This is a genomic window from Williamsia muralis NBRC 105860 (assembly GCF_001598915.1).
In the GTDB taxonomy this organism is placed as follows: domain Bacteria; phylum Actinomycetota; class Actinomycetes; order Mycobacteriales; family Mycobacteriaceae; genus Williamsia; species Williamsia muralis.
In genome coordinates this window covers 513,318-568,378 of record NZ_BDAP01000001.1, presented here as the reverse complement: position 1 = coordinate 568,378, position 55,061 = coordinate 513,318, and the positions used below count along the sequence as shown (strand labels likewise).

The 55,061-nt window shown below is 64.5% G+C and carries 59 protein-coding genes, 1 tRNA gene and 1 pseudogene (2 of these 61 cut by a window edge); 39 read left to right on the top strand and 22 right to left on the bottom strand.

From position 1 onward, the window contains the following. The 11 genes and pseudogenes from nuoD to nuoN all read left to right on the top strand — a co-directional run. Window positions 1-1,197, top strand: the 3' portion of a protein-coding gene (nuoD, locus tag WIMU1_RS02790) for an NADH dehydrogenase (quinone) subunit D (protein WP_062795050.1). 111 nt of this gene lie to the left of the window's left edge; 1,197 of the gene's 1,308 nt are visible here — the last part of the coding sequence; its start codon lies off the left edge, out of view; the stop codon is at window positions 1,195-1,197. Beyond that, window positions 1,194-2,063 (top strand): NADH-quinone oxidoreductase subunit NuoE, encoded by an 870-nt coding sequence (gene nuoE, locus WIMU1_RS02785; protein ID WP_084247966.1) that lies wholly within the window; start codon window positions 1,194-1,196, stop codon window positions 2,061-2,063. The genes nuoD and nuoE overlap by 4 nt, the downstream gene beginning before the upstream one ends. Before the next feature lies 1 nt (window position 2,064). Then, the gene (nuoF, locus tag WIMU1_RS02780; protein ID WP_062795049.1) at window positions 2,065-3,384 is read left to right on the top strand and encodes an NADH-quinone oxidoreductase subunit NuoF; all 1,320 of its coding nucleotides are present in this window, start codon (window positions 2,065-2,067) and stop codon (window positions 3,382-3,384) included. Continuing rightward, entirely contained in the window at window positions 3,381-5,792 is a 2,412-nt protein-coding gene (locus tag WIMU1_RS02775) for an NADH-quinone oxidoreductase subunit G (protein WP_062795048.1), read from the top strand. Before nuoF ends, WIMU1_RS02775 begins: the two co-directional genes overlap by 4 nt. Beyond that, window positions 5,789-7,024, top strand: a pseudogene (nuoH, locus tag WIMU1_RS02770) (NADH-quinone oxidoreductase subunit NuoH); the annotation flags it as partial. The gene WIMU1_RS02775 and the pseudogene nuoH, both read left to right, overlap by 4 nt. Before the next feature lie 100 nt (window positions 7,025-7,124). Further along, window positions 7,125-7,649 carry an NADH-quinone oxidoreductase subunit NuoI gene (nuoI, locus tag WIMU1_RS02765; protein ID WP_023956643.1) on the top strand — a complete coding sequence of 175 codons (525 nt, stop codon included), beginning with the start codon at window positions 7,125-7,127 and terminating at the stop codon, window positions 7,647-7,649. Continuing rightward, the gene (locus WIMU1_RS02760; protein WP_062795046.1) at window positions 7,646-8,464 is read left to right on the top strand and encodes an NADH-quinone oxidoreductase subunit J; all 819 of its coding nucleotides are present in this window, start codon (window positions 7,646-7,648) and stop codon (window positions 8,462-8,464) included. Before nuoI ends, WIMU1_RS02760 begins: the two co-directional genes overlap by 4 nt. Continuing rightward, the gene (gene nuoK, locus WIMU1_RS02755) at window positions 8,461-8,760 is read left to right on the top strand and encodes an NADH-quinone oxidoreductase subunit NuoK (protein ID WP_023956647.1); all 300 of its coding nucleotides are present in this window, start codon (window positions 8,461-8,463) and stop codon (window positions 8,758-8,760) included. Before WIMU1_RS02760 ends, nuoK begins: the two co-directional genes overlap by 4 nt. Before the next feature lie 7 nt (window positions 8,761-8,767). Then, the gene (gene nuoL, locus WIMU1_RS02750; RefSeq protein WP_062795045.1) at window positions 8,768-10,663 is read left to right on the top strand and encodes an NADH-quinone oxidoreductase subunit L; all 1,896 of its coding nucleotides are present in this window, start codon (window positions 8,768-8,770) and stop codon (window positions 10,661-10,663) included. After that, complete coding sequence (locus WIMU1_RS02745; RefSeq protein ID WP_116916807.1) at window positions 10,660-12,228, top strand: NADH-quinone oxidoreductase subunit M; 1,569 nt, start codon at window positions 10,660-10,662, stop codon at window positions 12,226-12,228. The genes nuoL and WIMU1_RS02745 overlap by 4 nt, the downstream gene beginning before the upstream one ends. Next, a complete protein-coding gene (gene nuoN, locus WIMU1_RS02740; RefSeq protein WP_062795043.1) occupies window positions 12,225-13,838 on the top strand; it encodes an NADH-quinone oxidoreductase subunit NuoN in 1,614 nt (537 codons plus the stop codon). Before WIMU1_RS02745 ends, nuoN begins: the two co-directional genes overlap by 4 nt. A gap of 92 nt (window positions 13,839-13,930) precedes the next feature. Here the strand turns inward: nuoN and WIMU1_RS02735 are convergent, their stop codons facing one another. From WIMU1_RS02735 to WIMU1_RS02715, 5 genes are all read right to left on the bottom strand, one after another. Continuing rightward, complete coding sequence (locus WIMU1_RS02735) at window positions 13,931-14,956, bottom strand: GAF domain-containing protein (RefSeq protein WP_255283869.1); 1,026 nt, start codon at window positions 14,954-14,956, stop codon at window positions 13,931-13,933. Window positions 14,957-15,120: 164 nt separating this feature from the next. Then, window positions 15,121-15,211 (bottom strand) — tRNA-Ser (locus tag WIMU1_RS02730). Between the two features lie 89 nt (window positions 15,212-15,300). Beyond that, a complete protein-coding gene (locus tag WIMU1_RS02725) occupies window positions 15,301-15,510 on the bottom strand; it encodes a CsbD family protein (protein WP_023956656.1) in 210 nt (69 codons plus the stop codon). Window positions 15,511-15,644: 134 nt separating this feature from the next. After that, a complete protein-coding gene (locus tag WIMU1_RS02720) occupies window positions 15,645-16,103 on the bottom strand; it encodes a nucleoside deaminase (protein WP_023956658.1) in 459 nt (152 codons plus the stop codon). Between the two features lie 21 nt (window positions 16,104-16,124). After that, on the bottom strand, window positions 16,125-16,634 hold the full coding sequence (locus tag WIMU1_RS02715) for a tRNA adenosine deaminase-associated protein (protein ID WP_023956660.1): 510 nt from the start codon (window positions 16,632-16,634) through the stop codon (window positions 16,125-16,127). Between the two features lie 91 nt (window positions 16,635-16,725). Between WIMU1_RS02715 and WIMU1_RS02710 the strand changes: the two genes are divergently transcribed. Continuing rightward, entirely contained in the window at window positions 16,726-17,712 is a 987-nt protein-coding gene (locus WIMU1_RS02710) for a prephenate dehydrogenase (protein WP_062795041.1), read from the top strand. Here the strand turns inward: WIMU1_RS02710 and WIMU1_RS02705 are convergent. The 8 genes from WIMU1_RS02705 to WIMU1_RS02670 all read right to left on the bottom strand — a co-directional run bounded on the left by WIMU1_RS02705 (window position 17,685) and on the right by WIMU1_RS02670 (window position 24,352). Continuing rightward, window positions 17,685-18,233, bottom strand: coding sequence for a putative glycolipid-binding domain-containing protein (locus WIMU1_RS02705; protein WP_243404518.1), 549 nt, complete (start codon window positions 18,231-18,233; stop codon window positions 17,685-17,687). The two genes, WIMU1_RS02710 and WIMU1_RS02705, sit on opposite strands and share 28 nt — an antisense overlap. A 158-nt stretch (window positions 18,234-18,391) precedes the next feature. Beyond that, window positions 18,392-19,093, bottom strand: coding sequence for an ABC transporter permease (locus tag WIMU1_RS02700; RefSeq protein ID WP_062795040.1), 702 nt, complete (start codon window positions 19,091-19,093; stop codon window positions 18,392-18,394). After that, window positions 19,090-19,785 (bottom strand): ABC transporter permease, encoded by a 696-nt coding sequence (locus WIMU1_RS02695; protein WP_023956668.1) that lies wholly within the window; start codon window positions 19,783-19,785, stop codon window positions 19,090-19,092. Before WIMU1_RS02695 ends, WIMU1_RS02700 begins: the two co-directional genes overlap by 4 nt. Continuing rightward, window positions 19,782-20,882 (bottom strand): ABC transporter ATP-binding protein, encoded by a 1,101-nt coding sequence (locus WIMU1_RS02690; protein ID WP_062795751.1) that lies wholly within the window; start codon window positions 20,880-20,882, stop codon window positions 19,782-19,784. Before WIMU1_RS02690 ends, WIMU1_RS02695 begins: the two co-directional genes overlap by 4 nt. 22 nt (window positions 20,883-20,904) lie before the next feature. Then, window positions 20,905-21,906, bottom strand: coding sequence for an ABC transporter substrate-binding protein (locus tag WIMU1_RS02685; RefSeq protein ID WP_062795039.1), 1,002 nt, complete (start codon window positions 21,904-21,906; stop codon window positions 20,905-20,907). Between the two features lie 78 nt (window positions 21,907-21,984). Beyond that, window positions 21,985-22,725, bottom strand: coding sequence for a class I SAM-dependent methyltransferase (locus tag WIMU1_RS02680; RefSeq protein WP_211339033.1), 741 nt, complete (start codon window positions 22,723-22,725; stop codon window positions 21,985-21,987). Next, on the bottom strand, window positions 22,722-23,516 hold the full coding sequence (locus WIMU1_RS02675) for a class I SAM-dependent methyltransferase (protein WP_084247964.1): 795 nt from the start codon (window positions 23,514-23,516) through the stop codon (window positions 22,722-22,724). Before WIMU1_RS02675 ends, WIMU1_RS02680 begins: the two co-directional genes overlap by 4 nt. After that, a complete protein-coding gene (locus tag WIMU1_RS02670; protein ID WP_062795037.1) occupies window positions 23,513-24,352 on the bottom strand; it encodes a hypothetical protein in 840 nt (279 codons plus the stop codon). Before WIMU1_RS02670 ends, WIMU1_RS02675 begins: the two co-directional genes overlap by 4 nt. A gap of 163 nt (window positions 24,353-24,515) precedes the next feature. Here WIMU1_RS02670 and gad point away from each other — a divergent pair, with 163 nt between their 5' ends. From gad to WIMU1_RS02650, 4 genes are all read left to right on the top strand, one after another. Continuing rightward, window positions 24,516-25,874 (top strand): glutamate decarboxylase, encoded by a 1,359-nt coding sequence (gene gad, locus WIMU1_RS02665; protein WP_062795036.1) that lies wholly within the window; start codon window positions 24,516-24,518, stop codon window positions 25,872-25,874. A 350-nt stretch (window positions 25,875-26,224) separates the two neighbouring features. Beyond that, window positions 26,225-26,461: a hypothetical protein gene (locus tag WIMU1_RS02660; RefSeq protein WP_133248652.1), complete on the top strand. Its 237-nt coding sequence runs from the start codon at window positions 26,225-26,227 to the stop codon at window positions 26,459-26,461. 255 nt (window positions 26,462-26,716) lie between these two features. Continuing rightward, on the top strand, window positions 26,717-27,004 hold the full coding sequence (locus WIMU1_RS02655) for a hypothetical protein (protein WP_147431432.1): 288 nt from the start codon (window positions 26,717-26,719) through the stop codon (window positions 27,002-27,004). 44 nt (window positions 27,005-27,048) lie between these two features. Beyond that, entirely contained in the window at window positions 27,049-28,260 is a 1,212-nt protein-coding gene (locus WIMU1_RS02650) for an NAD(P)/FAD-dependent oxidoreductase (protein ID WP_062795033.1), read from the top strand. A 44-nt stretch (window positions 28,261-28,304) separates the two neighbouring features. Here the strand turns inward: WIMU1_RS02650 and WIMU1_RS02645 are convergent, their stop codons facing one another. Continuing rightward, a complete protein-coding gene (locus WIMU1_RS02645; protein WP_062795032.1) occupies window positions 28,305-29,162 on the bottom strand; it encodes an ATP-grasp fold amidoligase family protein in 858 nt (285 codons plus the stop codon). Between the two features lie 39 nt (window positions 29,163-29,201). On the opposite strand from WIMU1_RS02645, the gene WIMU1_RS02640 reads away from it, so the two are divergent. After that, the gene (locus tag WIMU1_RS02640; protein WP_062795031.1) at window positions 29,202-29,633 is read left to right on the top strand and encodes a YybH family protein; all 432 of its coding nucleotides are present in this window, start codon (window positions 29,202-29,204) and stop codon (window positions 29,631-29,633) included. Between the two features lie 175 nt (window positions 29,634-29,808). Further along, window positions 29,809-30,780, top strand: coding sequence for an intradiol ring-cleavage dioxygenase (locus tag WIMU1_RS02635; RefSeq protein WP_062795748.1), 972 nt, complete (start codon window positions 29,809-29,811; stop codon window positions 30,778-30,780). Here WIMU1_RS02635 and WIMU1_RS02630 read toward each other — a convergent pair. Next, complete coding sequence (locus tag WIMU1_RS02630; RefSeq protein ID WP_120802857.1) at window positions 30,777-31,130, bottom strand: hypothetical protein; 354 nt, start codon at window positions 31,128-31,130, stop codon at window positions 30,777-30,779. The genes WIMU1_RS02635 and WIMU1_RS02630 overlap by 4 nt on opposite strands. 112 nt (window positions 31,131-31,242) lie before the next feature. On the opposite strand from WIMU1_RS02630, the gene WIMU1_RS02625 reads away from it, so the two are divergent. The 9 genes from WIMU1_RS02625 to atzF all read left to right on the top strand — a co-directional run bounded on the left by WIMU1_RS02625 (window position 31,243) and on the right by atzF (window position 39,440). Next, on the top strand, window positions 31,243-31,707 hold the full coding sequence (locus WIMU1_RS02625; protein ID WP_062795029.1) for an SRPBCC domain-containing protein: 465 nt from the start codon (window positions 31,243-31,245) through the stop codon (window positions 31,705-31,707). A gap of 86 nt (window positions 31,708-31,793) precedes the next feature. After that, window positions 31,794-32,639: an AraC family transcriptional regulator gene (locus tag WIMU1_RS02620; RefSeq protein ID WP_062795028.1), complete on the top strand. Its 846-nt coding sequence runs from the start codon at window positions 31,794-31,796 to the stop codon at window positions 32,637-32,639. A 121-nt stretch (window positions 32,640-32,760) separates the two neighbouring features. Next, complete coding sequence (locus tag WIMU1_RS02615; RefSeq protein ID WP_062795027.1) at window positions 32,761-33,135, top strand: VOC family protein; 375 nt, start codon at window positions 32,761-32,763, stop codon at window positions 33,133-33,135. A 42-nt stretch (window positions 33,136-33,177) separates the two neighbouring features. Then, the gene (locus tag WIMU1_RS02610) at window positions 33,178-33,843 is read left to right on the top strand and encodes a GntR family transcriptional regulator (protein WP_062795026.1); all 666 of its coding nucleotides are present in this window, start codon (window positions 33,178-33,180) and stop codon (window positions 33,841-33,843) included. 123 nt (window positions 33,844-33,966) lie between these two features. Then, entirely contained in the window at window positions 33,967-35,280 is a 1,314-nt protein-coding gene (locus tag WIMU1_RS02605) for a nucleobase:cation symporter-2 family protein (RefSeq protein WP_120802859.1), read from the top strand. Continuing rightward, on the top strand, window positions 35,277-36,359 hold the full coding sequence (atzD, locus tag WIMU1_RS02600) for a cyanuric acid amidohydrolase (protein ID WP_062795024.1): 1,083 nt from the start codon (window positions 35,277-35,279) through the stop codon (window positions 36,357-36,359). Before WIMU1_RS02605 ends, atzD begins: the two co-directional genes overlap by 4 nt. Continuing rightward, window positions 36,356-37,063 carry a biuret amidohydrolase gene (gene biuH / locus WIMU1_RS02595; protein WP_062795023.1) on the top strand — a complete coding sequence of 236 codons (708 nt, stop codon included), beginning with the start codon at window positions 36,356-36,358 and terminating at the stop codon, window positions 37,061-37,063. Before atzD ends, biuH begins: the two co-directional genes overlap by 4 nt. After that, window positions 37,060-37,722, top strand: a complete 663-nt coding sequence (locus WIMU1_RS02590) for an alpha/beta fold hydrolase (RefSeq protein ID WP_062795022.1) — start codon at window positions 37,060-37,062, stop codon at window positions 37,720-37,722. The genes biuH and WIMU1_RS02590 overlap by 4 nt, the downstream gene beginning before the upstream one ends. Beyond that, window positions 37,719-39,440 carry an allophanate hydrolase gene (gene atzF / locus WIMU1_RS02585; RefSeq protein WP_062795021.1) on the top strand — a complete coding sequence of 574 codons (1,722 nt, stop codon included), beginning with the start codon at window positions 37,719-37,721 and terminating at the stop codon, window positions 39,438-39,440. Before WIMU1_RS02590 ends, atzF begins: the two co-directional genes overlap by 4 nt. A 35-nt stretch (window positions 39,441-39,475) precedes the next feature. Here the strand turns inward: atzF and WIMU1_RS02580 are convergent, their stop codons facing one another. After that, complete coding sequence (locus WIMU1_RS02580) at window positions 39,476-40,336, bottom strand: alpha/beta fold hydrolase (protein ID WP_245969143.1); 861 nt, start codon at window positions 40,334-40,336, stop codon at window positions 39,476-39,478. A 151-nt stretch (window positions 40,337-40,487) separates the two neighbouring features. On the opposite strand from WIMU1_RS02580, the gene WIMU1_RS02575 reads away from it, so the two are divergent. Further along, entirely contained in the window at window positions 40,488-40,703 is a 216-nt protein-coding gene (locus tag WIMU1_RS02575; RefSeq protein ID WP_062795019.1) for a zinc-ribbon domain-containing protein, read from the top strand. Between the two features lie 4 nt (window positions 40,704-40,707). On the opposite strand, the gene WIMU1_RS02570 is transcribed toward WIMU1_RS02575, so the two are convergent. Continuing rightward, window positions 40,708-41,526, bottom strand: a complete 819-nt coding sequence (locus WIMU1_RS02570; protein ID WP_157366781.1) for a MerR family transcriptional regulator — start codon at window positions 41,524-41,526, stop codon at window positions 40,708-40,710. Between the two features lie 134 nt (window positions 41,527-41,660). Here WIMU1_RS02570 and WIMU1_RS02565 point away from each other — a divergent pair, with 134 nt between their 5' ends. Then, entirely contained in the window at window positions 41,661-42,014 is a 354-nt protein-coding gene (locus tag WIMU1_RS02565) for a nuclear transport factor 2 family protein (RefSeq protein WP_062795017.1), read from the top strand. A gap of 12 nt (window positions 42,015-42,026) precedes the next feature. Here WIMU1_RS02565 and WIMU1_RS02560 read toward each other — a convergent pair whose 3' ends face one another. Continuing rightward, window positions 42,027-42,605, bottom strand: coding sequence for a hypothetical protein (locus WIMU1_RS02560; protein ID WP_062795016.1), 579 nt, complete (start codon window positions 42,603-42,605; stop codon window positions 42,027-42,029). 433 nt (window positions 42,606-43,038) lie between these two features. Here WIMU1_RS02560 and tatA point away from each other — a divergent pair, with 433 nt between their 5' ends. Continuing rightward, window positions 43,039-43,305, top strand: a complete 267-nt coding sequence (gene tatA / locus WIMU1_RS02550) for a Sec-independent protein translocase subunit TatA (protein ID WP_062795014.1) — start codon at window positions 43,039-43,041, stop codon at window positions 43,303-43,305. A 293-nt stretch (window positions 43,306-43,598) separates the two neighbouring features. Here the strand turns inward: tatA and WIMU1_RS26070 are convergent, their stop codons facing one another. After that, window positions 43,599-43,736, bottom strand: a complete 138-nt coding sequence (locus WIMU1_RS26070; protein WP_157366780.1) for a hypothetical protein — start codon at window positions 43,734-43,736, stop codon at window positions 43,599-43,601. A gap of 19 nt (window positions 43,737-43,755) precedes the next feature. Between WIMU1_RS26070 and WIMU1_RS02545 the strand changes: the two genes are divergently transcribed. The 9 genes from WIMU1_RS02545 to WIMU1_RS02505 all read left to right on the top strand — a co-directional run bounded on the left by WIMU1_RS02545 (window position 43,756) and on the right by WIMU1_RS02505 (window position 53,786). After that, on the top strand, window positions 43,756-44,706 hold the full coding sequence (locus WIMU1_RS02545; RefSeq protein ID WP_084248049.1) for an enoyl-CoA hydratase: 951 nt from the start codon (window positions 43,756-43,758) through the stop codon (window positions 44,704-44,706). Further along, window positions 44,706-45,881, top strand: coding sequence for an acyl-CoA dehydrogenase family protein (locus WIMU1_RS02540; RefSeq protein WP_062795013.1), 1,176 nt, complete (start codon window positions 44,706-44,708; stop codon window positions 45,879-45,881). The genes WIMU1_RS02545 and WIMU1_RS02540 overlap by 1 nt, the downstream gene beginning before the upstream one ends. Beyond that, on the top strand, window positions 45,882-46,856 hold the full coding sequence (locus tag WIMU1_RS02535) for an acyl-CoA dehydrogenase family protein (protein WP_062795012.1): 975 nt from the start codon (window positions 45,882-45,884) through the stop codon (window positions 46,854-46,856). It abuts the gene before it with no gap. Next, entirely contained in the window at window positions 46,853-47,950 is a 1,098-nt protein-coding gene (locus WIMU1_RS02530; protein WP_062795011.1) for an acyl-CoA dehydrogenase family protein, read from the top strand. The genes WIMU1_RS02535 and WIMU1_RS02530 overlap by 4 nt, the downstream gene beginning before the upstream one ends. A 242-nt stretch (window positions 47,951-48,192) precedes the next feature. Continuing rightward, window positions 48,193-49,317 (top strand): VOC family protein, encoded by a 1,125-nt coding sequence (locus tag WIMU1_RS02525; RefSeq protein ID WP_062795010.1) that lies wholly within the window; start codon window positions 48,193-48,195, stop codon window positions 49,315-49,317. After that, entirely contained in the window at window positions 49,314-50,258 is a 945-nt protein-coding gene (locus WIMU1_RS02520) for a fumarylacetoacetate hydrolase family protein (RefSeq protein ID WP_062795009.1), read from the top strand. The genes WIMU1_RS02525 and WIMU1_RS02520 overlap by 4 nt, the downstream gene beginning before the upstream one ends. Next, window positions 50,255-51,820, top strand: coding sequence for a bifunctional 3-(3-hydroxy-phenyl)propionate/3-hydroxycinnamic acid hydroxylase MhpA (mhpA, locus tag WIMU1_RS02515; RefSeq protein WP_062795008.1), 1,566 nt, complete (start codon window positions 50,255-50,257; stop codon window positions 51,818-51,820). Before WIMU1_RS02520 ends, mhpA begins: the two co-directional genes overlap by 4 nt. 31 nt (window positions 51,821-51,851) lie before the next feature. Continuing rightward, window positions 51,852-53,030, top strand: a complete 1,179-nt coding sequence (locus tag WIMU1_RS02510) for a cytochrome P450 (RefSeq protein WP_062795007.1) — start codon at window positions 51,852-51,854, stop codon at window positions 53,028-53,030. Between the two features lie 81 nt (window positions 53,031-53,111). Further along, window positions 53,112-53,786, top strand: a complete 675-nt coding sequence (locus WIMU1_RS02505) for a TetR/AcrR family transcriptional regulator (RefSeq protein ID WP_062795006.1) — start codon at window positions 53,112-53,114, stop codon at window positions 53,784-53,786. Between the two features lie 4 nt (window positions 53,787-53,790). Here WIMU1_RS02505 and WIMU1_RS02500 read toward each other — a convergent pair whose 3' ends face one another. From WIMU1_RS02500 to WIMU1_RS02490, 3 genes are all read right to left on the bottom strand, one after another. Next, complete coding sequence (locus WIMU1_RS02500; RefSeq protein ID WP_255283868.1) at window positions 53,791-54,507, bottom strand: GAF and ANTAR domain-containing protein; 717 nt, start codon at window positions 54,505-54,507, stop codon at window positions 53,791-53,793. Window positions 54,508-54,820: 313 nt separating this feature from the next. Then, window positions 54,821-55,018, bottom strand: coding sequence for a CsbD family protein (locus WIMU1_RS02495; RefSeq protein ID WP_062795004.1), 198 nt, complete (start codon window positions 55,016-55,018; stop codon window positions 54,821-54,823). Next, on the bottom strand, window positions 55,005-55,061 hold the end of the coding sequence (locus tag WIMU1_RS02490) for a hypothetical protein (RefSeq protein WP_174548693.1). 558 nt of this gene lie beyond the right edge of the window; 57 of the gene's 615 nt are visible here — the last part of the coding sequence; its start codon lies off the right edge, out of view; it ends in the stop codon at window positions 55,005-55,007. The genes WIMU1_RS02495 and WIMU1_RS02490 overlap by 14 nt, the downstream gene beginning before the upstream one ends.

Below are 55,061 nucleotides of genomic sequence, written 5' to 3'. Positions count from 1 at the left end.
ATGGGGCCGCAGCATCCCTCGACTCACGGTGTGCTGCGGTTGATCCTGGTCCTCGAAGGAGAAACGGTCACCGAGGCCCGCTGCGGAATCGGCTACCTCCACACCGGTATCGAGAAGAATCTCGAGTTCCGCAACTGGACGCAAGGTGTCACGTTCGTGACCCGGATGGACTACCTGTCGCCGTTCTTCAACGAAACCGCCTACTGCCTGGGCGTGGAGAAGCTCCTCGACATCACCGATCAGATACCGGAACGGGTGAACGTGATCCGGGTGTTGCTGATGGAGTTGAATCGCATCTCCTCGCATCTGGTCGCGCTGGCGACCGGCGGCATGGAACTCGGCGCGGTGACCGCCATGCTGTTCGGCTTTCGCGAGCGCGAACTGATCCTCGACATCTTCGAGATGATCACCGGATTGCGGATGAATCACGCCTTCATCCGGCCGGGTGGTCTGGCTCAAGATCTGCCCGACGGGGCGGTGGAGAAGATCGGCGAAGTTCTCGAGGTGCTCCCCGGGCGACTACGGGACATGGAAGACCTGTTGAGCGAGAACTACATCTGGAAGGCACGCACTCAGGGGATCGGCTACCTGGACCTCACCGGCTGTATGGCATTGGGGGTCACCGGCCCGATTCTCCGCGCGACCGGTCTGGCGCACGACCTCCGACGGTCTGCGCCGTACTGCGGTTACGAGAACTATGAGTTCGACGTGATCACCGATGTGGCGTGCGATTCCTACGGTCGCTACCTGATTCGTGTCAAGGAGATGAAGGAGTCCCTGAAGATCGTCGAGCAATGCCTCGACCGATTGCGCCCCGGCCCGATCATGGTGGAGGACAAGAAGATCGCATGGCCTGCCGATCTTGTTGTGGGCAGCGACGGGTTGGGCAATTCACGCGAACACATCTCCGAGATCATGGGCTCGTCGATGGAGGGGCTCATCCACCACTTCAAACTGGTCACGGAGGGCATGAGGGTGCCGCCGGGCCAGGTGTACGTGTCGGTCGAATCGCCGCGGGGTGAGCTGGGTGTGCACATGGTCAGTGACGGCGGGACCCGACCGCACCGGGTCCACTTCCGCGACCCCTCCTTCACCAATCTGCAAGCGGTGGCTGCCATGTGCGAGGGCGGGATGATCTCGGACGTGATCGCTGCGGTCGCGAGCATCGACCCTGTGATGGGCGGAGTGGACCGATGACTGCTGAGCCCGTCTTCCTCACCTTCGGTGATCCGGTGCCACCGGAGCGGCGCTATCCCGCCGATGTGGTGGCCCGGCTCGAGCCGGACGCCCGCGAGATCATCGCCCGATATCCCGATGCGCGGTCCGCACTGCTGCCGCTGCTGCACCTGGTCCAGAGCGAGGACGGGTACATCACGCCGGCCGGGATCGCCTTCTGCGGAGGGCTTCTCGAGCTGACGCCGGCGGAGGTGACCGCCGTGTCCACGTTCTACTCGATGTACCGGCGGCGGCCGACCGGGGATTTCCTGGTCGGGGTCTGCACCAACACCTTGTGCGCGGTCATGGGCGGTGATGAGATCCTTGCCGACCTCATCGACCACCTCGGGGTGGCCCCGGGAGGGACCACCGCGGACGGGTCGATCACGCTCGAACATCTCGAGTGCAATGCGGCGTGCGACTTCGCACCCGTGGTGATGGTGAACTGGGAGTTCTTCGACAATCAGACGCCGGAGTCGGGCCGCGAGCTCGTGGACGCACTGCGTTCAGGCGAACAGGTCACCCCGACACGGGGTGCGCCGCTGTGCACCTTTCGCGAAACAGCCCGCATCCTGGCAGGTTTCCCTGATTCCCGGCCTGGTAGCTCGGACGCTGCCGGGAGTGCCGGTGATCCCAGCCTGGCCGGCCTCCTCATCGCCCGGGACCGGGGTATGCAGGCCCCCGCCACCGATCGCCCAGACCTTCCGAACAATGCCTCCCCCTACGCGGGCCGTTCGGGTGAGGCAGATGAAGCCGAAGCATCCCGGACGGCCGCAGACAAGCCGGCACCGGCGCCGGATGCGCAGCCGCACGATCACACTGCGACCACGGACAGCAAGGAGGTGTGAGATGCCACTGGCACCGGTCCTGAGCCGTTACTGGGACGAGCCCGAGTCCTGGACGCTCGACACCTACCGCGAACACGAGGGCTACCAGGCACTGTCGAAGGCGCTGGCGATGGAGCCCGACACGGTCATCGCCACGATCAAGGAGTCGGGCCTGCGAGGACGGGGAGGGGCCGGATTCCCCACCGGGATGAAGTGGTCGTTCATTCCCCAGGGCGACGGCAAGCCCCACTACCTCGTGGTCAACGCCGACGAATCCGAACCGGGTACCTGCAAGGACATGCCGCTCCTCCTCGCCACCCCACACGTGCTGATCGAGGGGATCATCATCGCCGCGTATGCCATTCGCGCGGCACACGCTTTCATCTACGTGCGCGGCGAGGTGGTCCCGGTGCTACGCCGATTGCACAACGCCGTCGCCGAGGCATACGCCGCCGGATACCTCGGCGACAACATCCTCGGCAGTGGTTTCCATCTCGACGTGGTGGTGCACGCCGGTGCCGGCGCCTACATCTGTGGTGAGGAGACCGCGCTGCTCGATTCGCTGGAAGGGCGCCGCGGACAACCGCGTCTGCGTCCTCCCTTCCCCGCCGTCGCCGGCCTCTACGCCAGCCCCACCGTGGTCAACAATGTCGAGTCCATCGCCAGCGTGCCGCCGATCATCCAGTACGGCAACGAATGGTTCCGATCGATGGGAAGTGAGAAGTCGCCGGGGTTCACCCTGTACTCGTTGTCCGGCCATGTGACACATCCGGGACAGTACGAGGCACCGTTGGGCATCACGCTGCGCGAGCTGCTCGACTACGCAGGCGGTGTTCGCGCCGGGCACCAACTCAAGTTCTGGACCCCCGGTGGCTCGTCCACCCCGATCTTCACCGATGAGCACCTCGACGTCGCCCTGGACTACGAAGGCGTCAGCGCAGCCGGATCGATGCTGGGCACCAAGGCCTTACAGATCTTCGACGAGACCACCTGCATCGTCCGCGCAGTTCTGCGGTGGACCGAGTTCTATGCCCACGAGTCGTGTGGAAAGTGCACTCCCTGCCGCGAGGGCACCTATTGGCTGGTGCAGATCCTCCGAGATCTCGAGAACGGCAGCGGTTCCGAAGCCGACCTCGACAAGCTCCTCGACATCTCCGACAGCATTCTCGGCAAGTCGTTCTGCGCTCTCGGTGACGGTGCAGCCAGCCCGATCATGTCGTCTCTCAAGTATTTCCGTGACGAATACGTGGCCCATGCCGAGCACGGCGGCTGCCCGTTCGATCCGGCGCGAGCAACACTGTTCGCGTCAGCAGGTGCTCCCATGAACGCAGGTGCGCGATGACGGCCGTCGACAACAGCCCGGCGTCGGGGGGCTCGGCGGCCCTCGATCTCGTGACGATCACCATCGATGGCGTCGAGCTCAGTGTGCCCAAGGGCACCCTGGTGATTCGCGCCGCTGAACTGATCGGCATACAGATCCCGAGGTTCTGCGACCATCCCCTGCTCGAACCCGTCGGGGCATGCAGGCAATGCCTGGTGGAGGTGGAGGGTCAACGCAAACCCCTCGCCTCCTGCACCACCACGGCAACCGAGGGCATGGTGGTGCGCACCCAGATCACCTCGCCGATTGCGGAGAAGGCCCAGCGTGGGGTGATGGAACTGCTCTTGATCAACCACCCGCTGGACTGCCCGGTGTGCGACAAGGGCGGTGAGTGCCCGCTACAGAACCAGGCGATGTCCACCGGGCGGGCAGAGTCTCGCTTCGAAGGGGTCAAACGTACCTTCCCCAAACCGATTCCACTGTCGAGCGAGGTGTTGCTCGACCGCGAGCGGTGCGTACTGTGCGCACGATGCACCCGGTTTTCCGAACAAGTCGCCGGCGACCCGTTCATCGATCTCCTCGAACGAGGAGCCCAGCAGCAGGTGGGGATCGCGGCAGACGAACCATTCGAGTCCTATTTCTCGGGTAACACCGTGCAGATCTGTCCGGTGGGGGCATTGACGGGTGCGGCGTATCGCTTTCGTGCCCGACCGTTCGACCTCGTTTCCAGCCCCAGCGTCTGTGAGCACTGCGCAAGCGGATGCGCACAGCGCACCGATCATCGGCGGGGCAAGGTGATGCGCCGACTGGCCGGGGACGACCCAGAGGTGAACGAAGAGTGGAACTGCGACAAAGGCCGGTGGGCATTCACCTATGCCACTGCTCGCGACCGCATCACCACACCCCTCATCCGCGACGCGGACGGAGAGTTGGTGCCGGCATCCTGGTCACATGCGCTGGACATCGCCGCACGCGGACTGCGCGCGGCCCGCGGTCGGGCCGGGGTTCTCGTCGGTGGACGCGCAACGGTCGAGGACGCGTATGCCTACGCCAAGTTCGCTCGAACAGGGCTGCACACCAACAACATCGATTTCCGTAGCCGCGACCATTCGGTCGAGGAGGCACAGTTCCTGGCGGCGCATGTGGCCGGACGTCTCCTGGACGTCACCTACACCGACCTCGAGAACGCGCCCTCGGTACTACTCGCCGGCCTCGAACCCGAAGAGGAATCGCCGATCGTGTTCCTCCGACTGCGCAAAGCGGTACGCACGAAGGGAATGGTGGTGCTGGCCATCGCGCCCTATCGCAGCCGTGGCCTGGAGAAGCTGTCGGCCCGGGTGATCCCAGTGGTACCGGGCGATGAACCCGGCGCACTCACCGCGCTCACCGACTCGGCTCCCCTCGCCCGGCCCGGCTCCATCATCGTGGTCGGCGAACGCCTCGCGTCGGTGCGCGGCGCACTGTCGGCGGCGGCCGCTCTATCCCGCGCGACCGGCGCCAGACTCGCGTGGATCCCCCGCAGAGCCGGTGACCGTGGCGCACTGGAAGTCGGTGCGCTGCCCGGTCTTCTGCCGGGTGGGCGGCCCGTGGCCGACCCCGAGGCACGCGCAGAGCTCGCCACCGTGTGGGGGCCCGATCTGCCGGAGGAACCCGGCTTGGACACCGGACAGATCCTGGCGGCGGCGGGTGCCGGGTCACTGGGGGCGCTGCTCGTGGGCGGCGTCGAACTCGACGACCTTCCCGACCCTGACGCCGCACGCTCCGCACTGGACACCGCACCTTTCGTCGTGAGTCTGGAAGTGCGGACCAGCGACGTCACCGATCGCGCCGACGTGGTGTTCCCGGTGGCACCGGTGGTCGAGAAGAGCGGCACCTTCGTGGACTGGGAGGGACGCCCCAGATCGTTCGCAACCGCACTGCCCGCCACCGACTCGATGCCCGATCTCCGCGTCCTCGATGCAATTGCGCGGCAGATGGGTATGGATCTCGGGCTCCCCGACCCTGGCAGAGCCCGAGCTGAGTTGGCCGGTCTCGGAGCCTGGTCGGGTGCCGGCGCCCCGGCGCCCGACGCCTCTGCGGCAGAACTGCCCACAGCTCGGCGTGGCGAGGCCATCCTGACCGGCTGGCGCTTGTTGCTCGACTCCGGTCGTCTGCAAGACGGTGAGCCCCACCTCGCGGGTACGGCTCGGCGACCGGTGGCACGCATGTCGGCGGTCACCGCCGTCGAAAACGGCCTCGCCGCAGACGATCTCGTCACGGTCAGCACGGACCGCGGGGCCATCACTCTCCCGGTGGACATGGTCGACATGCCCGATCGGGTGGTCTGGCTGCCGCTGAACTCACCGGGCAGTCAGGTCTACGCCGAACTCGGGCCGGCGATCGGCAGCATCGTGAAGGTCCACCGTGCGGACGGGGGGGTGCGGCCATGAACGACCTGTCCGAGTTCGGCCACGACCCCTGGTGGCTCATCCTCGCCAAGGCGTTGATCGTCTTCGTCTTCCTACTGCTGACCACACTGGTCGCCATTCTCGCCGAACGAAAGGTGATGGCGTGGATGCAAACCCGCGTCGGACCCAACCGTGTCGGGCCCATGGGATTGCTGCAGAGCCTGGCCGACGGTGTGAAGCTCGCCCTCAAAGAGGGCATCATTCCCCGCGGGATCGACAAGCCGATCTATCTGCTCGCGCCGATCATCGCCGTCATCCCGGCCATCATGGCGTTTGCCGTGATCCCGTTCGGACCGGTGGTCTCGGTGTTCGGTCACCGAACACCACTTCAAATGACCGATCTTCCGGTGGCCGTGCTGTACATCCTCGCCGTCACCTCGGTAGGCGTGTACGGCATCGTTCTCGCCGGATGGGCCTCCGGCTCAACGTATCCACTACTCGGTGGGTTGCGTTCGACGGCGCAGGTCATCTCGTACGAGATCGCAATGGGTTTGACGTTCGCGGCGGTCTTCCTCCATGCCGGCACCATGTCCACGTCGGGGATAGTCGACGGTCAACTCGACACCTGGTACGTCTTTCTCCTCCTCCCCTCGTTTGTCGTCTATGTGTTCTCGATGGTCGGCGAGACCAACCGGGCGCCCTTCGACCTCCCCGAGGCAGAAGGCGAACTGGTCGGCGGCTTCCACACCGAGTACTCATCGCTGCGGTTCGCGATGTTCATGCTGGCGGAGTACATCAACATGGCCACGGTATCGGCCCTCGCCGCGACGATGTTTCTCGGCGGATGGCATGCGCCGTGGCCCCTTTCGATCTGGGATGGCGCCAACTCCGGCTGGGTCCCACTGATCTGGTTTGTCGCCAAGGTCTGGGGTTTCCTCTTCTTCTTCATCTGGTTGCGGGCCACGCTGCCACGGCTGCGCTACGACCAGTTCATGACGCTGGGGTGGAAGATCCTCATCCCGGTGTCACTGGGATGGGTCATGGTCGTCGCAACCATCCGTGCTCTGCGGGTGGAGGGCCACGACATCGGTTCAGTGGTCGACGTCATCGCCGGTGTGGTCTTCGCGATCGCCTTGCTGGCTGTGTTCTGGGCGATGAGTCGTTCCAAGCGACGTCGAGCCGGTGAGGCGAACGCAGGCCCCGACCTTTCCGCACCGTTCGATCCCATGGCCGGAGGATTCCCGGTGCCGCCACTGACCGGGCAGAGCCGGCCCGGCCAGACATCGCGGGGACAAACCGGATCGGCGCTACCGGCCACAACACGTTCGGAGCCGACACCGGCCTCGCAACCCGTTCCGATGAAGGAGAGCAGCGATGCGTAATCCGCTTGAACCACTTGCCGGTTTCGGGGTCACGTTCTCGTCGATGTTCAAGAAGAACAACACCGAGTTGTATCCGGAGGAGAAGGCTCCGACGGCGGCGCGCTATCACGGGCGACACCAGCTCAACCGCTACGCCGACGGACTCGAGAAGTGCATAGGCTGCGAGCTGTGCGCCTGGGCGTGCCCGGCCGACGCGATCTACGTCGAGGGTGCGGACAACACCGAAGAGGAACGCTTCTCACCCGGTGAGCGGTACGGGAGCGTCTATCAGATCAACTACCTACGCTGCATCGGATGCGGGCTGTGCATCGAAGCCTGCCCCACCCGGGCCCTCACCATGACAAACGAGTACGAGATGGCCGACGACAACCGGGCCGACCTCATCTATGGCAAGGACAAACTCCTCGCCCCGCTCGAACCGGGCATGGAGTCACCGCCCCACCCGATGCAACCGGGCAGCACCGACGAGGACTACTACCGCGGCTCGGTGATCGCCACAAACGAAGTGCCGCAATGAACCCAGCGTGGGCAGCTGAGTCACTCACCCGAACGTCCACGGGCGAGGCGGTCCAGTTCTGGGTACTCGGCACTGTCGCCGTCCTGGGCGCGCTGGGTGTGGTGTGCGCAACCAAGGCTGTGTACTCGGCGGTGTTCCTGGCCATGACGATGATCATCGTTGCGGTCTTCTACATCGCGCAGGGCGCGCTGTTCCTGGGTGTGGCTCAGATCGTCGTCTACACCGGCGCGGTGATGATGCTGTTCCTTTTTGTTCTCATGCTGGTCGGGGTGGATTCGTCCGATTCACTGGTCGAGACACTACGTGGACAACGACTCGGTGCCATCTGCGCCGGGCTCGGATTCGGGATCCTGCTGATCGCGGGGATCGGAAGTGCCACGGTCACAGCCTTTGCCGGAGTCGACGACTCGACGACGGTGGTGTCGGACCGTTCACCGGGAGCCGCGACCGGAGGCAACGTCGAAGGACTCGCCGAGCTGATCTTCGTCCGGTACCTGTGGGCGTTCGAGCTCACCGGCGCGTTGCTCATCACCGCGACCATCGGAGCGATGGTGCTGGCCCACCGCGAACGCCTCGGCGATCGGGACAGTCAGCGCGAGCTCTCCGTCCGACGCTTTCGCGAAGCCGGGCGCCGCACACCTCTGCCGAATCCCGGTGTCTACGCCCGGCACAACGCCGTCGACATGCCGGCCTTGCTACCCGACGGCTCGTTCTCCGATCTGTCGGTGAGTGATGTTCTCGAGCCCCGGGATCCGGCGGGCCCCAACCTCGGGTCGGCCAAGTCGGATCGCGCCGGTGGGCGGCGGCGGTCATGAATCCCGAGAACTACCTGTACGTCTCGGCTCTGCTGTTCACGATCGGGGCATCCGGCGTACTGATCCGCCGCAATGCCGTGGTCGTGTTCATGTGCGTGGAACTGATGCTCAACGCCTGCAACCTGGCCTTCGTCACCTTCGCCCGGATGCACGGCAACCTGGACGGTCAGGTCATCGCCTTCTTCACCATGGTCGTCGCGGCCACCGAAGTTGTTGTCGGACTGGCGATCATCATGACCATTTTCCGGACCCGCCACTCGGCCTCGGTCGACGATGCCGACCTGCTGAAGCTATGAGACACGGATGAACACAACCATCTGGATCCTGCCGGCGCTCCCGCTCGTCGGGTCGATCGTGTTGCTGCTCGCAGGCAGGCGCACCGACCCGTGGGGTCATCTGCTCGGCTCCCTCATGGCGATCGCCTCTTTCGTCTACGGGTTGGTGCTGTTCACCGACATGCTCGGACGCCGCGGCGACGAACGCGCCGTCCACGAGGACCTCTTCACGTGGGTGCCCGTCGGTGAGCTGCGTGTGGACTTCGGTCTGCAACTCGACCAGTTGTCGATGTGTTTTGTCCTGCTGATCACCGGTGTGGGCTCGCTCATCCACGTCTATTCGATCAGCTACATGGCCGATGACCCTGATCGCCGGCGGTTCTTCGCCTACCTCAACCTCTTTCTGGCAGCCATGCTTCTGCTGGTCCTCGCCGACAACTACCTCGGTCTCTACCTCGGCTGGGAGGGCGTCGGACTCGCCTCCTATCTGCTGATCGGATTCTGGCATCAGCGTCCGTCGGCGGCCGCAGCCGCGAAGAAGGCTTTTGTGGTCAACCGCGTCGGCGACATGGGTCTTGCCATCGGGATGATGATCATGTTCGCGACGTTCGGGTCGGTGGGCTTCGCCGAGGTGTTCGCCGGAGCCGACGAGGCCGGTGAGACAGTACTGACCTTCCTAGGCCTGATGTTGCTGCTCGCCGCGTGTGGCAAATCGGCGCAGGTGCCGCTGCAATCCTGGCTCGGGGATGCCATGGAGGGCCCCACGCCGGTGTCCGCGCTCATCCACGCCGCGACCATGGTGACCGCAGGCGTCTACCTCATCACCCGGTCGGGCCCGATCTTCGACCTGGCGCCCGGAGCGCAACTCGCGGTGGTGGTCGTCGGCGCGGTCACGCTCTTGTTCGGCGCGATCATCGGCTGCGCCAAGGACGACATCAAGAAGGCCCTCGCCGCCTCCACCATGAGCCAGATCGGTTACATGGTGCTCGCCGCCGGACTGGGGCCGGCCGGATATGCCTTCGCCATCATGCATCTCATCACACACGGCTTCTTCAAGGCCGGTCTGTTCCTCGGCGCCGGGTCGGTGATGCATGCAATGAACGACGAGACCGACATGCGCCGTTTCGGCGGCTTGCGTGCGCTGATGCCGATCACCTTCGTCACCTTTGGGTTCGGCTATCTGGCCATCATCGGGATCCCGCCGTTCGCAGGCTTCTTCTCCAAGGACAAGATCATCGAAACAGCCTGGGCAGCAGGTGGTGTGAAAGGCGTGATCCTGGGCATCGTCACCGTGCTCGGTGCCGGTATCACCGCGTTCTACATGACACGCGTGATGCTGATGACCTTCTTCGGCACGAAGCGCTGGCCGGCTGACACCCACGGGGTGACCGCGCACCCACACGAGTCGCCTGCCTTGATGACCGGACCGATGGTCCTGCTGGCCCTCGGATCCGTTTTTGCCGGTGGGTTCTTGGCATTCGGTGGTTCACTGCAGCACTGGCTCGAACCGGTGGTCGGTGAGCACCACGACGAGCTGCCCGTTCCCATCTGGGTGATCACCGCCGGCACACTCGCGGTGGTGCTGGCCGGCGTCGCCGTGGCCTGGCGGCAGTACGCCCGACGCGACATCCCCGTTGTCGCACCGAAGGGACGCGCGCTCACCGTCGCAGCCCGCCGCGACCTCTACGGCGACGCATTCAACGAGGCGGCGTTCATGCGACCTGGCCAGAAGCTGACCGGAGCACTGGGGTCGGCGGATTCGAAAGGCGTTGACGGCCTGGTGAACGGACTCGCCGGCGCCGTCGGCGCCACATCCACGCTGTTCCGCAAAGTGCAGACCGGATACGTCCGCTCGTACGCGTTGTCGATGTTCGCCGGAGGCGCCCTGTTGGTCGCGATGATGATGTTGGTGAGGGTGTGGTGAACGCAATCCCCTGGCTGACACTGTTGTGGGTGGTACCGGCGATCGGTGCGGTTGTCATCTTGATGCTGCCTCCTCGACTACGAGTGGTCGCCAAATGGGCAGCGCTGGCAACGTCTGTAGGGGTGCTCGCCCTCGCCATTGTGCTGGCGGTCCGCTTCGATCCCGGTGGCGATCAATACCAGTTCGTGGAATCACGCTCGTGGATACCCGCTTTCGGGACCCGCTACGAGCTCGGTATCGACGGCATCGCGCTGGCGCTTGTGGTGTTGACCGCCGTGTTGCTCCCCCTCCTGCTCCTGGCCGGGTGGAACGACGCCGACGCCGACCGACGGCGTGCGACCCATCGCTACGTGGCACTGATGTTGCTGGTCGAGGCCATGGTCATGGTGTCGTTCACCGCGCTCGACATCTTCCTCTTCTACATCTTCTTCGAAGCCATGCTGATCCCGATGTACTTCCTCATCGCCGGTTTCGGTGCGGCAGAACAGGCCCCGGGCCAGCGGTCGCGCGCGGCGGTGAAGTTCTTGCTGTACAACCTCGCCGGGGGCCTGGTCATGCTGGCCGCGGTGATCGGCCTGTACGTGGTGACCGCCGACCAGGGCGGCGGCACGTTCGACTTCCGCGAGATCGTTTCGGCCGTCTCCTCCGGCTCGCTGGACATCGACCCGACTGTCGGCAAAGCTCTGTTCCTGGGCTTCATGTTCGCCTTTGCGGTGAAGGCACCGCTGTGGCCGCTGCACACATGGCTCCCCGATGCGGCAGTACAGGCCACCCCCGCCGGCGCGGTGCTGATGATGGCCGTGGTGGACAAGGTCGGCACCTTCGCGATGCTCCGGTACTGCGTGCAGTTGTTCCCCGATGCGACAAGGTATTTCACCCCGTTGATCGTCACACTGGCGGTCATCGGCATCATCTACGGCGCCATCCTCGCGATAGGCCAGACCGATCTGATGCGACTGATCGCCTACACGTCGATCTCCCACTTCGGCTTCATCATCCTGGGCATCTTCGCACTCACCAGTCAGGGACAGTCCGGTTCCACGCTCTACATGGTGAATCACGGCATCGCCACCGCGGCACTGATGTTGATTGCCGGGTTCCTGGTGTCGCGGCGCGGATCACGGGCCATCGCCGATTTCGGCGGGGTTCAGAAAGTCGCACCACTGCTGGCCGGCACTTTCCTGGTGGCGGGACTGGCGACTCTGTCGCTTCCCGGGCTGGGTCCGTTTGTCAGCGAGTTCCTGGTCTTGATCGGCACTTTCACCCGCTACCCGGTGGCGGCCGTCTGCGCCTCGGTGGCTCTGGTGCTCGCCGCAATATACGTGCTGTGGATGTACCAGCGGGTGATGACCGGCCCCGTGAACAAGGGCACCGAGCGCCTCACCGATCTGCACGGCCGCGAAATGCTGGTGGTGGCACCCCTCCTGGCGCTGCTGCTGGCGCTGGGCATCTATCCCGCACCGGTGCTCGACGTCATCGATCCAGCCGTGGGCCACACCCTCACCGTCATCGACGAGCGTGACCCCGCACCGGCTGTTGCCGAGCCCGATGGAGGTGACCGATGAACGGTTGGGCGTTGGATACTGCCCAGGACGTGCTGCCTGCGCCGTCGATCGAATACGCACAACTCTCACCGATGTTGATCGTGTTCGCGGCGGCGGTGGCCGCGGTACTGGTCGAGGCGTTTGCACCCGATCGATTCCGGTACGCGTTGCAGCTTCTCCTGAGCGTCGGTGGCCTGGTGGCAGCATTCACAGCTGTTGTGGCACTGGCCGGTACACGCGAATCGGTGGCGGTCGGCGCCGTGGCGGTCGACGGCCCGGCACTGTTCATGCAAGGCACGATTTTGGTGGTGTCGGCGTTGTCCATCCCCCTCATCGCCCAGCGGACCATGGCGGGCGTGACCGTCGGCGCCGGGGTGGGCGCGGCAGCCGGTGGCCGGGTGAAGTCGCTGGACGCGTTCACATCTGCTGCGTCCACCGTGCCGGGCAGCGAGCCGGAACGACGAGCGACCACTGCCGGACTCGCGCAGACGGAAGTGTTCCCCCTCATGCTGTTCGCGGTCGGCGGCATGCTGTTGTTCCCCGCGGCCGACGACCTGCTGACCATGTTCGTGGCGCTCGAAGTACTGTCGCTGCCGTTGTATCTGATGTGCGGTCTTGCGCGTCGTCGCCGGCTGCTCTCGCAGGAAGCGGCGTTGAAATACTTTCTGCTGGGCGCCTTTTCATCGGCGTTTTTCCTCTTCGGGGCGGCGTTCCTCTACGGTTACGCCGGGTCGGTCGACTTCCCGGAGATCGCCGCAGCCATCGACGCCGAGGCCGGTGACAGGACGTTCGCTTTGATCGGGGCGGGCCTGGTCTCGATCGGCTTGCTGTTCAAGATCGGTGCGGTGCCGTTTCACTACTGGGTCCCGGACGTCTACCAGGGCGCGCCGACGCCCATCACCGCCTTCATGGCCGCAGCCACCAAGGTCGCGGCGTTCGGTGCGATGTTGAGATTGTTCTACGTGGCCCTGCCCGGTTTGAAAGACGAGTGGCGTCCGGTGTTGTGGGCGGTTGCGATCCTGACGATGGTCGTCGCCTCCGTCGTTGCGATCACCCAGACCGACATGAAGCGCATGCTCGCGTATTCCTCTGTGGCGCACGCCGGTTTCATCCTGACCGGTGTTGTCGCCATCAACCGTGCCGGACTGTCGTCCACGATGTTCTACCTCGTCGCCTACGGCTTCAGTACCGTCGGCGCATTTGCCGTGGTGACCCTGGTGCGGGACCGGGCAGGCGAGGTCGGCGAGATGTCGCGGTGGGCGGGTCTGGGGCGACAGTCTCCGTTGGTGGCCGGGACTTTCGCGTTGTTCCTACTCGCGTTCGCCGGCATCCCTCTGACGAGTGGCTTCCTCAGCAAGTTCGCGGTGTTTCAGGCGGCTGCGTCCGGCGGCGCCGTTCCGCTGGTGATCGTCGGCGTGCTGAGCAGCGCAATCGCCGTGGTGTTCTACGTCCGGGTCATCGTGCTGATGTTCTTCTCCGAGCCACCTGTCGACAACGCCCCCACCGTAGTCGTACCGAACACGGCGACCACCTTTGTCATCGGTCTCGGCGCTGTCGCGACCATCGCCCTCGGCATCGTTCCTCAACCGCTCCTCGACCTCGTGGATCAGGCAGCGGTCTTTCTGAGTTGAGCCCGGGCCGAGCCCACGAGGTGCAGGCTTTCCGTGCATACGCAGGTGTTGCAACACCTGCGTTTGTACACAAACCCGGCAGGGATTCGCCTTCACAACCTGCCTTCTCGACCCGCGGACTCCACTCGCATCAGCCCATGTCCGTTCGACCCCGCGGTCGCGGCAGTGAGGGTGATGCGTGCGCCGTGCCATGGCCCGTCCGAAAACCGCACTCTGACCACGTATTCGGCCCGAGGTATACGTTCGGTCGCCACCGCGATCTGGGCTTCCATGACAGTGGACATGTCGTCGGGATGGAACTCTGCGTTCTGCGTGGCCCATCGATCCAGCGGGGCAGGCGGCTCAGTCAGCCATTCGGTGACGATGCCCGTCGCGAAGTCGACATGCCCGATGCCCCACTCCCCGTCCACCAGCCGCGCGACCACCCGGGCCGTCCGGCGGTTGTAGGCTGCGGCCGAGCTGGGTTCGCGCACGTCGGTGATGTCGTGGACGATTCCCCGCAACCCCCAGGTGTCGTCGCGGTTCTTGACCGCGCGCATGGTCATGTACACCTGGGCCAGATCCCCATCGTCCCGGCGGATGGTGATGTCGCTGTCGAATGCTTCGCCGTCCGTGATGTTCCCCGCCATGATGTCGGCCACATACGTGCCGAGTTCGCCCTCACGGGGGAACGCCTCGAAGTACTTGAACACCTCGGGGCTCACCCGCGTCGTCTGCGGATCGGTGATCCCGAGGATCTCGGTCTCGATGGTCGGCCCATGATGGGTCAGCTGTGTTGCCGGATCCCAGAGAAACGCTCCGACCAGCCGGCGGGGTGGCGGCAGCTCGCGCTCGAGGCCCACCCACACCTGGACGCCGTAGACACTGCCTCCGGGTCCTTCGACGGGGTGCCCGACCATCATCAGCGATTCGTTCTTGTCGGCGGAGAGCACTCGGCGAACGGTGCTCCGCGAGCCGGTCACGTCGCCGACGATCGTGAGCAGTGCCGCGGTCACCTGGGGACTCCGCAGATTGTCGCGCCGGCGGATCGACGAATAGCGCCGTGGCCTCACCCTGTCGAACACGAGAGTGGGCTCTCCATTGCCCATGCACTCGATGAGAATCCAGCCGTGACCCATGTAGACCCCCACACAAAAATCGCTGTCGTGCCGCACCACCGCTGCGACGGTTACCCCGGTTACCGATTACACCCCACCGCCCGGGTGCGACCTCATGCGGAACCATCGGACTCGATACAACACAGAAACAGCCCCTCACCTGGATCAGGTGAGGGGCTGTTCGCTGGCGGTGGCGGAGGGATTTGAACCCTCGGTACGGGGTTACCGTACACAGCATTTCGAGTGCTGCACCTTCGGCCGCTCGGACACGCCACCGCCGAAAACTGTACCGCAGGGCCGGGCTGAGCCAACAATCCGCTGGTCAGTCCGGCTGTACAGACAGCCTTCGGCGGTATGAGCGGCTCTTAGTGGCCGGTCAGCTTGTCTTTGAGGTTGTCGACGCCACCCTTGACGGCGTCGGCAGCGTCAGACACCTTCTGCTTCGCGCCGGCACTGGCTTGATCGCCCTTGCCTTCGTTCTTGAGGTCGTGGTCGTTGGTCAGGCTCCCTGCGGCTTCTTTCCCGCGGCCCTTGAGATCTTCGGCCTTGTTCTTGGCATCGTCGGATACAGCCATGGATCCTCCTAGTTGACTCGATCTGTGACCAAGGTGCATCACACGCGACTGTCGCGTTCTCCAGGGGTACCCACTGCCCCACCGTTTCAACCCGACAACCCGGGAATTCGACGATCAGCGCGTCGACGATGCCCTCACGAGGGTCGTCGACCAGCGAAGAACTCGCGCAGGACCGCGGCACACTCGTCGGCGAGCACACCGCCGCGCACCTGAGGACGGTGGACGTTGCGGCGGTCGCGCACCACGTCCCACAAAGAGCCCACGGCCCCTGTCTTCGGCTCCCACGCACCGAACACCAGCCGATCGAGTCTGGCCAGGGTGATGGCGCCCGCGCACATGGTGCACGGCTCGAGGGTCACGGCGATGGTGCAACCCGTGAGCCGCCATCCGTCGCCGACCACGTCGACCGCTTTTCGGATGGCGAGGATCTCGGCGTGTGCGGTGGGATCGGAGGTCGCCTCGCGTGCGTTTGCGGCCTGCGCGATGGCAGTGCCATCGGAATCGAAGACCACCGCGCCCACGGGCACGTCTCTGGGATCGGCTCCGGCGGCGGCCGCCAGTGCCGCCTCGATCATCTGCTCATCGGTACCCATGCCCCGACTCACGAAAAGTACTCAGTGACCGAGCTTCTCGAGCGTCTTCGACAGCTCGTCCGCGAAACCGAGTCGGGCGGCGATCATCCCGATCTGTTCGTCGGCATATAGATCCGTGTCACCGACGATGATGCTCATCACCGAGTCCGGCAGACCGAGGTCGGCGAGAATGGCCAGATCGCCTTCTTCCCACGGTTCGACATCATCGATCTCGTCGGGGTCGATGTCGGGGATCTCGACATTGAGCACGTCGAGTACATCGGCGGCGATGTCGTAGTCGATTGCCGCTGTGGCGTCCGAGATCAAGAGTTTTGTTCCCGACGGCGACGGCCGCACGACGATGAAGAACTCGTCGTCCACGTCGAGCAGTCCGAACACCGCTCCGGCGCTGCGCAGGCCCCGCAGCCGATTCTCGGCTTCACCGAGTTCGGCCAGTGCACTGCGATCCATTGCGGTGAGGGTCCACTTGCCGTCCTCCCGGACGACCGCAATGGCGAAACCATCTACATCATCCGCACCTGCAGCTGCCATGCGGTCACGGTAGCGGTCGGCGCGGGTAAACCCAACTCTCTACGAGCAGCCGCGTGACCTGCGTACCGCCCGCGTGTGCCAATCTGATCGAGTGACCGCGACCTCGCCACAGCCCCGGCCCTCTGTCTGTGTTCTGGGCCTGGGTTTGATCGGCGGTTCGTTGCTGCGGGCACTGGCCGCCACCGGTCGGCCGGCGTTCGGTTACAACCGCTCCGAGGCCACCGTCGCCGCTGCCGCCGAGAGCGGGTTCGACGTGTCGACCGACCTCGTCGCGACCCTCGCCCGCGCAGCGGAGCAGTCGGCGTTGATCGTGATCGCGACGCCGGCTCCCACAGTTACCGCGATCGTCGCGGCCGTCGCCGAGCACGCTCCCCGGTGTCCGCTGACCGATGTGGTGAGCGTGAAGCAGCCGGTCGCCGACGCGGTTCACGCACAAGGGCTCAGCAGCAACTTCGTGGGCGGCCACCCGATGGCGGGTTCGGCCGACTCGGGCTGGGCGGCCACCGACCCCGCTCTTTTCGACGGCGCGGTCTGGGTGGTCGCCACCGACGACGGCGCCGATCCCCACGTGTGGCGGACCGTTGCGCAGCTCGCCCTCGAGGTCGGGTCCCGCGTGATCCCCGCGGCGTCCGATGAGCACGATCGCGCTGTCGCGGGCATTTCCCATCTACCTCACCTCACGGCCGCCGTAACCGCTGTGGTGGGCGCCGGCGAAGGTGAACTCGCGTTGCGGCTCGCGGCGGGCTCGTTCCGCGATGGGACACGCGTCGCCGGCACCAAACCGTCTGCGCAGCGGGCCATGCTCGAGGCGAACGACATCGCCTTGCTCAATGCACTCAGCGAAACCATCGACCGCCTCACCCGTGCCCGTGACCAACTGCGCGACGAGGGCTCGGTGGAGATCCTCGTCGACGACGGGCACCGCGCACGCAAGCGCTACGAGCAGATCAACGCTTCCGCCGACGTGCCCGTCACCGACGTGGTGATCGGTTCCCACGGCTGGGAGGCGGCACTGCGTGACGCCGCCCGCCGCGGCGGGGTGTGGACGGGTCAGACCCGTTCGGCCAACCCCGGGTAGTTGATGACAAAACCGTTGTCGTCGACGGTGAGGGTGGTGTCGGCCACCGGTGAGACCACTCCGACGCCATCGGCACCGGGTGTGTACTGCAGCGTCGCCGACTTCACCTCGCCCGTGGGCAGATAGAGGTAGGCAACGGGGACGGCGACCGGCGCGGCCGCGGGTTTGCCCAGGCCCAGCCTGCGGATCGGCAACGCGTTGAAGAAGGGGCTGAGCGCCAGGTCGACGTCTTGTGCACCGCCGAAGTCGCTGCGCTCCATACCGCGGGCAGTCTGGACCAGCCAGGTGTCCTCACCGTCGCGGGTGATCGAGATCTGGGCGTCCCCACCCGCGCGCACGAGGTGCAGCGACAACCGCTTGGTGACACCGGCATCGTTGGTGACCAGGTCGTACGAGGCGCTGAAGGCCTCTCGGTCGGCGGTTGCCGCAGCAACGATCCGCCCATACGCCTTCACCCGATTCCCGGTGACCGCGACACGCACCTGCTCGAGCCGGTCCTCGCCTATCCCACGCCAGGTCATCACTGTCTTGAAGTCGCTGTTGTCAGAGACACCGGCCGACCCTGGCTGGAGCACGTTTGCCTCTTGGGACACGTCTGGGGAATTCACACCTTCAAGGTAGGCGACCAGACCCCATGTTTCCGAACCAATGGCACACATTGGCCGGTCCACCCCTTTGATCAGGCGGTGGACAGGTCAGGAGTGCGTCGCAACCGTCCAGTGCCTGGGACCGACGCCCAGCTGACACCTGCGAGTATGCCGTCGAGAATCAGGGCCAACAGCGTGACCAGCAGCGACCCGGCGATCATCGGCGGGTAGTCATAGGTGGCGAGGCCGTCGAAGATCGGGCGTCCGAGGCCACCCAGGCCGGCGTAGGCGGCGATGGCTGCGGTTGCCACCACCTGCAGCGTGGCGTTACGCAGGCCACCCAGGATGAGTGGGAGTGCGTTTGGTAACTCCACTCTGAGCAGCACCTGCAGATGGCTCAACCCCATGGCCCGGGATGCGTCGACCACGGCCTTGTCGACATTGGCGACCCCCGCATAGGTGCCTGCCAGCAGCGGCGGGATCGCGAGGAGGATCAGAGCGATGATCGTGGGCGTGAGTCCGAGACCCATCCACAAGATGAAGAGCAGCAGCAGACCCAGGGTCGGCAACGACCTCAGGACGTTCACCAGTCCCACCACCGCCACCTCGCCCTTGCCGGTGTGACCGATGAGCAAACCAATCGGGATCGCGATCAACGCCGCGACCGCCACTGCGTAGAAGGTGTAGCCGATGTGTTGGCCGATCTCGACCAGCAATCCCTCGGAGTCCTCGGTACCGGTCCAGTTGGTTCCGGTGGTCAGGTAGCTGACGGTGTCGCTGAAGATGTTGCTCATGCCGGTGCCGCCTCCTTGGCCAGGTTCATCCGGCTACGTGCCAACCTGCCCGGTCCCCGGCCGACGCGTGCCCACGGGGTCAGCACCCGGCCGATCACCACGAGGACCAGGTCGATCACCAGTGCGAGAACCACCACGGCGATGATGCCGGCGACGATCTCGTCGGTGTAGTTGCGGCTGTAGCCTTCGGTGAACAACCGTCCCAGGCCGCCGAAACCGATGACCGCACCTACCGACACCATCGAGATGTTGGTCACCGACACCACGCGAATGGTGGCGATGAGCACCGGGATCGACAGGGGCAGTTCCACCTTGAGCACGCGTTGCCACGGCTTGTATCCGATGGCCTTGGCGGCGTCGACAGCGGCCGGAGGCACGGCGTCGAGCGCTTCGGGAACCGAACGCACAAGCAGCGCAGTCGAATACAAGGCCAGCGCCACCATCACGTTGACGTCGGAGAGAATGCGCGTGTTGATCAGCGAGGGCAGCACGATGAACAGAGCGATGGACGGGATGGTGAAGATGATCGAGCCGATCACGATGGTCACGCGCCGCGCCGGCCGGGACCGGTACACCAGGAGACCCAGCGGAATCGCGATGACCAGCGCCACCGCCAGCGGGATCATCGATAGTTTGATGTGCTCGAGCGTCAGTTCCCAGACCTTCGAGAAGTGGTCGAAGAGGTAGTTCATGATGCCGACTTGCGCTGCTGTTCGAGAGCAGCGAGCACGTCGGCGGCGCGGACCCCTCCGCTCACGGTTCCTTGGCCGTCCACCACCACACCGATTCCAGAGGGCGATGACAATGCGGCATCGAGTGCCTGGCGCAACGACCCGGACTCACTGAACAGGGACCCACCGGCCGAACAACTGTCGTACAGCGACGCCCCACCGGAATGCGCCCGCACCCCATCGGCGTCGACCCAACCGAACGGGGTTCCGTTCACCGTCACCAGGCGCCATTCGTCGGCGCCGAGGACCAGCCCGTCGATCTGCGCTTCGGTGATCGGTTCGAGCGGCTCGATCTTCACGTCCTGACCCGAATTGAACTGCAGCAGACGATAACCGCGGTCGCGACCGACAAACGAGGACACGAACTCGTCGGCGGGCGCGGCGAGCAGTCGCGCCGGGGTGTCGAATTGGCGCAGGACACCGCCTTTGCCGAAGATCGCGATCCGGTCGGCGAGCTTTACGGCCTCATCGATGTCGTGGGTGACGAAGACGATGGTCTTGCGCAGCTCGGCCTGCAGTCGGAGCATCTCGTTCTGCAGGTCCTCGCGAACGACGGGATCGACAGCACTGAACGGCTCGTCCATCAGCAGGATGGCCGGATCTGCAGCCAAAGCCCTTGCCACACCGACACGTTGTTGCTGTCCGCCCGACAGCTGGCCCGGGTACCGGGTGGCGACGGTCGAGTCCAGACCGACCCGCTCGAGGAGTTCGAGCGCCGCGCGCCTGGCCGCCTTGCGCGACTCGCCCTCCAGCACCGGGACGGTGGCCACGTTGTCCACCACTCGCTGGTGGGGCATCAGACCGGCGCTCTGGATCACGTAACCGATCCCGCGTCGCAGCGTCACCGGGTTGGTGGTGCTCACGTCTTGTCCGTCCACCTTCACGGTGCCGGACGTCGGATCGATCATCCGGTTGATCATGCGCATCGAGGTGGTCTTGCCACATCCCGACGGACCCACAAAGGCCGTGAAGCTGCCTTCTTCGATCTCCAGGGTCAGGTTGTCGACCGCGGTGGTGCCGTCGGGGTAGGTCTTGGTCACCGCATCGAAGGTGATCATCGGCTTCCTTCCATCGGTCATCTCATGACCCCAGCTGCTTGTTGAGCCCGTGGTCTCTCACCCAGCGTTCTGCCGCGTCCTCGACTTCGAGTTTCTGTGTGCCCGAGACCATCTCGTTCAGGGTTCGGAGTTCCTCCACGGTCAGCTGCGCCGACACCGCGTCGAGCACCTTGCGTAGTTCCGGCGAGTCCTTCGACTTCGCCAGCACCGGCACGATGTTGTTGGCGGGGAAGTTGTGTTTCGGATCTTCCAGCACCACAAGGTTTTCCGTGGTTATCGCGGGCGTTGTGGTGTAGATGTCGGCGGCGGTGACCCGTCCGCTGGTCAGCTCGTTGATGGTGGCCTGGCCGCCGCTGTCGTTGTTGGGCTTGAAGTCCACGTCCAGCCCATAGTTTCGGCGTAGGCCCGGTACCCCCACCTCACGGGTGGCGAACTCGCTGTTGGCCATGAAGCTGACGGTCTCCGACTGCGCCACTCGAGCGAGGTCTGCGATGGACACCAGGTTCCACTTCTCTGCGCTCTGTCGGGTGACGGTCACCGAGTCCGAGTTGGACCCGGGAGCCGGCGTGTAGGTCAGCAGATCGTCACCGAGTACTGCGGGCAACGCATTCTCGATGTCGGGCAACGACGTCAGCGACGAGTACTTCGTCACCTCTTCCTCGGACAGCCCGGGAGCGGCCGCTGCCAGATACTGGAGCAGGTTCCCGATGTAGTCGGGTGCGATGTCGATGTCGCCGGCGCGCAGGGCGGGAAGGTAACGCTCCCGGGTACCCGAATTGAGCTGGTTCTCGGCCGTGAACCCGTTGGCCTCGAGAACGTCGATGTAGATCTGACCGATGATCTGGCTTTCCAGCACGCCCCCTGATCCGACGACGATGTGACGGGGATCGGGATCACGCGATCCCGCACGGTTGAGGGGATCGAAGCATCCTGTCACCACGGTCGCCAGCAGCATGACGATCAACGGCACCAGGGTGAGCCTGATCCAGGTCCGCCGGCGAGGGAGCGTTCGCATCTGTTCCATAGAACACCACCGCAGCGATGGCGTCAGCATGGCCGGCCGATTTCGTTCATGGTGAGCCGAACTCGACGTGCCGACCGCTCAGAGTCGGTGGGCGCGGTACACGTGCGTCCGGTAGGGCAACACGATGACACCGTCGCCGTCGGCCACATCATCCGCCAGCTCCTGCACCCCCGCCAGGATCCGGGTGCGTTCGGCCTCGGCTGCGGTGATGACATGACTGCGCGACGCTGCCATCGCAACAAGCTGTTCCGATGTCATCGGACGCTCCCAGTCGAAGGCCTTGTGTTTTAACGGACCGAAGTGCGTTCGTAACCGGGGTCCTCCCCTGGCCACGAACATTTCGGCAGCGCTGGCGGACATGATCTCGGTGAGCGCGGCCACCCACGGAACCGACTCGTCCCGGATGTTCCACACCAGGCCGATCCGTCCACCGGGCTGCAGTACCCGGGCGGCTTCGGCGGTCGCCGGCTCGGGCTGCACCCAGTGCCAGGCCTGCCCATAGGTCAGGACATCGGCCACCGAGTCGTCGAGTGTCGTCTGCTCGGCAGTGCCCGATACCGAGTGCACCGTCGGCAATGCCGAGGACAACGCGTCGAGCATCACCCGATCCGGCTCCACCGCGATCACCGTCCGTCCCGGCGACAGGAGCGACGCGGTGAGTTTGCCTGTGCCGGCACCGATGTCGACGACCACTCGGGCGTCGGACGGAACGAGATGGGCGATTGCAGCTTCCGGATAGTCCGGCCGGCCCTTGCTGTACGACGCTGCTTCGCGACCGAACGACGTGGCCATCCGCCCTTGCCGGTGAGGGTCGGTCATTGCCACGACGTCCTGTCCCTGGTTGCGCTCACCACCACGTACGGGGCCGCGAAGGTCACCGAGCCGTCGGCGTGCGCGAGGTCACCGAACACGTCCCGAAAACCGTTGACAACCTGCTGACCTCGTTCGTCGTCGATCATCGACAGCAGGTTGACGTGCACCGGGGACTCACTGGTCACCAGATGCATCGCCTCGTCCACGGAACCGAACTGCCACAGATGGTCGCGCTCGTCCACCACAACATCGATGAAGCCATCGGCGAGTCTCTGTTCGATGGCTGCCGGGTCGGCCCACGATTCGGGCGACACGTCACCGAACTGCGGCGCCGGCGACGGGCCGAGCACGTCGGCGATCGGTGCGAACAGCGGTTGGTCCGGCGCCGATGCCCAGGCGGTGTACGCGAATGTCCCGCCGGGCTCCAGCAATCTGCGGACCTCGGTGATCTGAGGTTCGGGCTGCACGAAGATGATGCCCACGCTGGAGAGCACCACGTCGGCCGGCGGCAGTCCGGTCGCGCTCGCGTCCGCACACACCCAGCGGATGTCGAGACCCGAACGTGCCGCTTCCACCTCTGCTTCTTCGAGCAGTTCGACGGTCAGGTCGACCCCCGTGACCTGAGCCCCTTCACGGGCGCAGAGCAGTGCCGCGCTGCCGGTTCCGCAGGCGAGGTCGTAGACGACCGCACCCACCAAGGGGGTACGACGACCGGTAACGGCCACCAGGTCCTCGGCGAGTGGGACGAGGTGATCTGCCACCGTCCGGTACCGACCCCGAGCCCATGGCGTGCTCATGAGCCGAGATGGACGCAGACCGCCAACACACCCTTCTCGTCGGCGACGACCTTCCCGTCGACCTTGATCGAGCACGTCACGTCATTGCCGTCGATCGAAAATGCACTGAGCTGCAACGTATCCGGCGCGCCGTCGATGGTCTTGGTCCACGGTGTGCGGGGATCGGACTCGGTCTTCTCGCCGTCACGATCGCTGTACAGGATCAGCATCGCCGACCCGGTCACCTCGTACTCGACCGTTCCCGATGTCGAACTCGTGGTGGTGGTTTCCGTGGTGGTGGTGTCGTCGGTTTCCCGGGTGGTTGTCGTCTCCGTGGTCGACGTTGCCGAGGTGGACGTCGCCGATGGAGAGTCGTTGTCGGAATCTCCCATCAGAGCCAGGGCCGCGAACGCTCCGCCGGCGACCACGATCAGTGCGACCACCACGCCCAGGATGATCAGCAGGGTTTTCTTGCTGCCCCCGTCGTCGGGCCCGTTCGGGGGACCGCCGTAGCCGCCTCCGTACGGAGGCTCTCCGTATGGAGGTCCGCCACCATAAGGGTTGTTGCCGTAGGGATTGTTCGGGTCGTACGGCTCCCCATACGCAGGCTGACCTTGGGGACCATAGGCGGGCGGGCCATACGCCGGTTCGCCGTATTGGTTACCGCCGTATTGGGGATCGCCGTATTGGGGAGTCGGGCCGGACCCGTACGCGGGCATCTGGCTGGTGCCGCTCGGGCCCTGACCCGGCTGATCCGAGGGTTGACCCCAATACGACTGTTGCGGTTGCCGAGGATCCTGGCCGCCCCAGTACGGCTCATCCGGCTTGTTGGGATCGTTGCCATATCCGGGCCCCATACGTTTTGCTCCTCAGCTCGACCTTCAGGAGTGAAACACTACCGGCGCGGCGTACGCAGACCTAGAAATCGTTTCCCCATACACGCGCACGGCAAACGGTACGATCAAAGCGCTTCGCGGGCGTCGAAAAGCACCGCGTCTCATCCAACGCGATGGAGTTCAAATGTCGAACGAACGTGGATTGATCGCTCCCGCATACACCGGCCGACTCGCTGTCGAGGGTGTCCCGGCACTGAGAATTCCGGACGACTCGATGGAGCCGGAAATCGCGTACCGCTTCATTCACGATGAATTGATGCTCGACGGCAATTCGCGCCTCAATCTGGCCACATTTGTGACCACTTGGATGGATCCACAGGCCGAACGATTGATGGCCGAGACCTTCGACAAGAACATGATCGACAAAGACGAGTATCCGCTGACTGCAGCCATCGAATCTCGGTGCGTGAGCATGGTCGCCGATCTGTTCCACGCTCCCGGACTCGACCCCGAGGACGCATCGACGGCCACCGGCGCCTCCACCATCGGCTCATCGGAGGCGGTGATGCTCGGCGGGCTCGCCCTCAAATGGCGCTGGCGCGAGAAGAAGACGGGTGGCACACCGAACCTCGTCCTCGGCAGCAACGTTCAGGTGGTCTGGGAGAAGTTCTGCCGTTATTTCGAGGTCGAACCGCGCTACCTTCCGATGGAGGAGGGTCGCTACGTCATCACCCCTGAGCAGGTGACCGAGGCGGTGGACGAGAACACGATCGGCGTCGTGGTGATCGCCGGGACCACGTACACAGGCGAACTCGAGCCGGTCAAAGAGGTCGCCGCCGCCCTGGACAAGCTCGCGGCCGATGGCGGCCCGGACATCCCGATCCACGTCGACGCGGCCAGTGGTGGTTTTGTACTGCCGTTCCTGCATCCCGATGTCGAGTGGGACTTCCGGGTGCCGCGCGTGGTTTCGATCAACGTCAGCGGGCACAAGTACGGACTCACCTATCCCGGAGTCGGTTTCGTGGTCTGGCGGGGCAAAGAGGACCTTGCCGAAGACCTGGTGTTCCGCGTCAATTATCTCGGTGGCGACATGCCCACCTTCACCCTCAACTTCTCGCGCCCCGGCAACCAGGTCATCGGCCAGTACTACAACTTCCTGCGGCTCGGGCGCGCCGGCTACACCGACATCATGAAAGCGTTGTCGAGCACGGCCCAATGGTTCGCCGGGCAGATCGCCGAAGAAGAAGAGATCAAGGTCCTGACCGACGGTTCGGCCATCCCTGTCGTGACGTTCAAGCTGAATGATCCCTGCCCGTTCACGGTCTTCGACATCTCTCATGGACTCCGGGTGTACGGCTGGCAGGTACCCGCCTACACGATGCCCGACGACGCCACGGACGTCGCCGTTCTCAGGGTCGTGGTGAGGGAGGGGTTCTCGCGTGACATGGCCCGCGTCCTGCATCAGCACCTCGTCGAGGTGATGGACGGACTACGCAAGATACAGGCCGGCGGCCATTTGGAAACCCAGCATTTCGCTCACTGATTACTGATCCGACTTTTGTGTCCTGGGTCACCATTGGCCCGGGGCGGCTCCACCGCTCGAGGCGGGATGGGCGGCGATCGCATCATTGTCGGCCGAGCCGGTAACCACCCTCCTGACGATCGATACGAGCACTTTCTCCTCTTCGGTCGTTAATTTCGCATGTTCTTTTATTAACTCACCAGCAATTACTCATTGACCTGCGACAAGTAGGCGTCTCTCGTGCGACGGTCAGGGCAGTTGGCCAAGTGGCCAGCTGTCCAACCCATCCAGGGAGAACAAATGCATTTGTCGACATGCCCACCGATCACCACCCAAAAGCAGAGCGGTTTCGCAGCACGGGGGTTCGGAGCATGAAGGATCCGAAGCTGATGCTGAGTGTTGCCAATGCCATCGAGGAGCGCGCCGACTGGACCCGCACCATCCAAGGTGTCTCCATCGGCATGTGGTTTGCCGTCGCGGTCCGTCCCGGCGCGTGCGGATCACTCCTCAGCGGTATGGCCGCCATGTACTTTCCGGAGACCGAAGTGGTCGGCGACCCGGGTAAGGCGTTCTACGCCGCGGTGCAGGAGGCCCTGGTGATGAGTTGACCCGCAGCCGGCCGTGCGGTCGCCTCGGTGAGGAATGTGTTACCTGATCGCCGACCATCGCACCGCTGACCCTCGCAGCATGGCATGGACCACGACGAGGTGGTCCGATGTCATCCTCGAACTCCGTTCCCGCAGCATCACCTGGGACCGGAGACGGTGACGCACGGCCGAAATCGACCGAGCACCCAGGCGCAGGTGCCAGATCACCCAAAATCTCTTAGGCTGACTCATCACCACACGTTGAGGAGAATGCAGATGGTCGACAAGGGCAGGGAGTCGACTGCATCAGACATCCCTCTGTCGGACGCCGACGAGTCCGCAGGCGAAGCGATCGCGGAGGCGGTCACCGCGGTCCACCTCGACGACCACCGCTTCGAGATCCCGAGCCAGTTGGCCACAGAGATCTTCGACCAACTCGACGCGTCCGTCGACACCACCCGCGCCGTCATGCTCACGCTGACCGACGATGCGTGCATCATGATCGCGCCCGACGACCCGATGGTCATCTTCGTTCAACGCGATGTGGTCGACACCGGTGCGTGATTCGCCGACGGGTGGTCACCGGAGGTTCTGGGTACAGGGCCGATATGACCCCAGCAGCGAGCACAGCGGACCAGTACTTCGACGTTCTGGTCATCGGCGGCGGTAACGCCGGGATCAGTGCCGCGGCCCGGCTGATCAAGAAGGGCATCACCGACGTCGCCGTCATCGAGCCGCAGAGGGTCCACACCTATCGGCCACTGCTGTCGTATGTGGGTGGCGGCCAGGCGACGTTGAACGACGCCGAACGAACCCAGCGATCGGTGACCCCCGAGCAGTGCACATGGGTTCAGGACACAGCCATCTCGGTTGATGCGCCGTCGCAGACGGTGCTGTGCGCGTCAGGCCGTACCTACCGATACCGAGACCTGGTTCTCGGGCCCGGGCTCGTCCCGGATGCTGACGCACTACCCGGAATCGACGCGGCCCTCGAATCCCCTGCTGTCGCCAGCAATTACGTGGACCGGGCCGAGGAGACATGGGAGTTGGTCAAGTCCATGCCCGCTCGCGGACGGGCTGTGTTCACCGTGCCTCGCGCGCCGGTGAGCTGTACCGGCACCACGCTCAAACCACTCTTCCTGGCTGCAGCCCACTGGCAGAAGACCGGCCGACTGCCCGGGGTCGACATCTCCCTGGTGGTCGACCGTCCCGAGTTGCTGGGTGTGCCCGACCTCGACGGCCGGCTGTACAGCCTTCTAGCCGACCTCGACGTGCGAGTGTTGCGCAATACAGCGGTCACCGAGCTCGATCCCGAGGGTCAGCAGATATCGGTGACGGGGGCCACCGGGTCGGTCGAACGACTGCCCTACGACATGCTTCACCTGGTCCCGCCGTTCCGTGGGCCCTTGTGGGTCGAGTTGTCAGGGCTTTCCGGCGCCGATCCCCGGGGTCTCGTCGACATCGACCCCCACACGTTCCGTCATCACACGTACCCCGACATCTGGGCTGCAGGAGACGGGGCCGCGGTGGCCACGGACCCGTCCGGCGGTGCGCTGCGTCGGCAGATCGCAATCCTCGTCGACAACCTGATCGCTGCCCGCGAGGGAAAAGCGTTGGCGGAGTACGACGGATACACGGTCGCGCCCGTCGCCATCGACGGGCACAGGCTGATCGCCGGTGAGTTCGACCGGGCCGGCACCGTCGAGTCATCGTTACCGTCGTTTGTCGACCCGCTCAAACCACGACGATCGGCATGGGCCTTCGACCGCTACGGACTGCCGCAGATGTACTGGAACCTGATTCTCAAGGGTCGGCTCTGAGGCCGGGATCGGCTGCAGCGCCGGCGATTCGGAGCGACACCGGTTCAGAGGTCGGGCAACGTCCACCAGCTGCCGAGTTCTTCATCGAAGGAATCCGGCGAATACCGGCCGAGCCCACTCATCGGATATGCGGTGGTTTCGCCGAACCACACGTGGCCGTCGACGTCGTACAGATCGACGCGGAGGAAATCGAATCCCTGCGCGATGCGTTCGGCGATCGCGATCATCTCCGACAGATGGGGCGGCGCAGGCACCAGCGGGAGGTCCTCCGCCCCGGGATGCGTCGCGACCCGATTCCACGAGGTGTCGTAATACGAGGCCCGCGGATCTGCGACTCGATCGGAGACCACCAGCACGTATCGCGCGACGCCTGCGAAGACGAAGAACTTGTAGTCCGAGGGGAGGACATCGGATGTACCGATCCGCTCTTCGACCAGGATCCGCGGCGTGGCCCGGCTGTACCCCCACTCGCCCATCAGCTGCCAGTTCTCGTTGTCGAGCCACCCGTCGGTCCGGGCGAGCAGGTCGTCGAGGTCGGGACGTCCATGGCCCACGATGATCTTGCCGAACCGGTGTGCCGGCTTGAGGATCCACCGATCGGGCAGATCGACCGAGCCCAGGTCCCGCAGATCGGTTCCCGCCCAGAGGGTCTGCGGAACCCTCACAGAATCTCCGGCAGTGGCAGACGCCAGTTCTTTCATGGCCAACTTGTCGCACGTCGGGGCCAGCAACTCGCGGCGGTCGTGGCGCACTCGCCAGTTGACCTTGTCGGTGAAACGTTGCGGATTCCGCAGACGCGGCAGGCGTCGGTGAAGGGCACCATAGAACAGAATTCGTCTCGGTGTCAGTGGAATTCGCATGATCGCGGCGAGCGCGACCCGCGCTACGGTGGTGTCAGACATCGGCATCAGACTAACCCCCTAAGGCGGAAGAGGATTACTTTGCAGGACATCACGATCCGGGATTGGTTCGAGAGCTGGCGTCAACTGATCGTCGACGTCGACTACGACAAGGCCCGCACGATGTTCGCCCCCGACGTCGTCGGCTTCGGGACCTACATGCGACTGGTCCGAGGCATCGACGAGTTGGAGAACGAGCAATGGCGTTCCATATGGGGCCGTATCACCGAGTTCCGTTTCGACCTGGATTCGATGGTCACCGGCACGTCTGATGACAAGCTCACCGGCTGGGGGCTGTGCCTGTGGACCTCTACCGGTTACGCCGAGAACGGGGCGCCGTTCGAACGGCCGGGCCGCTCGACGGTCTTGCTGACCCGATCAGACGTCGACCAACCGTGGCAGGCGATACACACTCATCTCTCATTGGTTCCCGGCACACCGCCGCGCACCTTCGGGCCACCGCCCGCCGGCTGAGCCCACTCGAAACCGTTGCGGCCGCAGGTTCCTCGGTACCCGCCCAATCCCGCAGCGGCTGCCGCTCACCGTGGGTGGGATCTTCGCAGCGGCCGTCCAGCTGGTTGCCAGGTTGTCGATCAAGACTGATGTCACCCCGGTTCGACTATCGAACCGGACCGACAGAGGAGGCACCATGACACCGCGCAGGCAACGTGATTCGACACCGACCTACGAGGGTCGCCGACTGCCGCGGCCTGCCGACGAGGTGGTCGACCAGGGGTTGGCTTTCGACGTGGATACGTTGTTCAGTCGGCGCAGGATGCTGGCAGTGTTCGGATTGGGTGCAGCCACCGTCGGATTGGCGGCGTGCGGAGGGTCGAGCAACTCGAACTCGGCCACCAGCTCGGCGACGACGCCTGCATCGACCACAACAAGCACAGGGTCATCGACGGCACTGACCGAAATTCCCGACGAGACCGCAGGTCCCTATCCCGGGGACGGGTCCAACGGACCCGACGTACTCGAACAGAGCGGCATCGTCCGCACCGACATCCGCTCGAGTTTCGGCGACTTCAGCGGGACTGCCGACGGGGTTCCGATGACCCTGCAGCTGACGGTCTCCGATCTCGCCGACGGAGGTGTCCCCCTGCAGGGCGCCGCTGTGTACGTGTGGCACTGCACGCGCGAAGGTGGATACTCCCTGTACTCGGACGGGGTCACCGACCAGAACTTCCTGCGCGGCGTCCAGATTGCCGATGCCGCCGGAAAGGTCGAGTTCCTGAGCATCTTTCCTGCGTGTTACAGCGGCCGCTGGCCTCACATCCATTTCGAGGTCTACCCCGACCAGAACAGCATCACCGATTCCAGCAATGCCATCTCCACGTCGCAGGTCGCGCTTCCACAGAACGTGTGCGACGCCGTCTACGCGACCGCCGGGTACGAGGATTCCGTGGCCAACCTCACCCGGGTCGGACTCGACAGCGACAACGTCTTCGGTGACGATTCCGGTGCCGCCCAGCTGGCCTCGGTGACCGGCGACGTCACCGGCGGTTACACGGTTTCCCTGGCCGTGGGGGTGGACGCCACCACCGAACCCGCGGGCGGCCAGGTACCCGGGGGCGGTGCCCCACCCGGCGGAATGCCGAACGGTGGCCCGACGGGCTAGCTCGTGCGTCCGTCCACCAGCGCATCACGAAGCTGCAGGACCGCCGCCTTGACCCAGATGTTGGCCCCGAACCCGCCGTGGCTGTTGAGGTAACTGGCGCAGAGCTCGGGCATCGTCGGTGCGTACACAGCCAGCTGTGCGTTCACTGCGGCATGCAACGTCGCCGAACTCACCGTCGCCGAGGCCGGACAGTGCCGGTCGATGAGGGCCATGTACTCGGTGAGCATCTCTGGCGTCACACTGCCCGTCTGCTCGCCGGACGCGGCCGATGACACTTCTTCGGGTAGTTCAGCCAGCATGATCAGCGCCAACGGGTTGTCCGCCACTATGGGCGCACGATGTTGGGTCATACGTTCAGTGTGCACGTGTCCACTCGAAATGCATATCGATTCGCGCGGGCAGACATGGTGGGGCGACGCGGGCCGCCTTGCCGTGTCACCGATTCTTAGGCAGTGTTGGGGCATGAGCGAAAACACGAAGGTCACAGTCGAACGCACCATCGATGCGCCCGTCGACGCAGTTTTCGACGTTCTTTCCAACCCCGAGCGGCACCAAGAGCTCGACGGTTCGGGGTTCATCCGCGGCGTGGACCACGCCGATCGGATCCAGCAGGTCGGCGAGGTGTTCACCATGAACATGCAGGGCGATCACATGGGCGGCGAGTACAAGACCGACAACCACGTCTCCGGTTACGCGAAAGACAAGTTGCTGGCATGGAAGACCGCACCCGCCGGTACGGAACCTCCCGGCTGGGAGTGGTTGTGGGAGTTGGAGTCTCAGGGCCCCAACGAGACGTTGGTCCGGCACACGTACGACTGGTCCAAGGTCACCGACAAGAAGCTCCTGGAGAAGGTGAAGTTCCCGCTCGTCACCGAGGATCAGCTGACCGACACCCTTGCGCGATTGGCCGCAGCGACTGCTTCCTGACCTGAGTCGCCGGCCGACGCGGTATTCCGGCCGGCGCAACGCGGTCGGCCGGGTGAGATGAGCTTCGATCAACGACAGGTTCTCTCATGCAACGTCCAGACATCACGGTCCGACGAGGCGAGTCCTCGACAACCCGATGGCAGACGGTGACAGGACGGCCCGGGCGTCATCTGCGGGGCGTGGTGGACAGTTACGTCGAGTTCCTCGAGCACTCGGTGTCGCCGGTGAGCCGCCGTGAGATTCCCGGGCCCGCCACTGTGCTGATCATCGAGCTGGGGTCGGCAGTGCACGCGGCAGGTGCTACCGAGACCGGGTCGTTGCGTCCGGTCAGCGCCTTCGTCGGCTGCCCTGGCCGTGGTCCGGCGCTGACCTGGCACCAAGGGGCCCAGCACTGTGTCGAGGTCCGCCTCTCTTTGCCTGGCGCCTATCAACTGTTCGGCACGATGGACGACTTCGGGGGCCGCATCGTCGATCTCGACAGCGTGCTGAACATCTCGGCCGACAGTCTGGTCGAACAGCTCGTCACCGAGCCGGATGCCGGCGCCCGGTTCGGCATCTTGGACCAGATTTTGGGAGATGCAATGGCATCCGGCCCATCTCCCGATCCGGAGGTGCTCTACGTCTGGAACCGCCTCCAGAGCACCTCGGGCAGCGTGCAGATCGGTGAGCTGCTCGCGGACACCGGATGGAGTCGCTCCCGCCTGGCCACACGATTCCGTGCGCAGACCGGTCTCACACCTAAAGCCGCTGCCTCGATCGTGCGGTTGGATCGAGCCGCACAACAACTCATGGCCCAGCCGACTGCCTCGCTGTCGTCGATGGCCTTGTCGTGCGGCTATTTCGACCAGGCCCATTTCAACCGGGATTTCAAGAATTTCGCGGCGTGCACTCCCCTGGAGTGGCAACGCACTCAACGAGCCGATTTGTTCTGAGCCGACGTCCATTCGGATGGCGGCGGTGTCCACCACGCCGGCCGACATTTGTACAAGACGCGTATCTCGCTGCGGCATAACGTGGCCGACGACCGCATTTCACCGCGACGTTGGAGCTCATATGCCTGCTGGACCCACTCACTTCGAACTCGGCGTCGACGACGCCGAACGCGCAAAAGTCTTCTACAGCAAGCTGTTCGGATGGACCTTCCATCCCGTGGGTGAAGGACGAGAAGGCTGGATAGAGACCGGCGGTGTGCCCGGAGGGTTACACGAGAACGACCCGAATCCCGGTGTGGTTGTGTACTTCAGCGTTCCCGACCTCGACCACGCGCTGACGACCGCAGGTGAACTCGGCGGGCAACCGGGTCGACCCAGTGCCGAGGAGCCCGGGTTCGGCCGGTTCGCGGAGTGCATCGACGACCAAGGCACACGTTTCGGACTGCACCAGCCACCCAGCGCGGGGACGCCAGGGGCAGCGGGACCTGCCAGATAGGTCCACAGGCCACGAAGTCGCGATTACAACTATCCTGACCGGATGCACACCGACTCGGATGTCGCCGCTGCGATGACAAGAGAGCCGGCGACCAGGGAAGCGATTGCTGCAGCGATCCGCGACGACGTTCTCGATGGAAAGCTGCAACCGGGCGACCGTCTCCCGGAACCCATGCTCGCCGAACGATTCGGGGTGTCGCGGGTACCGGTCCGAGAGGCGCTGTCGCAGTTGCAGAGCGAAGGATTCGTCAACCTCGAGCGCTACAAGGGCGCGACCGTGTCAGGCGCGTCACGGGCCGACGCTATCGAGTTGATGCAGGTCCGTCGAGGCCTGGAGGTGTTCGGTGCCCGACTGGCTGCCGAGCGCAGCGGTGGTGAGTTCGCCGCCGAACTGCGTCTCGTCATCGAGTCGGGAACCCAGGCCGAGCGGTTGAAGCAACATGATCAGGTCCCTCCCCTGGTGCTTCGCTTCCACACGCTGATGGCCGAGGCTTCCGGGAACCACGAACTGGCCCGCACTCTCGAACACACGCTGCGACGCATCGCGTGGGTCTTCGACCGCGACGTGGAGAGCAGGGCCGACGGATGCTGGCGTGACCACACGGCGATTGCCGGTGCCGTTCTGGACGGCTCCCCCTTTCAGGCGGGCTATCTGATGGATGAGCACGTGAAGAAAGACGAAGATCTGGTTCGGCGACTGATCAAGTAGCACTTCGTATACGAACTCTCGCCCGTTAACTCGAATGTAATGGTTGATAACGGCCGTGACACACAGAACGTATACGAATTGTTTATGCGAAACTTCCTACCTACCCCGTCGCGAACGCCGAGCATGTCCGGCCTGTGGCGCACGGGAGCCTTCGGCGCTCAGCATGTGATCGTCATGTACACGGGGTGCGTCACCGTTCCCCTTGTCTTCGGTGCCGCACTCGGATTGGACCAACGCACCATCGGACTGTTGGTCAACGCCGACCTGCTGATCGCCGGCATCGTCACCATCATCCAAGCCGCCGGCATCGGCAACATCCTGGGTGCGCGGATGCCGGTCGTGGCAGGTGCCTCGTTCACAGCCGTCACCCCGATGATTCTCATCGGGCAGGAATACGGCCTGAATGCGGTGTACGGGTCGATGATCGGTGCCGGGATCTTCGCTCTTCTCATGGCGGTGCCGTTCTCCAAGCTGTTGCGGTTCTTTCCTCCGGTCGTGCGCGGTGCAGCGGTGACGATGATCGGGTTGTCGCTCATCGGTAAAGCAGTGTCGATGATTTTCGACGACGGCCCGGCCGACGGTGAACGACTGTCGCTGGCTTTGGGCATCATCATCGTCGTGGTCGCCCTGATGCGCTACGGCCGCGGATTCATCAGGCAGGCAGCCGTTCTCACCGCTCTGGTCCTCGGAACCATCGCGGCTGCGGCGATGTCGATGACGGACTTCTCCGGTGTGGGTGACGCAGCGTGGTTCGGGATCCCGCAACCCTTCTTCTTCGGCGCACCGACATTCCCCCTCGCCGGGATCATCTCCATGAGCATCGTGATGATCGTGATCTTCATCGAGTCGACCGCCTACATGATGGCGATCTCCGAGACCACCGGCATCGACGCGGACCCTCCGCGTATCGCCCGCGGCCTGGCCGCCGACGGTGCGTCCGCAGTACTCGCGGGAGTATGGACCTCGTTCCCCGACACCATCTTTGCGCAGAACGTCAGTCTCGTCCGGATCACCAAGATCGCGAGCCGTTCGGTCGTGGTGTTCGCCGGTGCGCTCCTGATCATCTTCGCGTTGATCCCCAAGCTCGGCGAGACGATCGCGAGCCTGCCGGGGGCAGTCATCGGATCGGTCAGTCTGGTGATGTTCGCACTCGTCGCGGGCACCGGCATCAGCACCCTGTCGAAGGTGGACTACCGCAACAACGACAACCTGATGATCGTCTCGCTGGCGTTGGGCGCAGGGATGATCCCGGTGGTCTCCAAGGACATCTACACCGACTTCCCCGCCGAGGTGCAGATCATCTTCGGCAACGCCATCAGCAGCGCTGTGATCACCGCATTTGTCCTCAACATCGTCTTCCATCACCTACCGCCACGACGACGCGGCGACGACACCCCGACCGCTGAACCGACGTCGGACAAGGAGGTCGTGGCATGACCGCAGTCCGCCTGCTCACCGCGCCCACCACGGGGCCCGACGACATCAGCGCCCTCGAGCTGTTGGCCGACAACGGATTCGGCACCGATGATGTGCTCGCCGTGGTCGGCAAGACCGAGGGCAACGGTTGCGTCAACGACTTCAGCCGCACGCTTGCCTCTGCGGCATGGGAACCCCACCTCAAAGAAGCTGCGGTGACCGTGTTCTCGGGAGGCACCGAAGGTGTCATCGCACCGCATGTGAACCTACTGGTGGCCGACGATCGGGTCGATCCCCGTCATCAGCGTGGTCTGGTCGCCGCCGCAGGAACCACCCCGGCGATCCCCCCGGCCGAGCTGGGGCGCGTCGCGCACATGGAGTCGGTCCGCGACACAGTGGCCAAGCTGGTCGCCGAACTCGGCATCGCAGGCGACGATGTGCACCTTGTCCTGGTCAAGTGTCCGCTGCTCACCTCCACCGACATCGCGGGACTGCGTGCCCTCGGCATCGAGCCGGTCAGCGACGACACCTATGAGTCGATGGCGCGTTCGCGCGCAGCGAGTTCGCTGGGAATCGCCCTGGCGCTCGACGAGATCGACACCGACACCGCTCTGGCTGCACTCGAGGGACGGCGCCACGCCTGGTCGAACCGGGCGTCGGCAAGTGCCGGAGCCGAACTGAAATCGTGCCACGTGCTGGTGGTCGGCGAGAGCGACAAGGCCGCGAACTCGTTGCGCGCCTTGCACACCGAGATGAAGGACGCCTACGACCTCGATTCGCTTCTCTCCGCTGCCGCTCTGGTGTCCGAGCGTGGCGGCCGCATTCGACAGCTGTTCGTCAAGGCCGAAGCCGATCCGTCCGGAACCATCCGCAACCTGCGGCACACGATGCTCACCGACTCTGACATCAACGCGACGCGCCACGCACGAGCTGCTGTCGGCGCCCTTGTTGCGGCCATCAAAGGCGACGGGGCGGTGTATGTCTCGGGCGGCGCCGAACATCAGGGACGACCCGGGGGCGGCAGCGTGACCGTCGTCTACGAAGTAGATCCACCCCAGATCACCCCGTACAGCACCACTTCGGAAGGCACACCTCGATGACCACGCACCCCGTTGACGCTCATCCCTACGCCTGGCCCTACGACGGTGTTCTCGACGTCGGGCGCACCGCGCTCATACTCATCGACTGGCAGGTCGACTTCTGCGGGCCCGGCGGATACGTCGACTCGATGGGTTACGACCTCTCGCTGACCCGTGCCGGCCTCGCCCCGACCGCCCAGGTACTCGCTGCGTGTCGCGACGCAGGAATGCTGGTGATCCACACCCGCGAAGGGCACCGTCCCGACTTGACCGACCTCCCGCAGAACAAGCGGTGGCGTTCGGAGCGCGCGGGCGCCGAGATCGGTTCGGTCGGACCGTGCGGACGCATCCTTGTGCGCGGCGAACCCGGGTGGGAGATCGTCCCGGAGGTTGCACCACTGCCCGGAGAACCGATCATCGACAAACCCGGCAAGGGCGCCTTTTACGCCACCGACCTGGACCTGATCTTGCGCAGTGCGGGTATCACGAACCTCATCCTCACCGGGATCACCACTGATGTCTGCGTCCACACCACCATGCGTGAGGCCAATGATCGTGGCTTCGAGTGCCTGGTGCTGTCGGATTGCACCGGCGCCACCGACCACGGCCACCATGTGGCGGCGCTGAGCATGATCGCGATGCAGGGTGGGGTGTTCGGCGCGACTGCCACCTCGGAGCAGTTGTTGTCGGCGCTGGGCCCGAGTGCATCGCTCGCCGCCTCATGACAACGCAGTCGCGAGCCGTCTTGCTGTGTGGCGTGGCCGTGGACCCGCCCGTATGGGAGCAGACATCCACAGTGTTGTCCGAGAGAGGGTTTCACGTCGTGATCCCCCAGCGGCCCCGCTCCGGCGACCTGGCGGCCGAAGTCGAGTTCCTGGCACCGTTGTGTGACGGCGCGGTGGTCTTCGGCGTCAGCGGCGGGGCGACATTGGGCTTGGAGTTGGCTGCCCGCGGTGTCACGATGACCGCGGCGGTCCTGCACGAACCGGCGGCCGGGTCACTGATGCCAGGATTGCTGGACCCCGTCGTCGCCGCGTTCGACGAACACGGGGTGCCGGGTTTCGGCCACGAGCTCTACGGTCCCGGGTGGGACCCTTCGATGACCACATCGAACTCGGAGACGGTTGCCCGAGAACTTGCCATGTTCCGACGATTCGAACCTCGCCCCCTCACGATCAATTCGTCTTCGGTCACCCTCACCGTCGGAGCCAAGTCACCGCGTGTGCGCCACGAGTCCGTCAACGCACTGGCGGGTGCCCTCGACCTGAAAGTGCGAGTTCTGCCCGGCACTTCTCACGCCGCTCACCTGGACAACGCCTTTGCGCCCCTGATCGAGGAGTTGGAGCCCATGGTTCATGTACACAGCGCTGGGAGTCGAGGATGACCGAACGAGTGGACGCGTTCTTCGAGGCAGTGGACACACTCGATCGGTCCGAGATCTGGATCGACCTCCTCGCCCGAGAGGACGTGATCAAGGCCGCGGCGACAGCGACGGGCCCGCTCGCGGGAATGCTGTTGGCAGTCAAGAACAACGTCGATGTCGCCGGACTGCCGACCACCGCCGGATGCCCCTCGTACGCCGCTGCGCCGGCGAGCGTTGACGCCGACGCGGTCGCACGCCTACGGGCCGCAGGTGCCACCGTCGTGGGGTCGACGAACATGGACCAGTTCGCCACCGGATTGGTCGGGCAGAGAAGCCCTTACGGAGGTGTCCGGGACGCGCGACGACCAGACCACATCGCGGGTGGTTCGAGCTCAGGATCGGCGGTGGCCGTCGCGCTCGGACTCGCCGACATCGCGATCGGTACCGACACGGCCGGTTCAGGCCGGGTACCGGCAGCGCTCGGAGGCATAGTCGGGATCAAGCCCACTCTGGGTCTGGTGTCCACGCGAGGGCTGGTGCCCGCATGCCGATCGTGGGATGCGGTGACCATCATGGCCCGAGACATCGAGACTGCCAACACGGCCATGGGGTTCATGTCCGGAGGCGAGGGCACACGCGCTCTCCCACACGACGTACCACTGGCCGCACCTCCCGTCCCGCGCGTTGCGATACCGCGCGAGTTGCCGGCGATGTCCCCGGGCTGGAGTGAGGCCTTTGACCGAGTCGTGGACCGACTGCGCGCGGACGGTGTTGTTGTACAAGCAATTCCATTCGAACCATTTCTCGAGGCAGCACGCATGCTCTACGAGGGTGGACTTGTCGCCGAACGCCACGCGGCTGTCGGCGCCTTCGTCGACACGCATCGGGACACAGTGGACCCCACCGTCGGCCGCGTGATCTCGGCGGCGGGAACAGTGACGGCGTCTCAGATGGCGCGCGACCTGGAGCGGCTCGAGCGTCTGCGCGCCGAAAGCGTTGCGTTGCTGTCGGATTTCGACGCGCTGCTGGTTCCGACCGTTCCAGGACATCCATCGATCGCAGCAGTCGAGGACGACCCGATCGGCGTGAACTCGTGGCTCGGCACCTACACCAACTTCGCGAACCTGTTCGACATGTGCGGTGTCGCCGTCCCCGCGGGAACCGCCGGACCCGCCCAGTTCGGGGTCACTGTGCTGGCGGGCGCCTTCCACGATGCGGTCGCCCTCGACGTGGCCCGCCGAGTTGTCGAGACGCCAGAGCCGGCTGCAGCTGCGGGTGCAACACCGCCGTTGTCACAAGGGGCGCCGTGGATCGAATCCATCGGCGCATCGTGGTCGGACGTGTTCGTCGTCGGCGCACACCTACCAGGCCAGCCACTCGAGCACGAGATGACAAGCCGGGGAGCGCGATTCGTAGGCGCCGATCACACCGCCCCCACCTATGCTCTCTATGCCCTGCCGACCACGCCACCCAAACCGGGACTGGTGCGCACGATCAACGGCGGCAGTTCGATCACCGGAGGCGTCTGGCGGATGGCCCCGGCCGAACTGTCGTCGTTTCTCACCACATTGCCCGCGCCGATGATGCTGGGATCGGTGCAGCTCACCGGCGGACGGTCGATGATCGGATTCAGTTGTGAGCGTGCGGCTTTGTCCGACGCTACGGACATCACCCGGTTCGGTGGATGGCTCGCGTACCGGGCAGCGGAACCGGCAACCGCCAGTGCGCAACATCTCTGAGGAAGGCCTTGTCCGGATTGACGACGAACTGACGATCAGACCGCGGGCATGGCGGAAGCGACTCGGTCGGTGGCCGCATGTGGCAATGCGGTACCCATGTCGTCGAGCACCAGCAGCCGGGCGCCAGGGATTTCGGCAGCGAGGACCTCGCCGTTACCGACGGGGAAGAACGGGTCCTGGAGACCGTGCACCACGAGGGTGGGCAGGTCGAGTCCACCGAGCCGCTCCCGCCATCGTGGGGCACAGTCGATGCGGGAGAACACCATCCCGAGCTGGTTCGCCTGTTGCACCGGCGGTTCGGGCGACGGCGTTCGATCCCAGATCCGCATCGCCGTGGACCGCGCCTCGGCTGGGTCGTTGCGCAATGACTCGGCGCCCTTGGCCGCGAACGTCCCGACGGCCTCCCTGTCACTCCAATCCGGCATCGGGCGAGAGAACAGTTCGGCCATGACCGCTGGGTTGTGTTCGGGCAGATCCTCGTCTGCCGGACCCGGCGCCACCGGTCGGGTGCCGACAAGTGTCAACGCTGAGAACACATCGGGGTGGTCGAGCGCGGCGACTTGAGCAACCATGCCCCCGACACCGATTCCGCCGAGATGTGCGCGTTTCCCGAGCGCCCCTGCCAACGCGGCCGCGTCTGCGGCCAGGTCCCGGAGGTCGTAGGCAGGATTCTCCGGGTCGAGGGTGGTCGACGTTCCTGAGTCACGCAGGTCGTAGCGCACCACGTGCCGGCCACCGGTTGCGAGGCGTTCACACAGTGCGTCCGGCCACGACAACATCGTGGTGCCGCCGACCAGGAGGATCAGCGGGTCGGCCTCGCGGCCGAAGCTCTCGACGCCGAGTTGTACACCGTTGGCCTGCACCGAAGTCATGCCCGCGCGCGTTGCACCTGTCATGTCTGTATTCCTGCCTGTCGATGTACCCAGAGGGGTAGACCGCGGGGTAGGACAGTAGTCATCGGCCGCGCCACCGTCGGCCATCTGTCCAGCCGCACCCCGATCGACCTGCAATCACCGCAGACCACTGGCCGGCTTCGAAGGAAGCTATATGCTGGGCTTCGTGTTCTTCATCTTTGGTTTCGGCACCAAGCAGAAACACCTCGGCCCGGGGCAAACCCGCACATGCCCTCACTGCAACAACACCACGCAGTGGGCACGGATCAAGCAGTACCAACAATTCACGCTGTTCTTCATCCCGATCGCGCGGTGGAAACGGCGCCAGTTCGAGCAATGCGGCATCTGCGGCACCGTCGCCGCGGTGTGAGTGGTCAGATCCTGGCGCCCGAAGCAGTGATAGGCCAGCCGATCTCGGTTGTCCCGTCTCGTCCGGGAGTGCCTTCCAGGTAGGTCTCTCGCACCGGGCCGGGTGCGCCGATACCGTGTTCGTTGACGTAAGCACCGAGGTCTGCGTACACCTCGCCGATGGTGGCATCGCTTCCCCGGTGCGTCGCCACCGCCAGCGTCGCGGCGGGCAGTGATTCCAGTACGACCCGGCCGCCTTCGGGCGGTGCACTCGAGGGCGCAACCGGTTGATAGAGGGCACATTCGCCGTGTTCGTCCAGGAACAACTCGGTCGACCACAGTCCACCGCGCGGCCCATCGGTGGGGATGCTCGATCGCGTGACAACGTCATCGAGGCCCGCGTTGGCACTTGTGAACCAAGCACCCAGATCAGCCAGATCAATGGTGTCGCGGATGACCAACGCAGACATGCTCGCGATGTCACGTCGTTCGATCCGCACCGGCTGTGTGTGGTCCGTCAACAATCGACGTAGCGACTCCACCGCGGACTGTGTGTGCGCCAGCCGTTCTTCCATACGCTGCAGATGGTCGGCGATGATGGCGTTCTTTGTTTCTTCGTCGGATGCCTGCAGCGCTCGGTGGATGTCCTCGACAGGCATGTCGAGCGAGCGGAGATGGTGAATGACCCGTGCATCCTCGATCTGTCCCCGACCGTAGTAGCGGTACTGGTTGTTCGGGTCCACGGCAGCGGGTTCGAGCAGGCCCACACGGTGGTAAAACCTGAGCGCTTTGGCACTGAGACGCGTAGCGCGGCTGAAGTCACCGATGGTCATCAAACTGGGCACCACCTCAGTCTCCCCCTTCCCCTGAGGGGAACCTCAACCTTCGCGGTGACGTCGCCGGGGTGTTGACCTTCCCCTGAGGGGAACGGCCAGGGTGGGGTCCGCAACCAACATCACGCGCGAAAGGAACCATCGAGATGACATCCGAGACCACTGACCTGCCAACCGCCGTAACCGACTACCTTCATGCCGCCCCGGACGCCGATCCCGCGGCCCTCGCGGACCTGTTCGCCGAGGACGCCATCGTGGTCGACGACGGGAAGACCTACCGGGGTCGCAACGAAATCGCCTCCTGGCGTACAGAAGTCGCGCAGTCGTTCACGTACACCACAACACGGTTGCGAACCGAAGAGCATGCCGACGCAATCGTTGTGATCAACCGCATCGAAGGAAACTTCCCAGGCGGCCGAGTCGACCTGGCGAACCGATTCACGGTGGACAAAGCGAAACAGATCAGTTCCTTGACGATCGAGCCGGCGACGAAAGGCTAGCCCCGGCGAAGACTATGGTCGCGTTCCCCGCCGCCGCCGATTCACGACGAGCCACCCGACCGCGGCGAGGACAAGTCCGCCTGCGACAACCAGCAGCGGCAACGGGACTGTCGCCGTCACCCTCGTCCACCAGCTGCTCTTGACCGGGACCTCATCGGCGGCATCGAGCAGTTGGGTCGGCGTGGCGGGGTTCGGCGGCCGCGGTGGTCCGAAGTCCCGTTCGAGTACACCTCGCACGTCGGACATCGACAGTGTGGCCGGACCCATGCACAGGTTGCTCTCCCAGCCGCGGCCCACTCCTTCGCTGAGGCCTGCGTCAACGAAGAGCAGATAGTCGCGGCCCAGCTCGAAGCTCACCCCGCACGAAGGGCCGTCATGCGGGGTGCCCACAGTGGTGACAGAGTCCACCTCCCCCTTGAACACCTCGGCCACAGCGAACTCGTAGATGTCATCTGACCCGGACGACGCCTTGCCAGTGGCTCGGGCGAGAAAGACACCATCCGCGTCCAGTGCGGCTTCCTCTGTCGTGGAACCACGGCAGCTGCACGCGCAGGCAGGCCCGGCCGCACCTGCCGAAACCGCCAAAGACACGAGCGCACCACAGAGCGCAACGGCGATCAGTCGCGGAATGGACGGCCGGGGCCGGTGCGTGCGACCGAGCCGCGACCTGAGTTCTTCACTCATCATGAGCCGATCACCGGGCTGGTGCGGATCACCAACGCTCCGCTCAGCATGGCATCACCAGAACCACCTGTAGGCCCGTTCATCGACCGCAAACAGATGACTTTGCAAGCTGCCGCACGAAACGAATCCGGTCACCTCGGTGTCGGCGGAGAAATTGAACTCGTCGCAATCCGCTAAAAGGATTCTCAATTCTTCTTGTGACTGCCGCCACATCATGCTATTCATGTTACATAGAAACAGTTCGCGTATCACTGAACCAGCCGGGGTGACATTAAAACATGTCCACAACTAACAGAATGCCGCGCTGGCGCGAGAACTGATCAGCACATCAGGGGGATCAATGAACGCTCTTCAACCGTGGCATATCGTTCTCGTCGTAGTTGTTTTCCTGGTTCTCTTCGGATCGAGAAAATTACCCGACGCCGCACGCGGACTCGGTCGCTCGATGCGTATTTTCAAGAGCGAGATCAGCGAGATGAACAACGACGAGAAAACCGCCGGAGATACTGCATCACAACCTGATTCACATCCCGCCCTGGACAGCGGCGAGGCCGCCAGGACAGGTACCGACCCGCAAGAAACCCGCCGAATGCAACGGCCCGCATAGGTCACGATTCCCGGCCCAGAACCGTATCAGATACGAAAGGAGAAACGTGCTGTCAACATTCTTTTACCTCATCGAAGTCATCGGAAACACTTTCGGCGTTATCGCGCAGGCTGTAGCAACCGGAAGCGCCGGATGAGCACGCCCGTATCGCAGGTCGCCACAGATATACGGCGGCCTGCGGTGCGGCCGCAGCCAGAACTACGAGGGCAGGAAATGTCTTCCGCTTTTGAACCCGTCTCGGTGAACACCCCGCCGCCACCGCCCACCCGGTCGACGACCGGGGATCCAGAGATCTACAGCCACGGCAACCCGGCCGCCGGCGGCCCGTTGAGATCGCTGATGGCCACGCGCCGCAATGTGGCCCACTGGTTGTTTCCCCGGCGACTGTCTGACTGACCCGCCATCCCGTGAGCAGCCCAGCCGGCGGTCATGGTGGAACTTCCTGGCCGCATGACCGACTCGCCGGCGCCATTTACCAACCAAGCACTTGCTAGGTATGGTGTCGAGGTGACTATCCCGAGCCCTCTCACCGCTTCCGAGCTTGGCGTCGACACCACCCCGGTGGCGTACGAGACCGTGGGCGCCGTCGCGTACGTGACGTTGAACCGTCCCGACTATCGCAACGCGCAGAACTCGGTCATGACGTACTCCCTCGACGCGGCGTTCGTGCGCGCCGTCAACGATGCCGACGTCAAGGTCATCGTCCTGCGTGCAGCGGGCAAACACTTCTCCGCCGGTCACGACATCGGCACGCCTGAACGCGACTTCCACGTCGAATACCCGAACACCGCCACCCTGTATTGGGACCACACCGACCGCACCGGCGGTGACCAGCGCCTGGCCCGCGAAGTCGAGGTGTACATGGGGATGTGCCGCCGCTGGCGGGAGATCCCCAAACCGGTGATCGCACAGGTGCACGGTGCCTGCATCGCCGGCGGGATGATGCTGGCCTGGATCTGCGACTTCATCGTCGCCTCGGACGACGCGTTCTTCTCCGACCCGGTCGCCCGGATGGGCATCCCCGGGGTCGAGTACTTCGCCCACGCATTTGTGCTCGGCCCACGCCGCGCCAAGGAGATCCTCTTCACCGGCCAGCGGTTCGGAGCCAAGGAAGCTCTCGACTGGGGCATGGTCAACCACGTTGTCCCCCGCGACGAACTGGCCGCGAAGGTCGACGAGATCGCCGGGAACATCGCCGAGATGCCCCAGCTGGGACTCGCGCTGTGCAAGAAGGCCGTCAACATCTGTGAAGACCAGATGGGCATGCGAAACGCGATGGACTCGGTCTTCGGCTGGCACCACTTCGCACACAGCGCCAATGCCGAAGCACCCGAGGGTGACCCCTTGGGCGGCATGGACGCCAAGTCGATGAAGTCCAGCGCTACCAAGCAGGAGTCCTGATGGATCTGCTCTTCGACGACGCGGCGAACACCTTTCGCGACGAGGTCCGGGGCTGGCTGTCCGAGAACGTCCCGGAAAAGCCGCTGCGGTCCATGGACAGCGCCGAAGGCTTCGAACAGCACCGACAGTGGGAGGCCACCATGGCCGATGCCCGCATGTCGGTGGTCAGCTGGCCCGAAGAGTTCGGTGGTCGCGACGCACCGCTGCTGCACTGGCTGATCTTCGAAGAAGAGTATTACCGCAGCGGGGCTCCGGGCCGGGTCAGCCAGAACGGCATCTTCCTTTTGGCACCAACGCTTTTCGAACATGCTCACCCTGATCAGCTGACACGGATCATGCCGCGGATGGCACGGGCCGACGACATCTGGGGTCAGGCGTGGAGCGAACCCGAGGCCGGCAGCGACCTCGCATCGCTGCGATCCACCGCAACTCGTACCGAAGGCGGCTGGCTGCTCAACGGCCAGAAGACCTGGAGCTCACGATCGAGCTTCGCGGACTGGGGTTTCGGCCTGTTCCGTTCCGACCCCGACTCGGTTCGGCACCGCGGGATCACCTACTTCATGTTCGATCTGCGCGCAGAGGGTGTCACCGTCCGGCCCATCAATCAGCTCGACGGCGAGCCAGGATTCGCAGAGCTGTTCCTGGAGAACGTCTTTGTTCCCGACGATCCCGATCAGCCCGGCGAGTCCGGAGTGATCGGCGAGGTGAACAACGGCTGGAAGGTGGCCATGAGCACCGCGGCCAACGAACGTGGACTCTCCCTCCGCTCCCCCGGCCGTTTCCTTGCCACCACCGACCGGCTGCTGAACCTGTGGCGCGACACCGCACCCGAGCTGCGCGCCGGGCTCGGTGACCGCGTGGCCGATGCGTGGATCGGTGCCCGGGCGTATGAGCTGTCCACGTTTGCCACCGTCAGCAGACTGGCCGAGGGCGGACAGCTGGGCATGGAGTCGTCGATCAACAAGGTGTTCTGGTCACAGTGGGACATCGCAACCCACGAGACAGCGTTGGATCTGTTGGGACCGGAATCCGAAGTTGCGCTTCGGCACCCGTCCGGCGACTGGACCGACGGGTACCTGTTCTCACTGTCGGGGCCGATTTATGCCGGTACCAACGAGATTCAGCGAAACGTGATCGCCGAACGACTGCTCGGACTTCCGCGAGGGGACCGCTAGATGAGATTTCTGCTGGAAGACGAGCACCGCGATCTCGCGTCGTCGATCGACGCCATGCTCGCCAAGAGTGATCTGCCCGCGGTGATTCGCGCGTGGAACACCGGGGACCTCGAACCAGGGCGCAAGGTGTGGTCGAGGCTGGCCGAGACCGGCGTCAACGCACTGCTGATCTCCGACGACAACGGCGGCATGGGCGCCGGCGCCGTCGAGATGGTCGTCGCTGTCGAGACACTCGGCCGTTACGGAGTGCCCGGGCCCGTTGCCGAAACTGTTGCTGCAGTGCCGATTCTGCTTGCCGATGCCGCCGTGACCGAACCGTTGGCCGCATTGGCAGAACGTGCACTGGCCACGCTGGCACTGCCTCCCGAGGTTCCTTTCGCCGTCGATGTGGAAGTCGCCGAACAGACCTATCTCGTCGACGGCTCGACCTTGAGCACCGGGGTGGGTACGGACCCGCGCCCGTCGGTGGATCTGGCCCGCACACTCTCGGTGGTGCAGGCCGGCGAACGGCTGGCCGATGTCGATGCCTCCCGCGCATTCGACTTCGGTGCCCTGGCGACGGCGGCGCAGCTCATCGGCCTCGCGCAGACCATGCTCACCCTCACCAGCGAGTACGCGAAAACGCGGAAGCAGTTCGGCAGGGAAATCGGCTCATTCCAGGCTGTCAAACACCATCTCGCCGATGTGGCGATCGCCGTCGAGATGGCACGGCCACTCGTGCACGGAGCAGCACTCACCCTGGAAGGACAAGTACCCGAACCACAATTCGCCTCGCGCGATGTGTCAGCGGCGAAAGTCGCCGCGGGAGAGGCCGCCTACCTCGCCTCCCGGGTCGGCCTGCAGGTGCTCGGCGCCATCGGATACACCCAAGAGCACGATCTGTCGCTGTACCTGACGAAGACTCGAGCCCTGCTGTCGGCGTGGGGTACGCCCGCCGTCCACCGGTCCCGGGTTCTGGAGTCGATCAGCGCATGAGCATCTACTCCCCCGGAATCGACACCGAAGAGCAGTCCGCGCTGCGTGATTCGGTTGCTGCGTTGCTACGCCGCAGTGGCGACTCCGCCAGCGTGCGAGCGGCGATGTCGTCGGAGAACAGGCACGACCAGGCTCTGTGGTCCACCCTGTGCGAACAGATCGGCGTCGCCGCACTGGCGATCCCGGAGCAGTTCGACGGTGTGGGCGCCACGCTCACCGAAACCCATGTAGTCCTCGAAGAACTGGGCAAACACCTCTCCCCGGTTCCGATGCTCGGTTCTGCGGTTCTCGCCACGCAGGCCCTGCTCCTCAGCAGAGACGACGAGGCCTGCGCGCGTACCCTTCCTGACCTGGCATCGGGCGAGAAGGTGGCCGCACTGTGCTGGGCGGGCGAATCCGGCTGGAACGAACCCGGAGTGGAGGCGAGCAGCGGGATTCTCTCCGGTACCAGCCACTACGTACTCGACGGCGAGTATGCCGACGTGTTGCTGGTCCTGGCCCGCTCGGGTGAGCACGTCACGCTGCATCAGGTGGATGCGAACGCCGACGGCATCACTCGAGTAGCCCGTCCCACCATGGACCCCACGCGGCCGCTGACAACCGTCACCTTCGAGGATGTCGATGCCATCGCCATCCCGACGGCCGAGAATCTGGTGGACAACCTCCGCGCGACCGCATTCGTCGCAATCAGCGCCGAACAGGTGGGGGCAGCTCGCGCAGCGCTCGACCTGACCGTCGAATACACGAAGTCGCGCAAACAGTTCGGTCGGGTCATCGGCTCATTCCAGGCACTCAAGCACCGGATGGCCGACATGTACGCGCTCACCGAGACCGCGCATTCCATCTCCTACGCAGCCGTCGACGCACTCGTCAACGGAACCGACGAAGCGCTCGCGCTCGCTGACGCTGCCCGGGTGTACTGCTCGGACGCGTTCAACCACATTGCCGCCGAGACCATTCAGCTCCATGGCGGAATCGGCATCACGTGGGAACACGACGCGCATCTGTACTTCAAGCGCGCACATGGGACCGCTCAGCTGATCGGTCAGCCGCACCATTCGCTGGGACGACTGGCACAAGCGGCCGGTCTCTGAGTTTTGCACCTCAGACGCCGGGTGGTGTGTCCGAGCGCCCCGACACGGGTGTGCCGGTGCTCGACTGGCGGTTCACCGTGTTGACAACCTGATCCAGGTCGCGCGATCGCTCACCGCTGGCTCGACGGATTGATGTGCTGGCGAACTTCCATCAGTCCTGACGAAATTCCAACACGCCATACCCCTTGACTGCCGGTTTGCTCATAAGTGACGATTTACTCAATTACTTGAGGAGGTCACTTATGACGGTGCCGGCACACACCCCGCATGCCGATCTGCACAGTGGCGATGGCGCTCGCCCTGGCGATCCCGAGGACCGAGCGGCGTCGCCCGTTGTCAAGGTTGTCGACCTCGCCTGGCTCGAGTTCGAGAAACCGAACATCGCGCACGCGGAACGGTTTGCTCACGACTTCGGTTTCTCCACCGTCTCCCGGACCGCCGATCAGCTGTCCCTACGCGGCACATGGTCCGGAGCGCCCTGCGTCCTGATCCGGCGATCACATCGATCGAAATTCATCGGACCAGCGTTCCGTGCGGCCGGCAACGACGACCTGCTGCGACTGTCCCGAGAAACCGGGCGGCGCGTCTACCCTCTCGGCGACCTCGGCGGCGCGGCCATCGACCTCACCGATCCGTCCGGGATGGCAATCCGGGTGGTTGCGGGACTGACCGACCTACCTTCGCTCCCCGACCAAGATTCTCTGACGTTCAACTTCGGCGGAAAGGTCGAGCGAGTCAACGCCGTTCAGCGTCCGTCTCGCGAACCTGCACGGGTGCAGCGCCTCGGACACGTCGTGATCGAGACACCCCGTTTTCGCGAGAATCTTGCGTGGTACCAGGAGATGCTGGGATTGATCGTCAGCGACTTCCTCTTCTTCCCCGGTCAACGTGACCGCGGTCCGACGATGGCATTCATGCGCTGTGATCGTGGTGGTGAGCCGGCCGACCACCACACGCTGGCAATGACTTTGGGGCCGATGTCCCGGTACATCCACTCGGCGTATCAGGTGGCCGACCTCGACGCCGTCGCCGCGGGGGGCGCCTACCTCGCCGATCGCGGCTATCACCACGCGTGGGGAATCGGCCGTCACATCCAGGGCAGTCAACTCTTTGACTACTGGCGGGATCCGGACAGGTTCATGGTGGAGCACTTTGCCGACGGGGACATGTTCGACAGCACCATCGAGGCGGGATGGGCGCCGATGACCGCAAGCGGACTGTCGCAATGGGGGCCACCCGTGACCCGCGATTTCCTCGGCGCCAGCCCTGATCCCGATCTGGTCAAGGGCATGCTCGCCGGGCTTCGTGACGACAACGAATTCGACATCCACCGCCTTCTGGGCCTACTGAAAGTGGCACGTTCATGACCACAACCGTCCTGCGCACAGACACCGGCTGGTGGGTCCAGCGCGATCAGACCGCTTACCCCATTCGCACATCCGCGAAGACCACCGGCGAGCTGCTGACCGATCGCGCCGCGATCGACGCGGCAGCAACCGATGGCGATGCCGGCGGAACCCCCGTGGGCGATCTCGTTCTGCTCTCGCCTGTGACGGCCCCGTGCCGGGTGGTCGCGCAGATGGTCAACTACCGCAGCCACGCAACCGATTCGGGCATCAACCCCGACAGGGTGTCGGCCACCTTCTTCCGCAAATCGTCGGGTTCGATCACCGGCCCGTTCGACGACATCATCAAGCCGGCGCACGTCGCACTGCTCGACTACGAGGTGGAGATCGGTCTCGTCGCCGGAGCCTCCATCGACGTCGGCACTTCCGTCACCACCGACACCCTCAGCGACTTCTTCGCGGGAGTCGTGATCACCAACGACGTCAGCGCTCGCGACGTGCAATTACCGAAAACCCAGTTCTACGAATCCAAGTCGTACCCCACCTTCACACCGGTCGGCCCTCGACTGGTACTGCTCACGCACGAGGAATGGCGCCGGTTCGACCAGCTTCGCCTGCAACTCTGGGTCAACGGCGAACGCCGGCAGAACGGGCGGGTCGGCGGCGACATGATCATCGATCCGGTGAGCGCGCTCGCCGTGCTCACCGGCTTTCAACGCCTCGACGCCGGAGATCTCCTGCTCACCGGCACTCCCGGTGGCACCGCGCTGACCGCGCCACCCAAGCCCATCGAGATCATCGGCGCACTCATCCCGCCGCACGTCAAATGGAAGACCTTCTTCAAGCGTCAGGCATCAAACCCCAAGTACCTCAAAGACGGCGACGTCGTCGAGGTTCGTATCGCGACCGACGACGGCGCCATCGATCTGGGCCGTCAACGCTGCCACGTCACCTACGCATGACCGCCCAGCGCGACCCCGTCGTGATCGTCGGCGCGGGCCCCGTCGGGCTCGCCTGCGCTCTGCTCTTTGCCAAACGCGGTGTTGCCACGGTGATCCTGGAGCGTCACCGCGAACCGTATCCGCTGCCACGCGCGGTGCACCTCGACGACGAGGTGTTCCGGATACTGCAGGCCGTCGGCGTCGACGAGAAGTTCGCGCCGCACACCCGGGCGATGCCGGGCATGAGGCTGATCAACGGACGCGGGCGAGTGATGACCGAATTCGCCCGCAGCACCGAGGACGGCGCCAACGGCTACCCGCTGGGAAGCATGTTCGACCAGCCCGACCTCGAAGGTGTTCTCCTCGACGAAGCAGCGTCCGTCGACCTCATCGACCTTCGGCGTGGTTGCCAGGTCATCGATGTTGCCGGCGGCGCACGGCCGGTGGTGTGCTACGAGAACAGCAGTGGCGAAACAGATTTCGTCGATGCCGCCGCTGTGATCGGGTGCGATGGGGCCAACAGCCTTGTGCGCGATCAACTCGGTATCACCATGCGCGACTTCCACTTCGACGAACGATGGTTGGTGATCGACGTCCTCACCCCGGCACCGCTCGACGTGTGGGGCGGTGTCCACCAGATCTGCGACCCCGATCGCGCTGCCACGTTCATGCCCGTCACCGGAAACCGATACCGCTGGGAGTTTCGTGTGCACGACGGCGAGGACCTCGACGCACTGCGATCCGAGCAGACGTTGCAGAAGCTGTTGTCGCCATGGATGACCCCGTCTGAACTCGCGGATTCGCAGATCATGCGCCAGGCCGTCTACACCTTTCGCGCACGGGTGGCTCACACCTGGCGCAGCGGTCGAGTCTTCCTTGCCGGCGACTCCGCTCATCAGACACCGCCGTTTGTCGGGCAGGGACTCGGCTCGGGATTGCGCGACGCGTTCAACCTGACGTGGAAGTTGGCCGACGTTCTCGACGGTTCTGCACCTGAGTCGCTGCTCGACACCTACGAATCCGAACGAAAACCGCATGCCACCCGAATCATCCTGACGGCGTTGGCAGTCGGATGGGCCCTCACCGGTGGGCAGGACCGTCTCGCTTCCGTCCGCAGAGCAGCAGTCACAGCGGTATGTCACGTTCCTCGCATCGCACATGCTCTGCCCGATGCAAGCCCTTCCCTGCGCCACGGGCCACTGGTTCGGCGCCGCGGAATACTGTCGCGCCTCAACGGAACCCTGTTCCCGCAACCGCGGGCGTGTACGGCCGGCGGCATTCACCGGCTCGACAACCTGCTCGGACCGCGCTACGCATTGATCACCCGTGGTCCCTTGCGGGATGACACGGCCCATCGGCTCGCGCGTATGGGACTGACGCACACCGACGTTGAGGCTCTGGCGTGTGTCCCGTCGACGAACCCATCCCCGTCTGAGGTGATGCGGGCACATCACACGTACGCGGTGCTCCTCCGGCCCGACCGTGTCGTGATGGCATCAGCCCGAACCGAAGCCGATGTGGAGCAACTGCTGTCCGTCTACCGACGCGCACACCGTACCCACATCACGAACGTAGCGGCATGACAGCCCGATCACCTCTCTTGGAGGCATAGACATGCTCAACACGCGGTCGCGCCGAGATGTCCCGGTGGTCGATGTCGACTTGTACGGGCAGACGGCACTGATCGATCCGCAGCCCGTTTACCGGCAGATCCGCGACGCGGGCTCGGTGGTGTGGCTGCCGAAACACAAGGTGTGGGCGATGGGCCGTTTCGACGACGTCCGGAGTGCACTGCGTGACGATGCCACCTTTCGTAGCGGCTCCGGGGTCGCGGCGAACCCGGTCGCGAATCTACTCGGACGCAAGACCGTATTGTCCAGCGATGATGAACGACATTCGGCCCGCCGCCGAATACTGATGCAGTCGTTGGTATCACGCGCAATCCGACCGTCGTTGCCCATCCTTCGCGACGAAGCACGCGCGACCGTGGACCGGCTGCTGGAACTGGACTCATTCGACGGAGTCGCGGAGTTCGCCTCCCGGCTTCCGATCGCAGCCGTTGCAGATCTCGTCGGTGTCGAGGTCGGACCGCAGCAGTTACTCACCTGGGGTGCCGGAACATTCGACATTCTCGGTCCGCTGAACCGACGAGCCATCGACGCGACTCCGACGGCATTGGGGTTGCTGCTCTACACGATGCGACTGCGCCGTTCACAGGTCACGCCCGACGGATGGGCGGCCAGTGTCTTCGATGCTGCCGACCGCGGAGAGATCAGCAGGTCCGAGGCGCGAACCATGGTGATCGACTTCGTGGCACCGAGTCTCGACACCACCATCCTCGCGACGGGCCAGCTGCTCTGGAGCCTTGGCCGCGATCCAGAGCTCTACGCTCAACTCAGAGCTGACCCCGAACTGATCCCCACCGCTGTGGTCGAGGCGGTACGCGTGGCGTCACCTGTTCGCGGCTTCACTCGAAGGGTGAGTCACGACAAGGACATCGACGGTGTCAGGATCCGGGCAGGTGAGCGCGTTGTGCTGCTCTACGCCGCGGCGAACATGGACGAGCGCCACTTCGACGATCCCCAGACGTTCTCACTGCACCGACGAGGCAGCAATCTCGGCTGGGGACACGGGATGCACACGTGTGTAGGCATGCAGCTGTCCAAGCTCGAGATGCAGACCCTACTGCGCGAGTTGATCACCCGGGTCGAGACCATCGAAGTGTCGGATCCGGTTCCGCTCTCGAACAACTGTCTGCAGGGTTTCGCCTCATTCCGCGCCAGGTTCGCGTGAGTCGCAGGTCGGCACACCTGCGGGGACGCGTCGGTATACTTCCGGTGGCCACGATTGACCGTCGAAAACGCAGGAGCCCGAGTGACGCAGGGTAATCGACTCGAGCGCCGCAAGGCGCGCACCCGGGCGGCGCTTGTCACCGCTGCGCAGGGTTTCATCGCCGACGGCAGAGTCAATGCGCCCGTCCTGGAGATCACGCAAGCCGCCGACGTCGGAATGGGCTCGTTCTACAACCACTTCGAGAGCAAGGAAGACCTGTTCAGCGCCGCAATCGACAGTGCACTCGAATCGGTCGGGGCGTACCTCGACACCTTGACCGAGGGGCTCGAAGACCCGGTCGAGATGTTCACTCAATCATTCCGACTGGCCGGACGACTGTTCCGCCTCGAGCCAGACCTGAGCCGAGTGCTCCTGAACTCGGCGATGTCGCCGATCACCTCGGATCTCGGTCTTGCTCCGCGATCGCGCCGGGACATCCTCGCCGCATCGCAGCAAGGCCGGTTCGACGTCGAAGACGTTGAGCTCGCGTTGGCGCTCGTGGCGGGATCCCTACTCGCACTGGGGCGTCTGTTGCTGGATGACGCTGATCGAAACAGCGAAGCCGCGGTCGACCGAATGGCGACAGACGTGCTGAGAGCGCTCGGGGTGCCGCTGGCCGAAGCCCACGAACTCTGCCACCGGCCTCTCCCCCCGTCCTACGACTCCGCGCTTCGCTCGGTCATCGAACGAGCCATCCCACCGTCAGATCCTGCCTGATCGTTCAGGAGCCTGCGGTTCGCGCTTTTCTCGGATGGTCTGCGTTGACGAGCTGGGCACAGATGTCGACCACAGTGACATTGGTTTCCTGCGATAGTTCCCGCAGGATGCCGAAGGCCTGGGCAGCGTCGATCGCAAACCTCTCCATGAGCATCCCTTTGGCTTGTCCGATGAGATCTCGTGACTCCAAGGCTCTGTTGATGTGCTGGAGTCGATCTGCCGCCGACAAGGCGATTGCGGCGTGGGTCGCCAGGATGACCGCATCTTCTCTGATCTCACAGGTGAATGCCGAAGGCTCGACGGCGAACAAGTTGAGCGCGCCGAGAGCTTGGTCTGCAGCCCTGAGCTGAATCGACATCAGTGATCTGATCTCGGTCTGCTCGAGCACCGCAGCCATCAGGGCAGGCCATCGGGTCTCGGTGGTCACAGCGTTGACCGTCAGCGGCCCGGGTTGCCACACCGCGTCAAAGCAAGGCCCGGTTCCGTGTTCGTGGTGCAACGCATCGATGCGCGTGGAGACATCCTCGTCGACGAAGGACGGACCGATCTGGTTCGTGCGGCCGCGCACGTGCTTACTGACCAAGGTCACACTCGCGTAGTCAACCGCCGGCAGTAGTCCGACAGCTGCTCTACGCACCTCTCGAAGTACCTCATCGGGCGTCAGGCCAGTCCAGGGCCCGTGCAATCGAAGGGCGCACTCGGCCAGTTCTTTGTGAAACATCGAATTGTGCTGGTTGCGTTCGGCGTCCACTCTCAAACGCTGCATCTCGGACGCGGTCGGTCTGTCAATTGACCGCAACCCAGGCGACTATCGAGGCTATGACCGCCAAGCCGGAGAGACCAACAACAAACAGACGTGTTTCAAGCGCACCCGCTGGTTCGGCCGAATGATTCTCGAGCTTGTCCCCGCCTCTGCGAGCCGTATCCTCGCTCACTGCTGCCTCCGTTCCCCGGGTTCGTGTTTCTCGCATCGATAAGCCAGCATCCGAGTCGGCTCCGAGGGTTTTCGTCCTACTTCCTGGGGCATGTCGGAGCTAGCCGCCGGTCAGCTTGTTCTTGATGTTGGTGGCGGCGTCCTTGAGGTCTTCGACACCGTCTTTGACTGCTGCCGACAACTGGTCGGCCTTGCCCTCGCCCTTGAGTTCATCGTTGCCGGTCAGGTCACCGGTGACCTCTTTCGCTTTGCCACCGAGATCTTCGGTCTTGTTGGACAACCTGTCATCGAGTCCCACTGGATTCTCCTTCTTCATAAAAGCGCCGGTCGCCAAATCGGCG

Coding starts and splice junctions, on each gene's coding strand:
- nuoE (WP_084247966.1), top strand. CDS start 1,194: ATGACTGCTGAGCCCGTCTTCCTCACCTTCGGTGATCCGGTGCCACCG.
- nuoF (WP_062795049.1), top strand. CDS start 2,065: ATGCCACTGGCACCGGTCCTGAGCCGTTACTGGGACGAGCCCGAGTCC.
- WIMU1_RS02775 (WP_062795048.1), top strand. CDS start 3,381: ATGACGGCCGTCGACAACAGCCCGGCGTCGGGGGGCTCGGCGGCCCTC.
- nuoI (WP_023956643.1), top strand. CDS start 7,125: ATGCGTAATCCGCTTGAACCACTTGCCGGTTTCGGGGTCACGTTCTCG.
- WIMU1_RS02760 (WP_062795046.1), top strand. CDS start 7,646: ATGAACCCAGCGTGGGCAGCTGAGTCACTCACCCGAACGTCCACGGGC.
- nuoK (WP_023956647.1), top strand. CDS start 8,461: ATGAATCCCGAGAACTACCTGTACGTCTCGGCTCTGCTGTTCACGATC.
- nuoL (WP_062795045.1), top strand. CDS start 8,768: ATGAACACAACCATCTGGATCCTGCCGGCGCTCCCGCTCGTCGGGTCG.
- nuoN (WP_062795043.1), top strand. CDS start 12,225: ATGAACGGTTGGGCGTTGGATACTGCCCAGGACGTGCTGCCTGCGCCG.
- WIMU1_RS02735 (WP_255283869.1), bottom strand. CDS start 14,956: ATGGGTCACGGCTGGATTCTCATCGAGTGCATGGGCAATGGAGAGCCC.
- WIMU1_RS02725 (WP_023956656.1), bottom strand. CDS start 15,510: ATGGCTGTATCCGACGATGCCAAGAACAAGGCCGAAGATCTCAAGGGC.
- WIMU1_RS02720 (WP_023956658.1), bottom strand. CDS start 16,103: ATGGGTACCGATGAGCAGATGATCGAGGCGGCACTGGCGGCCGCCGCC.
- WIMU1_RS02715 (WP_023956660.1), bottom strand. CDS start 16,634: ATGGCAGCTGCAGGTGCGGATGATGTAGATGGTTTCGCCATTGCGGTC.
- WIMU1_RS02705 (WP_243404518.1), bottom strand. CDS start 18,233: ATGACCTGGCGTGGGATAGGCGAGGACCGGCTCGAGCAGGTGCGTGTC.
- WIMU1_RS02700 (WP_062795040.1), bottom strand. CDS start 19,093: ATGAGCAACATCTTCAGCGACACCGTCAGCTACCTGACCACCGGAACC.
- WIMU1_RS02695 (WP_023956668.1), bottom strand. CDS start 19,785: ATGAACTACCTCTTCGACCACTTCTCGAAGGTCTGGGAACTGACGCTC.
- WIMU1_RS02690 (WP_062795751.1), bottom strand. CDS start 20,882: ATGATCACCTTCGATGCGGTGACCAAGACCTACCCCGACGGCACCACC.
- WIMU1_RS02685 (WP_062795039.1), bottom strand. CDS start 21,906: ATGGAACAGATGCGAACGCTCCCTCGCCGGCGGACCTGGATCAGGCTC.
- WIMU1_RS02680 (WP_211339033.1), bottom strand. CDS start 22,725: ATGACCGACCCTCACCGGCAAGGGCGGATGGCCACGTCGTTCGGTCGC.
- WIMU1_RS02675 (WP_084247964.1), bottom strand. CDS start 23,516: ATGAGCACGCCATGGGCTCGGGGTCGGTACCGGACGGTGGCAGATCAC.
- WIMU1_RS02670 (WP_062795037.1), bottom strand. CDS start 24,352: ATGGGGCCCGGATATGGCAACGATCCCAACAAGCCGGATGAGCCGTAC.
- gad (WP_062795036.1), top strand. CDS start 24,516: ATGTCGAACGAACGTGGATTGATCGCTCCCGCATACACCGGCCGACTC.
- WIMU1_RS02660 (WP_133248652.1), top strand. CDS start 26,225: ATGAAGGATCCGAAGCTGATGCTGAGTGTTGCCAATGCCATCGAGGAG.
- WIMU1_RS02655 (WP_147431432.1), top strand. CDS start 26,717: ATGGTCGACAAGGGCAGGGAGTCGACTGCATCAGACATCCCTCTGTCG.
- WIMU1_RS02650 (WP_062795033.1), top strand. CDS start 27,049: ATGACCCCAGCAGCGAGCACAGCGGACCAGTACTTCGACGTTCTGGTC.
- WIMU1_RS02645 (WP_062795032.1), bottom strand. CDS start 29,162: ATGTCTGACACCACCGTAGCGCGGGTCGCGCTCGCCGCGATCATGCGA.
- WIMU1_RS02635 (WP_062795748.1), top strand. CDS start 29,809: ATGACACCGCGCAGGCAACGTGATTCGACACCGACCTACGAGGGTCGC.
- WIMU1_RS02630 (WP_120802857.1), bottom strand. CDS start 31,130: ATGACCCAACATCGTGCGCCCATAGTGGCGGACAACCCGTTGGCGCTG.
- WIMU1_RS02625 (WP_062795029.1), top strand. CDS start 31,243: ATGAGCGAAAACACGAAGGTCACAGTCGAACGCACCATCGATGCGCCC.
- WIMU1_RS02620 (WP_062795028.1), top strand. CDS start 31,794: ATGCAACGTCCAGACATCACGGTCCGACGAGGCGAGTCCTCGACAACC.
- WIMU1_RS02615 (WP_062795027.1), top strand. CDS start 32,761: ATGCCTGCTGGACCCACTCACTTCGAACTCGGCGTCGACGACGCCGAA.
- WIMU1_RS02610 (WP_062795026.1), top strand. CDS start 33,178: ATGCACACCGACTCGGATGTCGCCGCTGCGATGACAAGAGAGCCGGCG.
- WIMU1_RS02605 (WP_120802859.1), top strand. CDS start 33,967: ATGTCCGGCCTGTGGCGCACGGGAGCCTTCGGCGCTCAGCATGTGATC.
- atzD (WP_062795024.1), top strand. CDS start 35,277: ATGACCGCAGTCCGCCTGCTCACCGCGCCCACCACGGGGCCCGACGAC.
- biuH (WP_062795023.1), top strand. CDS start 36,356: ATGACCACGCACCCCGTTGACGCTCATCCCTACGCCTGGCCCTACGAC.
- WIMU1_RS02590 (WP_062795022.1), top strand. CDS start 37,060: ATGACAACGCAGTCGCGAGCCGTCTTGCTGTGTGGCGTGGCCGTGGAC.
- atzF (WP_062795021.1), top strand. CDS start 37,719: ATGACCGAACGAGTGGACGCGTTCTTCGAGGCAGTGGACACACTCGAT.
- WIMU1_RS02580 (WP_245969143.1), bottom strand. CDS start 40,336: ATGACAGGTGCAACGCGCGCGGGCATGACTTCGGTGCAGGCCAACGGT.
- WIMU1_RS02575 (WP_062795019.1), top strand. CDS start 40,488: ATGCTGGGCTTCGTGTTCTTCATCTTTGGTTTCGGCACCAAGCAGAAA.
- WIMU1_RS02565 (WP_062795017.1), top strand. CDS start 41,661: ATGACATCCGAGACCACTGACCTGCCAACCGCCGTAACCGACTACCTT.
- tatA (WP_062795014.1), top strand. CDS start 43,039: ATGAACGCTCTTCAACCGTGGCATATCGTTCTCGTCGTAGTTGTTTTC.
- WIMU1_RS26070 (WP_157366780.1), bottom strand. CDS start 43,736: ATGACCGCCGGCTGGGCTGCTCACGGGATGGCGGGTCAGTCAGACAGT.
- WIMU1_RS02545 (WP_084248049.1), top strand. CDS start 43,756: ATGACCGACTCGCCGGCGCCATTTACCAACCAAGCACTTGCTAGGTAT.
- WIMU1_RS02540 (WP_062795013.1), top strand. CDS start 44,706: ATGGATCTGCTCTTCGACGACGCGGCGAACACCTTTCGCGACGAGGTC.
- WIMU1_RS02535 (WP_062795012.1), top strand. CDS start 45,882: ATGAGATTTCTGCTGGAAGACGAGCACCGCGATCTCGCGTCGTCGATC.
- WIMU1_RS02530 (WP_062795011.1), top strand. CDS start 46,853: ATGAGCATCTACTCCCCCGGAATCGACACCGAAGAGCAGTCCGCGCTG.
- WIMU1_RS02525 (WP_062795010.1), top strand. CDS start 48,193: ATGACGGTGCCGGCACACACCCCGCATGCCGATCTGCACAGTGGCGAT.
- WIMU1_RS02520 (WP_062795009.1), top strand. CDS start 49,314: ATGACCACAACCGTCCTGCGCACAGACACCGGCTGGTGGGTCCAGCGC.
- mhpA (WP_062795008.1), top strand. CDS start 50,255: ATGACCGCCCAGCGCGACCCCGTCGTGATCGTCGGCGCGGGCCCCGTC.
- WIMU1_RS02510 (WP_062795007.1), top strand. CDS start 51,852: ATGCTCAACACGCGGTCGCGCCGAGATGTCCCGGTGGTCGATGTCGAC.
- WIMU1_RS02500 (WP_255283868.1), bottom strand. CDS start 54,507: ATGTTTCACAAAGAACTGGCCGAGTGCGCCCTTCGATTGCACGGGCCC.